The sequence below is a fragment of the Mesorhizobium sp. WSM3864 genome (assembly GCF_002294955.1).
Lineage (GTDB): Bacteria > Pseudomonadota > Alphaproteobacteria > Rhizobiales > Rhizobiaceae > Mesorhizobium.
Genome location: NZ_NSGD01000011.1, coordinates 114716 through 171083 on the forward strand (window position 1 = coordinate 114716; position 56368 = coordinate 171083).

Annotated in this window: 52 protein-coding genes, 1 other RNA gene and 2 pseudogenes (1 of these 55 only partly in view); 38 read left to right on the forward strand and 17 right to left on the reverse strand. The window is 63.7% G+C overall.

Annotation, left to right across the window (positions count from 1 at the left end):
- Positions 1 to 1817: the 5' portion of a UvrD-helicase domain-containing protein gene (locus CK215_RS21610; RefSeq protein WP_095832098.1), read on the reverse strand. It extends 880 nt beyond the left edge of the window; the window shows 1817 of its 2697 coding nt (coding positions 1-1817); it begins with the start codon at positions 1815 to 1817; its stop codon lies off the left edge, out of view.
- 182 nt (positions 1818 to 1999) lie between these two features.
- On the opposite strand from CK215_RS21610, the gene CK215_RS21615 reads away from it, so the two are divergent.
- Together CK215_RS21615 and CK215_RS21620 are read left to right on the forward strand one after the other, a co-directional pair.
- Positions 2000 to 4312, forward strand: a complete 2313-nt coding sequence (locus CK215_RS21615; protein ID WP_095832099.1) for a glucose/quinate/shikimate family membrane-bound PQQ-dependent dehydrogenase — start codon at positions 2000 to 2002, stop codon at positions 4310 to 4312.
- Between the two features lie 344 nt (positions 4313 to 4656).
- Positions 4657 to 5559, forward strand: coding sequence for a dienelactone hydrolase family protein (locus CK215_RS21620; RefSeq protein ID WP_095832100.1), 903 nt, complete (start codon positions 4657 to 4659; stop codon positions 5557 to 5559).
- Between the two features lie 154 nt (positions 5560 to 5713).
- Here CK215_RS21620 and CK215_RS21625 read toward each other — a convergent pair whose 3' ends face one another.
- Positions 5714 to 6628 (reverse strand): DMT family transporter, encoded by a 915-nt coding sequence (locus CK215_RS21625; RefSeq protein ID WP_095832101.1) that lies wholly within the window; start codon positions 6626 to 6628, stop codon positions 5714 to 5716.
- An 88-nt stretch (positions 6629 to 6716) separates the two neighbouring features.
- On the opposite strand from CK215_RS21625, the gene CK215_RS21630 reads away from it, so the two are divergent.
- Positions 6717 to 7193, forward strand: a complete 477-nt coding sequence (locus CK215_RS21630) for an Lrp/AsnC family transcriptional regulator (protein WP_095832102.1) — start codon at positions 6717 to 6719, stop codon at positions 7191 to 7193.
- Here the strand turns inward: CK215_RS21630 and CK215_RS21635 are convergent.
- Both CK215_RS21635 and CK215_RS21640 read right to left on the reverse strand, forming a co-directional pair.
- Positions 7179 to 7394 carry a hypothetical protein gene (locus tag CK215_RS21635; RefSeq protein ID WP_066990849.1) on the reverse strand — a complete coding sequence of 72 codons (216 nt, stop codon included), beginning with the start codon at positions 7392 to 7394 and terminating at the stop codon, positions 7179 to 7181. The two genes, CK215_RS21630 and CK215_RS21635, sit on opposite strands and share 15 nt — an antisense overlap.
- Before the next feature lie 145 nt (positions 7395 to 7539).
- Positions 7540 to 8025 (reverse strand): thioesterase family protein, encoded by a 486-nt coding sequence (locus tag CK215_RS21640; RefSeq protein WP_095779017.1) that lies wholly within the window; start codon positions 8023 to 8025, stop codon positions 7540 to 7542.
- Between the two features lie 165 nt (positions 8026 to 8190).
- Here CK215_RS21640 and CK215_RS21645 point away from each other — a divergent pair, with 165 nt between their 5' ends.
- Together CK215_RS21645 and CK215_RS21650 are read left to right on the forward strand one after the other, a co-directional pair.
- A complete protein-coding gene (locus tag CK215_RS21645; protein WP_095779093.1) occupies positions 8191 to 9603 on the forward strand; it encodes an FAD-linked oxidase C-terminal domain-containing protein in 1413 nt (470 codons plus the stop codon).
- 87 nt (positions 9604 to 9690) lie between these two features.
- Positions 9691 to 13656 carry an AsmA family protein gene (locus CK215_RS21650; RefSeq protein ID WP_095832103.1) on the forward strand — a complete coding sequence of 1322 codons (3966 nt, stop codon included), beginning with the start codon at positions 9691 to 9693 and terminating at the stop codon, positions 13654 to 13656.
- A 98-nt stretch (positions 13657 to 13754) separates the two neighbouring features.
- On the opposite strand, the gene CK215_RS21655 is transcribed toward CK215_RS21650, so the two are convergent.
- The gene (locus tag CK215_RS21655) at positions 13755 to 14186 is read right to left on the reverse strand and encodes a helix-turn-helix domain-containing protein (protein ID WP_066990862.1); all 432 of its coding nucleotides are present in this window, start codon (positions 14184 to 14186) and stop codon (positions 13755 to 13757) included.
- A gap of 177 nt (positions 14187 to 14363) precedes the next feature.
- Between CK215_RS21655 and CK215_RS21660 the strand changes: the two genes are divergently transcribed.
- The gene (locus CK215_RS21660) at positions 14364 to 16166 is read left to right on the forward strand and encodes a chloride channel protein (protein WP_095832104.1); all 1803 of its coding nucleotides are present in this window, start codon (positions 14364 to 14366) and stop codon (positions 16164 to 16166) included.
- Between the two features lie 6 nt (positions 16167 to 16172).
- Here the strand turns inward: CK215_RS21660 and CK215_RS21665 are convergent, their stop codons facing one another.
- The 4 genes from CK215_RS21665 to CK215_RS21680 form a co-directional block, all read right to left on the reverse strand.
- Complete coding sequence (locus CK215_RS21665) at positions 16173 to 16400, reverse strand: ribbon-helix-helix domain-containing protein (protein WP_066990868.1); 228 nt, start codon at positions 16398 to 16400, stop codon at positions 16173 to 16175.
- Positions 16401 to 16408: 8 nt separating this feature from the next.
- Positions 16409 to 16606, reverse strand: a complete 198-nt coding sequence (locus CK215_RS21670) for a DUF4169 family protein (RefSeq protein WP_095832105.1) — start codon at positions 16604 to 16606, stop codon at positions 16409 to 16411.
- Positions 16607 to 16615: 9 nt separating this feature from the next.
- Positions 16616 to 17152 carry an SspB family protein gene (locus CK215_RS21675; RefSeq protein ID WP_066990875.1) on the reverse strand — a complete coding sequence of 179 codons (537 nt, stop codon included), beginning with the start codon at positions 17150 to 17152 and terminating at the stop codon, positions 16616 to 16618.
- 116 nt (positions 17153 to 17268) lie between these two features.
- Entirely contained in the window at positions 17269 to 17952 is a 684-nt protein-coding gene (locus CK215_RS21680; RefSeq protein WP_095783789.1) for a TetR/AcrR family transcriptional regulator, read from the reverse strand.
- Positions 17953 to 18161: 209 nt separating this feature from the next.
- Between CK215_RS21680 and CK215_RS21685 the strand changes: the two genes are divergently transcribed.
- Positions 18162 to 19367, forward strand: coding sequence for a multidrug effflux MFS transporter (locus tag CK215_RS21685; RefSeq protein WP_095832106.1), 1206 nt, complete (start codon positions 18162 to 18164; stop codon positions 19365 to 19367).
- Between the two features lie 138 nt (positions 19368 to 19505).
- Here CK215_RS21685 and ssrA read toward each other — a convergent pair.
- Positions 19506 to 19866, reverse strand: a transfer-messenger RNA (tmRNA) gene (ssrA, locus tag CK215_RS21690).
- Between the two features lie 169 nt (positions 19867 to 20035).
- Here ssrA and CK215_RS21695 point away from each other — a divergent pair.
- Positions 20036 to 20347 carry a DUF2853 family protein gene (locus CK215_RS21695; RefSeq protein WP_066990883.1) on the forward strand — a complete coding sequence of 104 codons (312 nt, stop codon included), beginning with the start codon at positions 20036 to 20038 and terminating at the stop codon, positions 20345 to 20347.
- A gap of 140 nt (positions 20348 to 20487) precedes the next feature.
- Positions 20488 to 21282 carry a thymidylate synthase gene (locus tag CK215_RS21700; protein ID WP_095832107.1) on the forward strand — a complete coding sequence of 265 codons (795 nt, stop codon included), beginning with the start codon at positions 20488 to 20490 and terminating at the stop codon, positions 21280 to 21282.
- 29 nt (positions 21283 to 21311) lie between these two features.
- On the opposite strand, the pseudogene CK215_RS21705 reads toward CK215_RS21700, so the two are convergent.
- Positions 21312 to 21514 (reverse strand): annotated as a pseudogene (locus tag CK215_RS21705) (TOBE domain-containing protein).
- A 155-nt stretch (positions 21515 to 21669) separates the two neighbouring features.
- Here CK215_RS21705 and modA point away from each other — a divergent pair.
- The 4 genes from modA (at position 21670) to CK215_RS21725 (ending at position 24724) form a co-directional block, all read left to right on the forward strand.
- Complete coding sequence (modA, locus tag CK215_RS21710) at positions 21670 to 22464, forward strand: molybdate ABC transporter substrate-binding protein (protein WP_095828994.1); 795 nt, start codon at positions 21670 to 21672, stop codon at positions 22462 to 22464.
- A 19-nt stretch (positions 22465 to 22483) separates the two neighbouring features.
- Complete coding sequence (gene modB / locus CK215_RS21715) at positions 22484 to 23188, forward strand: molybdate ABC transporter permease subunit (protein WP_095828995.1); 705 nt, start codon at positions 22484 to 22486, stop codon at positions 23186 to 23188.
- Positions 23185 to 24297, forward strand: a complete 1113-nt coding sequence (gene modC / locus CK215_RS21720; protein ID WP_066990894.1) for a molybdenum ABC transporter ATP-binding protein — start codon at positions 23185 to 23187, stop codon at positions 24295 to 24297. Before modB ends, modC begins: the two co-directional genes overlap by 4 nt.
- Positions 24298 to 24382: 85 nt before the next feature.
- Positions 24383 to 24724 carry a winged helix-turn-helix domain-containing protein gene (locus tag CK215_RS21725; RefSeq protein WP_066990897.1) on the forward strand — a complete coding sequence of 114 codons (342 nt, stop codon included), beginning with the start codon at positions 24383 to 24385 and terminating at the stop codon, positions 24722 to 24724.
- A gap of 17 nt (positions 24725 to 24741) precedes the next feature.
- Here the strand turns inward: CK215_RS21725 and cobF are convergent, their stop codons facing one another.
- The gene (cobF, locus tag CK215_RS21730; protein WP_095828996.1) at positions 24742 to 25515 is read right to left on the reverse strand and encodes a precorrin-6A synthase (deacetylating); all 774 of its coding nucleotides are present in this window, start codon (positions 25513 to 25515) and stop codon (positions 24742 to 24744) included.
- Positions 25516 to 25689: 174 nt separating this feature from the next.
- On the opposite strand from cobF, the gene CK215_RS21735 reads away from it, so the two are divergent.
- The 6 genes from CK215_RS21735 to CK215_RS21760 all read left to right on the forward strand — a co-directional run bounded on the left by CK215_RS21735 (position 25690) and on the right by CK215_RS21760 (position 31374).
- Positions 25690 to 26703, forward strand: a complete 1014-nt coding sequence (locus tag CK215_RS21735; protein WP_095829016.1) for a DUF4424 domain-containing protein — start codon at positions 25690 to 25692, stop codon at positions 26701 to 26703.
- Positions 26703 to 27266, forward strand: coding sequence for a dihydrofolate reductase (locus tag CK215_RS21740; protein ID WP_095828997.1), 564 nt, complete (start codon positions 26703 to 26705; stop codon positions 27264 to 27266). The genes CK215_RS21735 and CK215_RS21740 overlap by 1 nt, the downstream gene beginning before the upstream one ends.
- Before the next feature lie 201 nt (positions 27267 to 27467).
- Entirely contained in the window at positions 27468 to 28565 is a 1098-nt protein-coding gene (hflK, locus tag CK215_RS21745; RefSeq protein WP_066990906.1) for an FtsH protease activity modulator HflK, read from the forward strand.
- Entirely contained in the window at positions 28565 to 29527 is a 963-nt protein-coding gene (locus tag CK215_RS21750) for a protease modulator HflC (protein ID WP_095832108.1), read from the forward strand. Before hflK ends, CK215_RS21750 begins: the two co-directional genes overlap by 1 nt.
- Before the next feature lie 6 nt (positions 29528 to 29533).
- A complete protein-coding gene (locus tag CK215_RS21755; RefSeq protein WP_095832109.1) occupies positions 29534 to 29722 on the forward strand; it encodes a DUF2065 family protein in 189 nt (62 codons plus the stop codon).
- 140 nt (positions 29723 to 29862) lie between these two features.
- Entirely contained in the window at positions 29863 to 31374 is a 1512-nt protein-coding gene (locus tag CK215_RS21760) for a DegQ family serine endoprotease (RefSeq protein WP_095832110.1), read from the forward strand.
- Between the two features lie 40 nt (positions 31375 to 31414).
- Here the strand turns inward: CK215_RS21760 and CK215_RS21765 are convergent, their stop codons facing one another.
- Together CK215_RS21765 and serB are read right to left on the reverse strand one after the other, a co-directional pair.
- A complete protein-coding gene (locus tag CK215_RS21765; RefSeq protein WP_095832111.1) occupies positions 31415 to 31987 on the reverse strand; it encodes a GNAT family N-acetyltransferase in 573 nt (190 codons plus the stop codon).
- Positions 31984 to 32871, reverse strand: a complete 888-nt coding sequence (serB, locus tag CK215_RS21770; protein WP_095832130.1) for a phosphoserine phosphatase SerB — start codon at positions 32869 to 32871, stop codon at positions 31984 to 31986. Before serB ends, CK215_RS21765 begins: the two co-directional genes overlap by 4 nt.
- On the opposite strand from serB, the gene miaA reads away from it, so the two are divergent.
- Both miaA and CK215_RS21780 read left to right on the forward strand, forming a co-directional pair.
- Complete coding sequence (gene miaA, locus CK215_RS21775) at positions 32861 to 33805, forward strand: tRNA (adenosine(37)-N6)-dimethylallyltransferase MiaA (RefSeq protein WP_095832131.1); 945 nt, start codon at positions 32861 to 32863, stop codon at positions 33803 to 33805. The two genes, serB and miaA, sit on opposite strands and share 11 nt — an antisense overlap.
- Before the next feature lie 122 nt (positions 33806 to 33927).
- Positions 33928 to 34719: a GGDEF domain-containing protein gene (locus CK215_RS21780; RefSeq protein WP_066990920.1), complete on the forward strand. Its 792-nt coding sequence runs from the start codon at positions 33928 to 33930 to the stop codon at positions 34717 to 34719.
- Between the two features lie 207 nt (positions 34720 to 34926).
- On the opposite strand, the gene CK215_RS21785 is transcribed toward CK215_RS21780, so the two are convergent.
- Positions 34927 to 36756 carry an ATP-binding protein gene (locus tag CK215_RS21785; protein ID WP_095832112.1) on the reverse strand — a complete coding sequence of 610 codons (1830 nt, stop codon included), beginning with the start codon at positions 36754 to 36756 and terminating at the stop codon, positions 34927 to 34929.
- 150 nt (positions 36757 to 36906) lie between these two features.
- Between CK215_RS21785 and CK215_RS21790 the strand changes: the two genes are divergently transcribed.
- From CK215_RS21790 to CK215_RS21800, 3 genes are read left to right on the forward strand one after another with little or no spacing between them, the layout of a single operon-like run.
- Positions 36907 to 37473: an XRE family transcriptional regulator gene (locus tag CK215_RS21790; protein ID WP_066990926.1), complete on the forward strand. Its 567-nt coding sequence runs from the start codon at positions 36907 to 36909 to the stop codon at positions 37471 to 37473.
- Between the two features lie 4 nt (positions 37474 to 37477).
- Positions 37478 to 37786: a hypothetical protein gene (locus tag CK215_RS21795; protein WP_095832113.1), complete on the forward strand. Its 309-nt coding sequence runs from the start codon at positions 37478 to 37480 to the stop codon at positions 37784 to 37786.
- 37 nt (positions 37787 to 37823) lie between these two features.
- On the forward strand, positions 37824 to 38363 hold the full coding sequence (locus CK215_RS21800; RefSeq protein ID WP_095832114.1) for a GNAT family N-acetyltransferase: 540 nt from the start codon (positions 37824 to 37826) through the stop codon (positions 38361 to 38363).
- Here CK215_RS21800 and CK215_RS21805 read toward each other — a convergent pair.
- The gene (locus CK215_RS21805; protein ID WP_245418757.1) at positions 38355 to 39239 is read right to left on the reverse strand and encodes a LysR family transcriptional regulator; all 885 of its coding nucleotides are present in this window, start codon (positions 39237 to 39239) and stop codon (positions 38355 to 38357) included. The genes CK215_RS21800 and CK215_RS21805 overlap by 9 nt on opposite strands.
- 110 nt (positions 39240 to 39349) lie before the next feature.
- On the opposite strand from CK215_RS21805, the gene CK215_RS21810 reads away from it, so the two are divergent.
- From CK215_RS21810 to CK215_RS21865, 12 genes and pseudogenes are all read left to right on the forward strand, one after another.
- The gene (locus CK215_RS21810) at positions 39350 to 40501 is read left to right on the forward strand and encodes a gamma-butyrobetaine dioxygenase (RefSeq protein ID WP_095832115.1); all 1152 of its coding nucleotides are present in this window, start codon (positions 39350 to 39352) and stop codon (positions 40499 to 40501) included.
- Positions 40498 to 41088, forward strand: coding sequence for an HD domain-containing protein (locus tag CK215_RS21815; RefSeq protein ID WP_095832116.1), 591 nt, complete (start codon positions 40498 to 40500; stop codon positions 41086 to 41088). Before CK215_RS21810 ends, CK215_RS21815 begins: the two co-directional genes overlap by 4 nt.
- A 400-nt stretch (positions 41089 to 41488) precedes the next feature.
- Positions 41489 to 43270 carry an acetolactate synthase 3 large subunit gene (locus CK215_RS21820; protein ID WP_095783769.1) on the forward strand — a complete coding sequence of 594 codons (1782 nt, stop codon included), beginning with the start codon at positions 41489 to 41491 and terminating at the stop codon, positions 43268 to 43270.
- A gap of 76 nt (positions 43271 to 43346) precedes the next feature.
- A complete protein-coding gene (ilvN, locus tag CK215_RS21825; RefSeq protein ID WP_059185300.1) occupies positions 43347 to 43919 on the forward strand; it encodes an acetolactate synthase small subunit in 573 nt (190 codons plus the stop codon).
- Between the two features lie 120 nt (positions 43920 to 44039).
- Positions 44040 to 44635, forward strand: a pseudogene (locus CK215_RS21830) (LysE family translocator).
- Positions 44636 to 44827: 192 nt separating this feature from the next.
- Entirely contained in the window at positions 44828 to 46099 is a 1272-nt protein-coding gene (locus CK215_RS21835; RefSeq protein WP_095832117.1) for an efflux RND transporter periplasmic adaptor subunit, read from the forward strand.
- Positions 46096 to 49254 (forward strand): efflux RND transporter permease subunit, encoded by a 3159-nt coding sequence (locus tag CK215_RS21840; protein WP_095832118.1) that lies wholly within the window; start codon positions 46096 to 46098, stop codon positions 49252 to 49254. The genes CK215_RS21835 and CK215_RS21840 overlap by 4 nt, the downstream gene beginning before the upstream one ends.
- Before the next feature lie 65 nt (positions 49255 to 49319).
- Positions 49320 to 49925: a nitrile hydratase subunit alpha gene (gene nthA, locus CK215_RS21845; protein ID WP_095832119.1), complete on the forward strand. Its 606-nt coding sequence runs from the start codon at positions 49320 to 49322 to the stop codon at positions 49923 to 49925.
- Positions 49922 to 50581 carry a nitrile hydratase subunit beta gene (gene nthB / locus CK215_RS21850; RefSeq protein ID WP_095832120.1) on the forward strand — a complete coding sequence of 220 codons (660 nt, stop codon included), beginning with the start codon at positions 49922 to 49924 and terminating at the stop codon, positions 50579 to 50581. Before nthA ends, nthB begins: the two co-directional genes overlap by 4 nt.
- Complete coding sequence (locus CK215_RS21855) at positions 50568 to 50912, forward strand: nitrile hydratase accessory protein (protein WP_170950349.1); 345 nt, start codon at positions 50568 to 50570, stop codon at positions 50910 to 50912. Before nthB ends, CK215_RS21855 begins: the two co-directional genes overlap by 14 nt.
- Positions 50913 to 51025: 113 nt before the next feature.
- Positions 51026 to 51919, forward strand: coding sequence for a hypothetical protein (locus CK215_RS21860; RefSeq protein WP_095832121.1), 894 nt, complete (start codon positions 51026 to 51028; stop codon positions 51917 to 51919).
- Positions 51920 to 52082: 163 nt separating this feature from the next.
- On the forward strand, positions 52083 to 53210 hold the full coding sequence (locus tag CK215_RS21865; protein WP_066991011.1) for an ATP-dependent RecD-like DNA helicase: 1128 nt from the start codon (positions 52083 to 52085) through the stop codon (positions 53208 to 53210).
- A 104-nt stretch (positions 53211 to 53314) separates the two neighbouring features.
- On the opposite strand, the gene CK215_RS21870 is transcribed toward CK215_RS21865, so the two are convergent.
- Positions 53315 to 53713: an STAS/SEC14 domain-containing protein gene (locus CK215_RS21870; protein ID WP_066990965.1), complete on the reverse strand. Its 399-nt coding sequence runs from the start codon at positions 53711 to 53713 to the stop codon at positions 53315 to 53317.
- A 113-nt stretch (positions 53714 to 53826) separates the two neighbouring features.
- Between CK215_RS21870 and CK215_RS21875 the strand changes: the two genes are divergently transcribed.
- Both CK215_RS21875 and CK215_RS21880 read left to right on the forward strand, forming a co-directional pair.
- Positions 53827 to 54567 carry a pyridoxine 5'-phosphate synthase gene (locus CK215_RS21875; protein WP_095832122.1) on the forward strand — a complete coding sequence of 247 codons (741 nt, stop codon included), beginning with the start codon at positions 53827 to 53829 and terminating at the stop codon, positions 54565 to 54567.
- A gap of 83 nt (positions 54568 to 54650) precedes the next feature.
- The coding region (locus CK215_RS21880; protein ID WP_095832123.1) for a potassium transporter Kup at positions 54651 to 56368 on the forward strand (1718 nt) is incomplete at its 3' end.

Sequence of the window (56368 nt, forward strand, 5' to 3'; positions counted from 1 at the left end):
AGCCGCCCGGGCGCTTCCGCCGAACGCTCGTTCTTCCACATGTCGGTGTAGCCGCTCTCCTCGAGGATGGTCTCGGCGAGCTCGGTGTGCGGCGTGGTCTCCAGCGCCTTCTGCCAGCGCTCGAAATTGGCCGCGACCTCGCGCAGCGCGGCGCGCGGCTTCGGCTTCAGCTCGTCGCTTTCGGCGAGCGTCGCCGCGGCCTCAAGCATCGGGATTTGCATGGCGCGCGCGGTGTCGTGGATCTGGCGGATGGTGGCTTCGCCGAGCCCGCGCTTCGGCACGTTGACAATGCGCTCGAAGGCAAGGTCGTCGCCGCTGTTGGCGACGACGCGGAAGAAGGCCAGCGCGTCGCGGATTTCCAACCGTTCGTAGAAGCGCGGACCGCCGATGACTCGGTAGCTCAAGCCGAGCGTGATGAAGCGGTCTTCGAAGGCGCGCATCTGGAAGGACGCGCGCACCAGGATCGCCATATCGTTGAGGTTGTGCTTTTGCCGCTGGTAGGCCTCGATCGCCTCGCCGATGGCGCGCGCCTCTTCCTCCGAATCCCAGGCGGCATGGACATGCACCTTGTCGTCCTCGGGGTCGTTGCGGTCGGTGAACAGCGTCTTGCCGAAGCGGCCCTCATTGTGGGCGATGAGATGCGAAGCCGCACCCAGTATATGCGCGGTGGAGCGGTAGTTGCGCTCCAGCCTGATGATGGTGGCGCCGGGAAAATCCTTGTCGAAGCGCAGGATATTGTCGACCTCGGCGCCGCGCCAGCCATAGATCGACTGGTCGTCGTCGCCGACGCAGCAAATGTTGACAGTGGATTGACGTCGGTTTCCCTCCCCCTTGAGGGGAGGGTGGCCGGGTGAAGCCCGGTCGGGAGGCGTCCTCGCGGCAGTGCTCGACGCTCCGGCGCCTGATGACTGGGCGGCGCCTTCCGCGGCGACCCCCTCCGTCCGCTTCGCGGACACCTCCCCCTCAAGGGGGGAGGATTGCGGCCTCTGCGCCAACAAGCGCAGCCACATGTATTGCGCGGTATTGGTGTCCTGGTACTCGTCGACCAGGATGTATTTGAACTTGCGGTGATAGTCCTTCAGCACGTCCGGATAGGCGCGGAAGATGCGGATCGGGTGATAGAGGAGATCGCCGAAGTCGCAGGAATTCAGCGTCTGCAGCCGTTCCTGATAGGCCTTGTAGAGCTGGCGCCCCTTGCCGTTGCCGAAGCTGCCCGCGTCGCCTTCCGGAATCTCGTCGGGGCCAAGGCCCTTGTTCTTCCAGTTGTCGATCATCTGCGCGAAGGTCTTGGCCGGCCAGCGCTTGTCGTCCAGACTTTCGGCTTGGATCAGCTGCTTGATCAGCCGCACCACGTCATCGGTATCGAGAATGGTGAAATCGGATTTCAATCCGGCAAGCTCGGCATGGCGGCGCAGCAGCTTGACCCCGATCGAGTGGAAGGTGCCGAGCCAGGGCATGCCCTCGACATTCTGCTCGCCGATCAGCAAGCCGATGCGCTGCTTCATCTCGCGCGCGGCCTTGTTGGTGAAGGTGACGGCGAGAATCTGCGAGGGAAAGGCCCTGCCGGTGGCAAGGATGTGGGCGATGCGCGTGGTGAGCACCCGCGTCTTGCCGGTGCCGGCGCCGGCCAGCACCAGAACCGGGCCTTCGGTCGTTTCAACAGCGAGCCGCTGTTCGGGATTGAGGCCGTTCAGATAATCGGGCGCACGGTTCTGCGCGTTGCGTGCGGCCATGGCGCGCGCGGCAAGACCGGATGGGGCGGCGGGCCGCGCATTCGGTTCGTCAAAAAAGGGCATGTCTTCCGAAAAGCCGGACATCGCCCCCGAATGTAGTGATTCGGCAGCGAAAGGCCAGAAGTGTCTCCGTTTTGTTCTAGTTGTTCCTGTTCGGGGCCGCCTTGACAGGCGCAACTTGCGAGAGAAAGCTGCCAACAGGGCAGGGACGGCAAGCCGTTGCCTCAGAGGCGCCGCAAGCGCGCAACAGTCGAAGGAGTATCGTCTTGGCTGTCACCATCACCTCCCTCGTCCTTTTGCTTATCGGCCTGGTCCTCGGCGGCGGCGGCATCTGGCTGGTGACGTTGGGTGGCAGCTGGTACTACCTGATTGCCGGACTGGCCTTCCTGATCACCGCCTGGCTCGTTTTCTGCCGCAGATCGACAGGGCTCTGGCTCTATGCCGCGATCGTGCTCGCCTCGCTCTGCTGGGCGGTGTGGGAAACCGGCTTTGATTGGTGGCAGCTCGGCCCGCGCGGCGGCATCATCGTTCTCATCGCGCTCTGGCTGCTGACGCCATGGGCCAGGCGGGGATTCACCGGTCCGGACGGACGCGCTCCGCTCATCCTGGCGGTGCTCGCATCGCTTGCAGTGGCCGGCTATTCGATGACCGCCGATCCGAAGGACATCGGCGGAACGCTCAACACCGATAAGGTGACGCCGACGGCCAATCTCGGCGGCGACATGCCGGCGGGCGAATGGCATTTCTACGGCCGCACGCCGTTCGGCCAGCGTTACTCGCCGCTCGCTCAGATCACGCCGGATAATGTCGCCAAGCTGCAGCCGGCCTGGACCTACCGCACCGGCGACATGAAGGGTCCGGACGACATCGGCGAGACGACCTATCAGGTAACGCCACTCAAGGTCGGTGATGCGCTCTACATCTGCACGCCCCACAATTTCGCCATCGCCATCGATGCCGCGACCGGCAAGGAGAAATGGCGCTACGACCCGAAGATCAAGCTCGATCCCAACCGCCAGCACCAGACCTGCCGCGGAGTTTCCTATTACGCCGATGCGAAGATCGCGGCGGGCCAGCCCTGCGCGGCACGCATCTACCTGCCGACTTCGGACGCCCGGCTGATCGCTCTCGATGCCGCGAACGGGCAAGTTTGTCCGTCCTTCGCCGAAGGCGGCACGCTGAACCTGATGGCCAACATGCCCTTTCCGAAGTCGGGCTATTACTACTCGACCTCGGCGCCGCTCATCCTCGCCGGCAAGATCATCGTTGGGGGCGCGGTAAACGACAATTATTCGACCGAGGAGCCGTCGGGCGTCATCCGCGCCTATGACGCGGGCACCGGCGCGCTGTTGTGGAATTGGGATTCCGGCAAACCGGATCAGACGACGCCGCTGCCGGCGGGGCAGAACTACACCAACAACTCGCCCAACATGTGGTCAACGGCGAGCGCCGACGAGAAGCTTGGCCTGCTCTACCTGCCGCTCGGCAACCAGACGCCCGACCAGCTCGGCATGGGCCGCAGCGCCGATGTCGAAAAATTCTCCTCCTCGATCACTGCGCTCGACCTCAACACCGGACAGTTGCGCTGGGTGCGCCAGACGGTGCATCACGACCTGTGGGACATGGACGTGCCGGCGCAGCCGACGCTGGTCGACATCACGACGGGGAGCGGCGTGGTGCCGGCACTGGTAGGGCCGACCAAGCAGGGCGATCTTTATGTGCTCGATCGGCGCACTGGCGAACCGATCATTCCGGTGAAGGAAGTGCCGGCACCGGGCGGAGCGATCGAAGGCGACCATACCTCGCCGACGCAGCCGTCCTCCGACCTGTCGTTCAACCCGAAGCCGCTGACCGGCGCCGACATGTGGGGGATCACCATGTTCGATCAGCTGGCGTGTCGGATCGAACTGAAGAGACTGCGTTACGAGGGACGCTACACGCCGCCCTCGCTGCAGGGCACGCTGGTCTATCCCGGCAATTTCGGTGTGTTCAACTGGGGCGGCGTCGCGGTCGACCCGGTGCGACAGGTGATGTTCGGCATGCCGACTTATCTCGCTTTCACGTCGAAACTCATTCCGCGCGCGGACGTGCCGCCGCCCGGCGACACCAAGGGCAGCGAGCAAGGGCTCAACCGCAATGAGGGCGCGCCTTACGCGGTGGTGATGGGGCCATTCCTGTCGCCACTCGGCATTCCCTGTCAGGCGCCGCCCTGGGGCTATGTCGCCGGCGTCGACCTGAGAACCGGCCAGATCGCCTACAAGCATCGCAACGGCACCGTCTACGACATGACGCCGCTGCCCCTGCCGCTCAAGGTCGGCGTTCCAGGCATCGGCGGGCCGATGATCACGGCCGGTGGCGTTGCCTTCCTCGGGGCCGCGGTCGACGACTATCTGCGCGCATATGACCTTACGACGGGCAAGCAGCTCTGGCGCGCGAGGCTGCCGGCCGGCGGCCAGTCGACACCGATGACCTACACCGTCGCCGACGGCCGCCAGTTCGTGGTCATTGTCGCCGGCGGCCACGGTTCGGTCGGCACCAAGCCGGGCGACTATGTGATGGCTTACACGCTGCCCAAGTAGACGAGGACATCCAATCGCGCCGGCCTTTTCGCCGACCACGCCGCCAAGCGCTCCCTGCAGCGACGACAGCCGCCGCCTGAGCCAAGGCGTTGCGCCAGCGGCCATCACGTTCCCGGCATTCCCCTTTTTGCCGTTCGGACCGGGCGGGGCCGCTCCGCAGTTTCCCATCCCAATGTGACAGCACCATCAACGTTTTCGGAAATGACCAAAATGTGATGGATGCAGAAGCCACCGGCAATCGTCATTGGTCGAAGTTGGGTCCGAGGGCCGCCGCCGCCGGCGGATGACTGGACCGTGCGCGTTCTAACCCTATCTTGCGCGTCAAACAGTCGTCGAGGAGAGCCATGACCGAACCTGCCGCCAAGCCTGTCGTCACGCAGCCCATCATCACTCAGGCGATGATCGATGCCTATGACGAATATACGCATCTGACGCTGGACCGGCGGCGCTTCATTGAGCAATTGACCCGGCTCGCTGGATCGGGCGCCGCGGCCGCCGCGATCGCGCCGATGCTGGCTGCGAATTCGGCCAAGGCGGCGATCGTCGCCGAGAACGATCCGAGGGTGAAGGGCGAGGACATCACCTATCCCGGCAGCAGCGGCGAGATGAAGGGCTATCTGGTCAAGCCGGCGAACCAGTCCGGCAAACTCGGCACTGTGATCGTCGTCCATGAGAACCGGGGGCTCAATGCGCATATCCGCGACGTCGCCCGGCGCGTGGCGCTGGAAGGCTTCGTCGCGCTGGCGCCGGACTTCCTGTCGCCGCTCGGCGGCACTCCCGCCGACGAGGACAAGGCGCGCGACATGTTCAGCAAGCTCGATGCTGCCCAAGTCGCGGCCGACGGCGTAGCGACGGTCGCCTATCTCAAGACTTACCAAGACAGCAACGGCAAGGTCGGCGCGGTCGGCTTCTGCTGGGGTGGCGGCACGGTGAACACGCTCGCCGTCAATGCGCCGGACCTCAGCGCCGGCGTCGCCTATTACGGCATGCAGCCGAAGGCCGAGGATGTGCCGAAGATCAAGGCGGCGCTGCTGCTGCATTATGCCGGGCTGGACGAGCGCATCAATGCCGGCATCGACGCCTACAAGAAGGCGCTCGACGCCGCGCATATCGAATACACCGTCTATGTCTATGACGGCGTCAACCACGCCTTCAACAACGACACCTCGGCCGCGCGCTACGACACGAAGGCGGCCGATCTGGCCTGGGGGAGGACGCTCGCCTTCCTTAAGGAGAAACTGGCCTGAGGTGTGTTGATATTCAGGTGAGCCCGGCCTGCGAATGGCGGCTTCCTGCGCTTCCGGTGCTCACGTACTTCAAAGTACGCTCCGCTCCGGTTCTCGGAATCCACCATTCTCGCTCGGCCTGACCTGAATCTCAACACACCTCGACGGCGGCGGATCACTCCGGCGCTGGCTTGTGCATGGCGACGCCCGCCACAACCAGCGCGATGCCGAGGCAATCGGTGAGGCTCGGAACCTGCCTGAGCACGACCACGCCGATCAGGGTCGCGGTGAGCGGCAAGAGCGATAGCATGAGCGCGAAGCTCGCGCGCGGCAGCCGCGCCATGGCGAGCTGATCGCAAATGTAGGGGATGACGGAGGAGCAGAGGCCGACGCCGATACCGGCGATCAGCAGTTGCGGCGCCGAGAAGGCTGGCAGCGCCTCGCTGAAGCCGACCGGCAGCACGACGAGCAAGGCGATCGCCATGGCGGTGCCGAGGCCGGCGATGCCGAGGCCAGTTCGGGCGATGCGGTGGCCCAAAACGATATAGCCGATGAACAGCGCGCCGTTGAGAAAAGCCCAGAACAGGCCGACGGGATCGCTCGACCATTTGACATCGATGAGCAGCAACGTGCCGGCGACAGCGATGGCGAGCGCCGCGAAATTGCGCGGGGTTCTGAGGCCGACCATCGCGACGCCTATGGTGCCGACAAATTCGATCGCGGCGACCAGCGAGATCGGCAGGCGGTCTAGAGCCAGATAGAAGGCGCAGTTCATCACCGCCAGGCAGGCGCCGAAGGCCAACAGCAGCAGGCGGGCCGAGCGGTCGGCGCGCGCGAAAACCGTCCATGGCCTGGTAAGCGGCGCGAAGACGAGCGCGGCCGTGGCGATGCGCAGCCAGGCCATGCCGAGCACGCCGACCTGAGCGAACAGCAGCACGGCGAAGGCCGGCCCGAGATAGTGGAAGATCGCGCTGACGCAGAACCAGACATGTGGCGGCAGTGCATCGGCCAGTCCGGCGAGGGCAGGGCGCGCAGCGTCGGTGTCGCTGCCGGCCCGGTTTGTCGGACGAACTTGCGCTTCAGAATTCATAGGGTCATTATCGCAGGCGAACTTCGCGACTTATATGGTTGATGCACGGTTCCGATCGCCGTTCACCTTCTGAAGAAAAGATGATTATTTGAAACGCCTTCGAAATGAAAATGGCGAGCTGGATGCGGCGGACCTGAAAATCCTGCGACTCCTGGAAAAGGATGCGCGCACCAGCACGGCGGAGCTGGCGCGCGCCGTCGGGCTCTCGGCGCCGAGCGTGGCGGAACGCATTCGCAAGCTGCACGAGAATGGCGTGATCGAAGCCTATACGGTGAAGATCAATCCGGCGGCGCTCGGCATGAAGCTGTCGGCATGGCTGCGAATCAGGCCGGTGCCGGGGCAGCTTGCCGTGGTGGCCGGGATCATCCGCGACCTGCCGGAAATCGCCCAATGCGACCGGGTGACCGGCGAGGATTGCTTCATCGTGCTCGCGCATGTCGGCTCGGTGGCCGAATTGGAGCGGGTGATCGACAGAATTATTCCCTATGCGATGACCAACACCGCCATCATACAGTCGTCGCCGGTCGAGGCGCGCTCGCCGCTTGGCAGTTTAAGGGAGCGCTGAAGGCTCAGTGTGCCCCCGTCTCATGCGCGCCTGCTTGAGAATCGCGCGCCAGCGGATCATGTCGAAGGGGATGGGCTCGTTGTTGTTGGCGATGTGGAAGATCTCGTTGTTGACGTTCTTCAACGATCGCCAGAAATCATAGTCGGTGATGCGCGGATCGGCCGCCAACCGCTCCACTTCGACCTTGATGTCGGTTTTCATGCACTGTCCTCGCACCGCATTCCGCCTGCCGCCCGCGCGTAAACCCGGTGCGGCGGTTTTCGAACGCGCCACTGAGTCGTTCAACAGACTCAATCGGCTTGTTCACGTTAAAACCTTGGTAAGGTTAACGCGGGTGTGCGGGTTTTCAAGCGCTCTTGCGTTTGATGCCGATCGAACGGCCGGCACGCTCCGGCATCGGCAACGCGGCGTGGGCGGCGCGCATGGCTTCAACCTGTGCCATCACATCGGCCGGGAAGGGAGCGACCCTCGGCCCGGCCATGTCGACATGCAGCGCAAGCTGCTCGGACGTCGCGGCCAGCCAGCCATCGACGTGGCGAATCTCCTGATAGGCCCTCAGCCGCTTCTCGTCGTGGTCGATGAGCTGGAACGAGACCTTCACCTTGTGGTCGAGGTGAAGCTCCTGCACGTAGCAGACATGGACTTCCGCGGTGTAGATGGTGAGGCGGCGATCCTTGGCATAGTTCGGTCCCATGCCCATCAGCTCGAACGCTTCGTCCGAGCAGCGGTCGAACAGCACGTTGTAATAGGCCATGTTGAGATGGCCGTTATAGTCGATCCAGTCCTTCTCGATCGCCATCGGGCTGGAAATGATCGGCGCGGGCATCGTCATCTGGCTTTCCTTGATCGTCGCTGGACAGGGCCTGGCTGGTGAGGTTCACTTTTGTTCTGGCGCAATTCCGCACGGAAACCGCTTCACTCTTTTCCTGGAATTGCTTTAGGCATCATCCATAGCTGCATTACAAGAGTGGCCGCTGGTCCATTCGCGGAGGAATTCATGGCTTTGAGCGACCTCAACCCCGTCGAGCGCAACGAGGAAGGCATCGCCGCCGTGCTCGGCATCCTCAAGCAGCGGTTCGGCGAGCGTTTTCAGACCGGCGAGGCGATCCGCGACCAGCATGCGCACACCACCACCTACATCCCTACCCAGGCGCCGGACGGCGTCGTCTTCGCCGAAACCAAGCCGGAGGTGCAGGAGATCGTGCGCACCTGCGCCGCGCATCGTGTGCCGGTCATTGCCTTCGGCGTCGGCTCCTCGCTCGAGGGCCACACCAATGCGCCGGGCGGAGGCATATCCATCGACACCTCTCGCATGAACCGCATCCTCTCGGTCAATCCGCAGGATCTCGACTGCACGGTCGAGCCCGGAGTGACACGCGAGGACCTCAACCGGCATTTGCGCGACACCGGCCTGTTCTTCCCGATCGATCCCGGCGCCAATGCCTCGCTGGGCGGCATGGCCGCAACTCGGGCGTCCGGCACCAATGCCGTGCGCTACGGCACGATGCGCGAAAACGTGCTGTCGCTGACGGCGGTGATGGCCGACGGCGAGGCAGTGACGACCGGCAAGCGGGCAAAGAAAAGCTCGGCCGGCTACGACTTGACGCGGCTCTTGGTCGGCTCGGAAGGCACGCTCGGCATCATCACAGCACTGACGCTCAGGCTGCAGGGCATTCCGCAGGCGATCTCCGGCGGCGTCTGCCCGTTCCCGACCTTGGAGGCCGCATGCAACGCAGTGATAGCGACCATTCAGATGGGCATCCCGGTGGCGCGCATCGAACTGGTCAACGCGCTGCAGATGCGGGCGATGAAGAATTATTCGAAGCTCGACTACCCCGAGAGCCCGTGCCTTTTCGTCGAATTTCACGGCAGCGACGCCGGTGTCGCCGAACAGGCCGAGACTTTCGGCATGATCGCCGAGGAGAATGGCGGCGGACCGTTCCTGTGGACCAGCGTCGCCGAGGAGCGGACGAAGCTCTGGAAGGCGCGGCACGACGCCTACTGGTCGTCGCTGACGCTGCGTCCCGGTGCCAAGGGGCTTTCGACCGATGTCTGCGTGCCGATCTCCCGGCTTGCCGAATGCGTCACCGAGACCGAAGCCGACATTGCCGAAATGGGCCTGATCGCGCCGATCGTCGGGCACGCCGGCGACGGCAATTTCCACGTGCTGGTGCTGATGGATGTCGACAGCCCGCAGGAGATCGCACTCGCTGAAAAATTCGTCGCGCGGCTCAACATGCGGGCGATCGCCATGGAAGGCACCTGCACCGGCGAGCACGGCATCGGCCAGGGCAAGGTCGGCTTCCTGCGCCATGAGCTCGGCCATGGCGTTGACGTCATGCGCACGATCAAGCAGGCGCTCGATCCGCTGAACATCATGAACCCCGGCAAGATCTTGCCGAGAGCCTAGACGCCGAGGGTTGCAGCCGAATTGCCTCTTTATCGCCGCGCGGATGCGGGTAGAGTGCGGCTGACTTTAATCCTAGGCTTTGGGGCCATGCTCGCTCGCCTGTTCGTGATCTTCGGTGGCCTGTTCGTGCTGGTGCTGTGCGCGGCGCTGGTGGTGCCGTATTTCATCGACTGGACCGGCTACCGCGCCGATTTCGAGCGCGAGGCGAGCACCATCCTCGGCCGCAAGGTGACCGTGAAAGGCGACGCGACCGCGCGGCTCTTGCCATTCCCTTCGGTGACCTTCTCCAATGTCGAGGTCGCAGGCGGCCCTGGCGGACAGCCGGCGATGACGATGGAGACCTTCTCCATGGACGCGGAGCTGGCGCCGTTCCTGCGCGGCGAACTGCTGATCTTCGACATGCGGCTGGTGCATCCGAAGGCGACCATCGATGTTGCCGGCGACGGCACGGTCGACTGGGCGATCCGGCCGTCGACGCCCTTCGATCCCGGACAGATCGCGATCGAGAAGCTGACGGTGACCGAAGGGCAGATCGAATTGCGCCATGCCGCCGGCGGGCGCAGCCATTTCATCTCCGAGATCAACTCGACCGTTTCGGCAAAGTCGCTCGCCGGCCCGTGGCGGATGGACGGCTCGCTGCGCTTCGACGGCCTGCGCACGGAAGTCTCGGCCTCAACCGGCAGAACGGAAGCCGACGGCCAGATGCGGGTCAGACTCAAAGCTGACCCGGATGCCTATCCGCTCATCATCGAGACGGACGGCAATGCCGGCATCGTCAAAGGCGCGGCGGTCTATTCCGGTCAGTTCAAAGTTTCGGCCTCTGACAAGAATGGGGCCGACAGGAGCTCGGCCGAATTGCGCGGCACTGATGGCGAGCCCGTGAAGGTCAGCGCCGGCAAGCCCGATCCCGGCTTCCGGCTGAACGGCAAATTCGCGCTCGACCATCAGAAGCTCGGCGTCGATGAATTCCGCTTCGAGACCGGACCGCTCGACAACCCCTATACCGCCGACGGCAAGGCCTCGGTCGATCTCGGCCTGAAACCGCATTTTTCGATCGAAGCGAGCGGCGCGCAGGTGCAGTTCGACGAGGCGGTGGGCGCATCCGCAGGTGCCGGATTGACGCTCGACCAGCGTATCGCGGCTTTCGAGCAGACGCTTCAGCACATGCCGAAGCCGACAATACCGGGCACGGTCGAGGTCAGGCTCCCGGCGGTGGTGGCGGGCGATACCACGGTTCGCGACGTGCGGCTCTCGGCGGAGCCGGCCGAAGGCGGCTGGTCGGTGAAGTCGCTCGCCGCGACACTGCCGGGCCGGGCGACGCTTGAAGCCGACGGCATGCTGAACGTCGAGGACCATTTCGGCTTCACCGGATCCCTGCTGCTTGCCGTCGGACAGCCGTCCGGTTTCGCCGCCTGGCTGTCGAAGGATGTCGACGACGCGATCCGCCGTCTGCCGGCGGCGGGCTTCAAGGCCAAGGTCGATCTCAGCGAGAACCGGCAGTCGTTCAGCGACCTCGAGCTGATCCTCGGCAAGGCGAAATTTTCCGGCCGCATCGATTCCAGCCAGCCCGATGGCGCCAGGCCCTCGGTGCTGATGCAGCTGGAGGGCGGCGAGCTCGACGTCGATGGGCTGGCGGCCTTCGCCTCGATCTTTGTCAGCGACAAGGGCGCCAACCGCTTCTCCGACCGCGACCTCGATTTCCAGATCAAGGCGGGCCCGGTCAGCGCCGCCGGGCTGACCGCCGATACAGTTGATACGGCGTTGAGGCTGCGCGAGGGCCTGCTCGAGATCGACCGGCTCTCGGTCGGAGGGCTCGCCGGCGCCTCGATCAGCGCCACCGGGCGCATCAAGGATTTTCCGGAAAGCCCGACCGGCAAGCTCGACGCATCCGTGGTGGCCGTCGATCTCAAGCCGCTCATAGATGTCGCAGCCCAGCATTATCCGGACAATCAGGTTCTGAAAGGCCTGGCTGCCCGTGCTGCTGCCTATCCGGAGCTGTTCCAGGACGCCCGGATCGACCTGGTGACAAGTGCCGCCGACAATGGCGACGGCACCACCGGACTCGCGCTCTCCGCGCAAGGCAAGGCCGGCGGTTCCGCCTTCTCGGCTTCGCTTTCGGGCAGGGGGACGCGGGATCGGCTTCCCGATGCGCCGGTGTCGATCACCTTCAATGCCAGGAACGAGAACGCCGCTACGCTGCTTGCACTCTACGGCCTGCCGGCGCTGCCGCTCGGCATGCTTGGACAGGCCACCACCGATATCACGGCCAAAGGCTCGCTGGGCGGCGGTCTGGCAACCAGCTTCAACCTGACGGCCGACGATTTCAGGGCGAGCTTTGACGGGACCATAGCCGAGACAGGGCAAGGCGCCACCGCCAAGGGCAAGGTCAATCTCGACGCCGCCGATATCGAGCCATGGCTGATGACGACAGGTGTCGGGCTGCCCGGCATGGGCACCGGCACGTCGGCTTCGCTCGCCAGCGATGCCGACTTCGGCAATGGGCTTCTGGTGCTGAGCGGGCTCAGCGGCGCCGTCAACAAGGCGACTGTGTCCGGCGACGTCAACGCCGACATGAAGGACGGACTGCCGCATCTTGCCGGCGCGCTGGCGCTCGATGAGCTCGACCTCGATCCGCTGGCGGTTTCGTTGTTCGGCGACCAGTCCTTCCTCGCCGGGAAGGACGGTGGCTGGCCGACGACGCCGTTCAGCCGGAAATCGACCCTGCCGTTCAGCGCCGATCTCGACCTCAACACGGCGGCCCTTGCCGCCGGACCGTTCGCGACCGCGCATGACGCGACGCTGTCGCTGAAGCTCGACCGGGAAGGCATCCGTGTCTCGGACCTCAAAGCCAAGCTCTATGAGGGCACGCTGACCGGCCTGTTCGAGCTCAAGAACACGGACGGCACCGGCCTGTTATCGGGTCAGTTGAAGCTGGCGGGCAGTGATCTTACCGCAGTGCTGCCTGGCGCCGGAATCAGCGGCAGCGGCGACATTTCGGCCGCGCTGTCGACCAGCGGCAAGTCTGTCGATGCGATGATCGCCGCCCTGTCAGGGTCCGGCACGGCGGCGCTGAAGGGACTGACCATCGCCGGCATCAATCCCGATGCTTTTGCCCCCGTCATCGCCAAGGCCGATGCAATCGGACGCGACATCGATGCCGCCAAGACCGCCGGCTTCGCGCCTGAAATCGCCGGACAGGGAAGTTTCGCGGCCGGCAATACCGATATCCCCTTCACAGTTGCCAATGGCACGCTGCGGGCGCCGCCGATCAGCCTCGACAATCCGGCGGCGACGCTGTCTGCGGACGTCACCGCCGACCTCGATGCGAGCACGGTGGCCGCCAAGGGGGCGATCACCTATCGACCGGGCGACGAGGCGCTGGTCGGCTCCGAACCGGCTGTAAACTTCAGCCTTGCAGGCCAGATCGGGGCGACGTCGCTCCAGTTCGACAGCGCGCCGCTGGCGCAGTTCCTGACCCAGCGCGCGTTGGAGAAGGAGCAGCAGCGCGTCGAGGCGATGCAGGCGGCGCTGCTCGAGAAGCAGAGGCTGCGGCGCGAGGTGCGCTACTACGCTGCGCTGCAGACGGAGCGCGACCGGGCGGCCGAGGAACGGCGCCGGCAAGAAGAAGAGGCGCGGCAGAAAGCCGAGGCTGAAGCCAGGGCGAAAGCCGAGGCGGAGGCGCAAGCGAAGGCAGAAGCCGAGGCGCAAGCCAAAGCGGAAGAAGAGGCAAGGGCAAAAGCGGAAGCCGAGGCCAAGGCTCATGCCGAGGCCGAGGCGCGCGACAAGGCCGAGGCTGATGCGCAAGCAGAGGCGGAAGCCGATGCCAAGGCAAAGGCCGAGCAACAGGCCGCAGCCGCGAAAGCCCAGGCCGAGGCGGATCGCAAGCGTGCCGAGCAGGCGAGGCTGGAAGCTGAACGCAGGGCGGTTGAGCAGGCGCCAAAAGTCGACCGGTCGCTTCCCGGCGTCAACGACGGTTCCGTTCCAGAGCCGCCGAAGCCCAAGTCCAATCCGTTCACGATCGACAACCTCCTGAAGTCGCTGGACGGCGGTTGAAACCCATTATTCCAGGAAAACTGCATAGCGGTTCCGCCCGGAATCGCGGGCGAACAAAACACCCAAGACGTCGCGAAGGACAGCGCTGGATGTAGCGCTCAAACCGGCTCCTGCCGCGAAAGCAGGCGCTTGAGCATAGGTTCGATGCGGGCAAGCTCGTCGAGATGGGCGGCCGACAATTCGGCGAGACGGTCGTCGGCGAGCGGGGTGAGTTGCAGCAGGACGCGGCGGTGGTCGGCCTTGTCTTGATCCCGCGCGACCAAGCCGGCCTCGCTCAGCCGATTCACCAGTTCGACGGCGCTGTGGTGGCGGATGCGCAACCGCTCCGCCAGATCGCCCACTGCCACCGGCCCGCCGCCGGGATAGCCCTTGATCGCCAGCAGCGCCTGGTGCTGGCGCGGGGTCAAGCCCGCCTCATTCGCCTGCAACTGGCTGAATTCGAGGAAGCGGCGGATCAGGTAGCGGAACTCCGAAAGCCGCTGATAGTCGGCCTGGCTGATGGCGGGACGTGGTTTCTTCGGGTGCGTCATGCCACGACTTATCGCCCTTTCCGGCCAAAGCTCAACTCTTATGAAAGCCTGGCGCATCCATGACCAAAATGACGCGGAGCAGCCACCAAAAACAGCTTGAAGAATTATATCGTGTTACGATATGTAGCCACCCGACAACCGGACGGTACCGCGCCGCCAGAAAGCTCAGGCTCCCCAATGAAATCCGCTCATGCCGGAAACGGCCATCTCCGCGACTTCACCACCGATCCGCGGGTGCTCATCATCGCCGCCATCGCAGTCGTTGTGGCGACCGCCGGGCTGTTTGCCGGCATCGCGCTGTTGAAGCTGATAAGGCTCGCCACCAACATCGCCTATTTCGGCCAGTTCACACTGGCCGAGTTCAGGCTCGAGGACACGCCGCTCGGCTATGCCGCCGTGCTGGTTCCAGTGATCGGCGCGCTGGTCATCGGGCTGATGGCGCGCTTCGGCAGCGAAAAGATCCGCGGCCACGGCATTCCGGAAGCCATCGAAGCAATCCTGCTCGGCCGCTCGCGGCTCGACGCCAAAGTGGCGGTATTGAAGCCATTGTCGTCGGCGATCTCGATCGGCTCCGGCGGACCGTTCGGCGCCGAGGGGCCGATCATCATGACTGGCGGGGCGATCGGCTCGCTGATCGCGCAGATGCTGCCGGTCAGCGACAATGAACGCAAGACGTTGCTGGTTGCGGGCGCGGCGGCCGGCATGACGACCGTGTTCGGCACGCCGATCGCGGCAATCATGCTTGCCGTCGAGCTGCTGCTGTTCGAATGGACGCCGCGCAGCTTCATCCCGGTCGCCGTCGCCGCCATCGTCGCCGAGGTCGAACGCACCTTGCTGCACCTGCCCGGACCGATCTTCCCGTTCTCGGGCAGCATGGAAGCGTCGATCGCCGGATTGGGTGGCTGGATGCTGGTCGGGATTGCTGCCGGCCTGCTCTCCGGCTTGCTGACGCAAATGGTCTATGCGTGCGAGGACGCCTTCCAGAAGCTGCCGATACACTGGATGTGGTGGCCGATGATCGGCGGCCTGGTGGTCGGTATCGGCGGATTGATCGAGCCGCAGGCGCTCGGTGTCGGCTACGACAACATCGCCAACATGTTGGATGGCCATGTGCTGGCGGCGGCCGCGCTGACGCTTTTGGTGGTCAAGGCCATTATCTGGTCGGTGGCGCTGGGTTCGGGAACGTCGGGCGGCGTGCTGGCGCCGCTCTTGATCATGGGCGGTGCGATGGGCGCGGTGCTTGCCGGTATCCTGCCCGAGGCGACGCCCGGCTTCTGGCCGCTGCTGGCGATGGCCGCGACCATGGGCGGCACCATGCGCGCGCCGCTGACCGCGACCTTCTTCGCGGTCGAACTCACCGGCAACACGCATATGCTGGTGCCGCTGATCGCAGCCTGCGCCACCGCCCATGCCGTCACCGTGCTGTTGATGAAGCGATCGATCCTGACAGAAAAGGTGGCGCGGCGCGGACACCACCTCGTTCGCGAATATCGCGTCGATCCCTTCGCGCTGACCAGGGTGCGCGAGGTGATGACGACCAAGGTCGAAAGCGTGCCGGCGACGATGACGCTGCACGGCGCGGCGGCATTCCTGACCGCGCCGGACACGCGCCATCCGAGCTTTCCTGTAATCGACGAGAATGGCCATGTGCTCGGCCTCATCGATCCGCCAGCGATCCTGCGTTGGCGCCGCGCCGGCAAGCACCGGAAGACGACGCTTGGCGAACTTTTGGCCGGCAGCAAGGTCACGCTCGCCTATCCCGACGAATATCTGGAAGGACTGTCAGACAAGCTGCTCCTGGCCAACGTCTCGCATCTGCCGGTCGTCTCGCGCGAGGATGCACGGCTGGTCGGCTATGTCGGCTGGAAGGACCTGATGCGGGTGCGGTCGAGAAAGCAGGCCGAGGAACGCGACCGTTCGGCCCTGCTCAGCTTCGGCGCCAAGCGCAAGGCGCAGGAAAGCATCGGCGATCCGGTCTGAGGCCGGTCAAGACGCCTTGCCGCCGCGCTTTGCCCAGGCGAGCACGTAGAGTCTGAGCGCGGAGGAGAGGTTGGCGTCACGGGTCCGCGTTTCGTCGATCTCGGCAACGAGGGCCGCGAGCGACAGCGAACGTTGCGTCGCGATCGTCACCAAGTCGTCGTAGAAGGGCTGCTCCAGGGAAAAACTGGTGCGGTGGCCGCGGATCGTCACCGAGCGTTTTTCGACAGCGGCCATCCGGGCGCTCAGCGCCGGTCCGGATCGCCGGCCTTTTCGCGGCGATGGCCGTCCAGGAATTTTTCCGTCCTGTCGGACGTCAGCCGGTCACGCTCGCGCTCGGCTTTGGAACGGCCGTGCAATGCCCGGTTTTCCCCGGCCAGGCGTTCCTTCTCGATGCGCGCTTTCTGCTTGCGGGCCTGGCGGAGATTGACGACCTCGCCCATTTCCCCGGCTCACTTCTTGCGAAAGGCGTCGAGCGAAACCACTTCGGCACCCTTGCCGCCGGTATCGGCGGCAGCCGGCTTCTTCTCGGCCTCGGTGGCCTTTTTCTTCGATTCCGGTTTCTTTTCGGTCACGACCGCGATAGGCAGCTCCGGGGCCGGCGCGGCGTCGTCGTCTTCCGCGGCGTTGTCCGCCTTGACGTCGAATTCGAGTTCGAAATTCACCGACGGGTCATAGAAACCGCGCACGGCGGAGAAGGGGATTTCGAGCTTTTCGGGCACGTCGGAAAAGGAGAGTCCCACCTCGAAACCGGTGTCGGTTACCTTCAGGTCCCAGTACTGGAACTGGATGACGATGGTCATCTGCTCCGGATAACGCTCGCGCAGCCGCGAGGAGATGCGCACGCCCGGCGCGCCGGTCAGGAAGGTGATGAAGAAATGATGGTTGCCCGGAAGGCCCGTGCGCGCGACTTCGGCCAGGACCTTGCGCATGACGCCGCGCAATGCCTCCTGGGCCAGAATGTCGTAGCGGATGTGGTCGTCGGCCATGTGACGGTCGGGTTCCATTGAATCGTCCGCATAGCTGTAATCAAGCTTGGGCGCGGCGTAAACCGCATATAGGCGCCGAAAGCTAAGGCCAAGAGGGCTGGCGGCGATTTGATCGCTCAGGCGTGGGCGAGGGCGGCCTGCCGGGCGGCTGCCGCTTTCTTCCTGCCGAAGGCGGCCAGAAAGGTGCGCACGCCATTGGTCGCTGACCGCAACACCTCTTCCTCCGTCGGTATGCCGCCGAGCATGAAGGTTGTCTGCAACTCGGCGTTGACGAGCGCGAGGAACTGCCGCGCCGCCACATCCGGATCGTCGATCGAGAGGTGCCCGGCATAGGCGAGCCGCGCGAAGCGGGCGGCAAGCGCCGACCAGGTGCGGCCCGGTCCCTGTTCGCGCCACTCGGCAAAAAGCTCGGGATAGCGCTCGCCCTCGGCCTGGATCAGCTTGCGCAGGAAGCGGCCGTCGCGGTTGCAAATACAGTTGCGGTTCATGCGCACCGCGAAGGCGACAAGATCGGCTTCGAGATCGGCGGGCTGGTCGGGAAAGGTGGCAATGGTGGCGAAGATGCCGGCATTGCAGCGCTCCGTCAGGTCGCGCACAATGGCCATGAACAGCTTTTCCTTATCGCCATGATGATTGTAGACGGTCTGGCGCGAAACACCGGCCTCGGCCGCGATCAGGTCGATATTGGCGCCGGCATAGCCTTCGCGGCAGAAGACCGAAGCGGCAGCATCAACCACCGATATGCGCTTGGCCTCATGGCTGCGTGGCGGGAAAGTGTCAGGAGAAACGCCGACCTTCATAAAAAACTATATAGCGATGATTGACGAATTGGACAAGCCTGTCTAAATTTATAGACACCATAAAGCGAAGTCCGCTCCCGGGAAACGGCAGATTCGCGCTTTGAAGCGACGATGATTTCACATCCCGGATGTCGGGGTTCCACGGGATGGAACGTCCTCGGGTAGACGCCGGACCACGGCGGCAACCAGATCCGAAAGAAGCCCTTATCATGAGTCCCAAATTCCTCCGCATCGCGGTCGTGCTCGGCTTGTTGTCCGCAATCGGCCCGTTCGCCATCGATATGTATCTTCCCGCGCTGCCTTCGATCGGTGCGGATTTGAAGGCTGGCACCGCCGCCGTGCAGATGAGCCTTTTGATCGTCTTCCTGTCGATGGGTTTCGGCCAGATCGTCGTCGGACCGATCTCGGACATGGTCGGGCGCAAGCTGCCGCTTTACGTCGGACTCGCGCTGTTCATGGTTGGCGGCGTCGGCTCGGCTATGGCGCCCACTATCGAGTGGCTGATCGCCTTCCGCTTCCTGCAAGGGCTCGGCGCCAGCGCCGGCATGGCAGTGCCGCGCGCCATCGTGCGTGACCTGCACACCGGCAACGAGGCCGCCAAGCTGATGTCGTTGCTGATGCTGGTGTTCTCGGTGTCGCCTATCCTCGCGCCGCTCACGGGCAGCCAGATCATCGAGAGCTTCGGCTGGCGTGCCGTGTTCTGGACGGTAACGGGCGCAGCAGCTTTAGCCACCATCCTGCTCGCGACCTCGCTGAAAGAGACGCGTTCGGCGGAGGAGCGCGCCAACTCGTCCTTCGGCACGGCACTTGCCGGTTACCGCTACCTGATAAGCGACTGCAACTTCCTTGGCCTGACGGCGATCGCCGGCTTCGGCATTGCGAGCTTCTTCGTCTATCTGTCGAGTTCGTCCTTCATCCTGATCGACCACTACGGCCTGTCGCCGTCGGTCTACAGTGTGTTCTTCTCGATCAACGCGGTCGCCTTCATCGGCATGTCGCAGCTGACCGGGATGCTGGCGGATCGCTTCGGCTTGAAGCGGGTCGTGTGGGTCGCGGTGACCGGCTATGCCACGGTGATGGTGGCGCTGTTCGCGATAATGGCATCCGGTGTCGACCGGCTCGACGTGATGGCGGCGCTGCTCTTTGTCGGCTACGGCTTCCTTGGCCTGGTCATTCCGACCACCTCCGTGCTGGCGATGGAAGAGCATGGCGAGATCGCCGGCACGGCATCGGCGCTGATGGGCACGCTGCACTTCGCCATCGGCGCGCTGGCCATGGGCGTGGCGGGCCTCTTCTTCGACGGCACGCCGCTGCCGATGGTGGCCGGCATCACGCTCTGCGCGGTGATTTCCTTCATGCTGGCCAAGATGACGCTCGGCCGTGCGCGCGAAGCGGTCGAGGCGCCTGCCGAGTAAGACGCGGATAGAAATTGGAAGAGGCCGGGATTGCCCGAGGCCGGGATTGCCCGGCCTTTTTCAGCCCAGGCAGGACCGCAGCATGCGCGCCAAGCATGCTTGGCCGTTCACTTGACTTGGAAAGAAGGCGAGGGGGAAGGTGGAGGTTTCTGTTGCCAGGTACCTCCGAACCCCGCCTAGAAGTGCGAACCTCTAGGGCTTGATTTGAAGCGTTCGCACTGCATTAAGCAGCGAGACGAGCTTCCGCATAGTTGTCGTTGGCAACTATAAGTTTAGCCCGATGACGGTGGTACAATGCCGGGCAAAAGTACGATCTTTACACCTTCGTCGATCCTATTTCGCCCCCAGCAAAAGCCGCTCCCTTTGGAAGAGCGGTTTTTGGTGGAGGCGCCGGGTACCGCCCCCGGGTCCGAACGGCTTATTTCATCGCCTGTTTATCGCCATAGTCGGTCAAGCCGACCAAGCGAATATAGGGAGCGGTTACGGAAAATGAAAGGGCCAAGTCGAGGCTTGTCCCCTGCGCCAAACCCGACAGCCGAGGGTTGACTTGCGCGTCTACTCAATCGAAGCTCCCCCGGCGATGAGGAATATCTGACCTAGCGCACAAGTTGCGCGGCGCGCCACAAGCCTCATCGATCGGATCCGTGGCGCCGACGAGGGGAAGTTTCATGGCCGACTATCTTGCGGATGTGAAGAAATACGATGCCGGCGCCAGCGCCGATGCGGTCGAGAAGATCGTCAAGCATCTTGGCATCGCGCTCAGGAACCGCGATTCCTCCCTGGTCTCCTGCGCGGACCCGAAGGAGCTCGAGCGGGTCCGGGACAACTGGGTGACCAAGAAGCTTGGGATTGCCGACGCCAAGAAGGCCGACGCCTCGATCGAGAAGGCGTGCAAGGCGATGGCCGCCGACAACACCAAGAGCCGCGTGACCTTCTATTATCTGGTGGCGAAGGACCTGGGCAAACTGGGTTCTCTGTGAGGCAAGGCCATCGGCAGCCGGCATGGCAACGTGCCGGCGCCGTGGATTTTTCGGCGCCGGATCGACATCTCTAGGCTTTGGGTATTCGACCGACACCCAGTCGGCTATGATCGCTTGTCATCCGAATCGAGGCCGAGCCGATGCGCCAATATCTCGACCTGTTGAAGCATGTGCTGGAGAACGGCTCCGATCGCGGCGACCGCACCTGTACCGGCACGCGCTCGGTGTTCGGCTACCAGATGCGCTTCGACCTTTCGCGCGGCTTCCCGGTCACCACCACCAAGAAGCTGCATCTGAAGTCGATCATCCACGAGTTGCTGTGGTTCCTGGCCGGCGACACCAACATCAAATATCTCAACGACAACGGCGTCACCATCTGGGACGAATGGGCTGACGAGAATGGGGATCTCGGCCCTGTCTACGGCAAGCAGTGGCGCTCATGGCCGGATGGGCACGGCGGCGAGATCGACCAGATCGCCGCCCTTCTCAAGGAGATACGCAAGAATCCCAATTCGCGCCGGCTGATCGTCTCAGCCTGGAATCCGGCCCAAGTGGAGGCGATGGCGCTGCCGCCCTGCCATTGCCTGTTCCAGTTCTACGTTTCGGAAGGCCGGCTCTCCTGCCAGCTGTATCAGCGCTCGGCCGACGTTTTCCTGGGCGTGCCGTTCAACATCGCATCCTACGCCCTCCTGACTCTGATGGTGGCGCAGGTCACCGGCTTGAAGCCTGGCGATTTCGTCCATACGCTCGGCGACGCGCATCTTTACTCGAACCATTTCGAGCAGGCGCGCGAGCAGATGCGGCGTACGCCGAAGCCGCTGCCGACAATGTGGATCAACCCGGATGTGAAGGATCTTTTTGCCTTCCGCTTCGAGGATTTCCGCCTCGAGAACTATTTTGCGGACGCCAATATCAAGGCGCCGATCGCGGTATAAGGCCCGGAGCGCCGCCAGCGCTCAAGCCGTCAGTCAATCCCGACCATGACGTCGGAGGCCTTGATCACCTATAGGTCTGCTTGCCCAGTCGCAGATCGGCAGCCGCTTCGTTGGTGATCGAAGCCGTGTCGAGGGCGCCGCCGCCGATAGCTATCCGGACATGCGAGGTGGTCGCTCCCTCGACGATTTCCGTGACCTTGCCTTTCAGGATATTGCCGGCGCTGATCTTAATCTGCGCCTCGCTGTATCGAACGGAGTTCACCGTGGGCTGGTGGGATCCTGACGTACAACGGCGCGGAGCCTAAAAATCCTTTTCTTGTTATGTTCATCCGGATATATCGAATCAGGGCTCGAACCGAACGGATTTTCAGAAGAGGGCGAGGTTTCATGACGGGCAAGGGTTTTGGATTGAAGGCGATGGCCATTGGCGGACTGACGGCAGCGTTGATGGCGGCTGTGCCGGCAGCCCACGCCGACGACAAGGTGATCGTGTTCGCCGCGGCCAGCCTCAAGGACGCGCTCGATGCGGTCAACAAGGCCTGCGAGCCCGAGGTCGGCGAAGCGGCCACGATTTCCTATGCGGCAAGCTCGGCGCTGGCCAAGCAGATCGAGGGCGGCGCGCCAGCCGATGTCTTCGTCTCGGCCGACCTCGACTGGATGAAGTATCTGTCTGACAAGAAGCTGACCAGGCCCGACACCGAGGTGAAGCTGCTCGGCAACCAGATCGTGCTCGTGGCGCCGCAAGATTCCAAGGTCGAGGCGAAGGTCGAGAAGGGCTTCGACCTCGCCGGGCTCATCCGCGACGGTCGGCTCGCCATGGGGGATTTCAAGGCGGTGCCCGCCGGCAAATACGGCAAGGCGGCGCTGGAATGGCTGGGCGTCTGGTCCTCCGTCGAAGGCAAGGTCGCGCAGGCCGAGAATGTCCGCGCCGCGCTCAAGCTGGTGTCGACGGGCGAGGCCGCGCTCGGCATCGTCTACGCCACCGACGCCCATGCCGAAAAGGGCGTCAAGGTCGTCGGCACCTTCCCCGAGGATTCGCACCCGCCGATCATCTACCCGATTGCCCAGACCGCGGATTCGAAGGACAAGGATACGGCTGCCTTCCTGAAATGCGTCGAGTCAGCCAAGGCCGCCGCGCTCTTCAAGGAACAGGGTTTTACGGTGCTCGCGCCGAGCAACTGAGAAAGACCTAACACCGCAAATGAACTGGCTGCTGGACCTCACTCCCGACGAATGGAATGCGGTCCGGCTGTCGATCAAGGTGGCGACTGTGGCTATGATCGCCAGCCTGCCGCCCGGCATCCTGATCGCGCTCGTCCTGGCCCGGGGGCGGTTCTGGGGCAAGACCTTGCTCAACGGGCTGGTGCATTTGCCGTTGATCCTGCCGCCGGTGGTGACCGGTTATCTGCTGCTGCTCACCTTCGGCCGGCGCGGGCCCGCCGGCGCCTTCCTCGCCGAGCATTTCGGCATCGTTTTTTCCTTCCGCTGGACGGGGGCAGCACTTGCCTGCGGGGTGATGGGGTTTCCGCTGATGGTGCGGGCGATCCGGCTGTCGATCGAGGCGGTCGACCGCAAGATGGAGGCGGCCGCCGGCACGCTCGGCGCCAACCCGATCTGGGTGTTTGCCACAATCACGCTGCCGCTGATCCTGCCCGGCCTGATCGCCGGCGCGATGCTGTCCTTCGCCAAGGCGATGGGCGAGTTCGGCGCGACCATTACTTTCGTCTCCAACATCCCCAACGAGACGCAGACGCTGCCCTCGGCAATCTACACTTTCACGCAGGTGCCGGGCGGCGATCCCGGAGCGCTGCGCCTGACGCTGATTTCGATCGTCATCTCGATGGTGGCGCTGGTGGCCTCCGAGGTTCTGGCGCGCCGGATCGGCCAGCGGATGGACATCGAATGACGCTCTCGGTGGACGTCAGTCATCGTCTCGGCGATTTCGCCATCGAGGCGAGTTTCGAAAGCGCCGGCCGGCTGACGGCGCTGTTCGGGCCTTCGGGCTCGGGCAAGTCGACGCTGATCAATGTGATCGCCGGGCTGATCCGGCCGCGGAAAGGGCGGATCGCGGTGGACGGGCGCGTGCTGGTCGACACCGCCGCCGGCATCTTCGTGCCGATGCACAGGCGACGGATCGGCATGGTGTTCCAGGATGCGCGGCTCTTCCCGCATTTGAGCGTCGCCGGCAATCTGCGCTATGGCCGCTGGTTCACGCCGGTTGCCGAGCGCTACGCCAGTATGGATGCGGTGGTCGAACTCCTTGGCATCGGTCCCATGCTCGACCGGCGGCCGGCGAAATTGTCGGGTGGTGAAAAGCAGCGCGTGGCGATCGGCCGCGCGCTCCTTGCCAGCCCGAAACTGCTTTTGATGGACGAGCCGCTTGCCTCGCTCGACGAGGCGCGAAAGGCCGAAATCCTGCCCTATATCGAGCGGCTGCGCGATGAGACGAAGATCCCGATCGCCTATGTCAGCCATTCCGTCGCCGAGGTGGCGCGGCTGGCGACCGACGTGGCGGTGCTGTCCCAAGGCAAGATCGCGGCTTTCGGCCCGACCGAGGCGATCATGCAGCGGCTCGACCTCTTGCCGGCGGAGGAGCGCGGCGAGGGCGGCGCGGTGCTCGACACCAGGGTTTTGCGTCACGACGAGGCTTTCGGCATGACTGTGCTCGGCTCGCCGGCCGGCGAGATCCGCGTGCCGCGCGTTTCACGCCCGGCGGGAGCTCTGGTGCGGCTCCGCATCCGCGCCCGCGATGTCATGATCGCGACCGAACAGCCGTCGGGTCTTAGCGCGCTCAACATATTGCCGGGCAAAATCGCCGCGGTCAGGCCGGGCGTCGGGCCTACGGTGGAGATCGCCATCGACTGCAACGGAGCAACGGTGCTGGCGCGCGTCACCGAACAGTCGAAGCAGAGCCTTCGGCTCGCGCTCGGCCGCGAGGTCTTCGCGGTGATCAAGACGGTGAGCTTTGACAGCGCGACGACAGGTGCTGGGCTGCCGGTGGAGGCCGATGGTTGACGAAAGGGCAATATCGCTATGTTGGTTTGGAATAGCGATGTGGCGGCGGAGAGGGTAATCTCGACATGATCGCAGAGGACAAGGGATGCCATCGCTGAGCCTGCGGATAAATCTCGACCCTGACGGACGAATTGGTCCGGGCAAGATCGAATTGTTGGAGCAGATCGCCGCTTTCGGCTCGATTTCGGCCGCGGCGCGCGGCATGGAGATGTCCTACAAGCATGCCTGGGACCTGGTCGAGGACATGAACCGGGTGTTCGGCAAGCCGCTGGTGGCGGCGCAGACCGGCGGCCGAAAAGGCGGCGGCGCGCAATTGACCGCCGTGGGTCTCGCCGTCGTCAGCCGTTTCAGAGCGATCGAGCGCGCGGCGGCTTCAGCGGCGGCCGTCCATATGCAGGCGTTGCAGGCCGAGATCGACGCCGGTTGATTGGGCCTGTAAGGGGCCTATTCCTCCGGCTCCCCGGGCTTGCGGAGCAAATAGGTGTCCATGATCCAGCCCTTTTTGCGCCGGGCTTCCTCTCGGACCTTCTCGATTGCGGCGCCGACATCGCCGAGGCGGCCGGAAAGGATGATCTCGTCCGGCGTGCCGAGATAGGCACCCCACTGGATGAAAACATCCTGGTCGGCCAGCGTGTTGAAGGCGCACTTGCCGTCCAGCATGACAACTGTGCTCCCGGCATTCGCGGGCAGGCCTTCCTCAGTCAGCCGGCGGCCGGTGGTGACCAGGATCGAATCGCCGATGCGGTTGAGCGCGGTCGCGTGGGCGGCGGCAAGCGCCTGGATCGCGGTGATGCCCGGAATGACCTCGAGCTCGAAACCGACATTGCCCCTCAGGCGCACGCGCTCCAGAATGCGCAGCGCGCTGTCGTAGAGCGAGGGGTCGCCCCAGATCAGGAATGCGCCGCAGCCGTCCTCGGCAAGCTCGTTGCCGATCAGCCCTTCATAGATTTCGGCGATCGCCTCGTGCCAGTCGTCGACGGCCACGCGATAGGACGATGTCGGCTCGGCCCGAACCGGGACGTCGAATTCGACGCGGCGCGACTTCGGGTTTGTGACGAAGTGGTCGCAGATCTGCCGACGGACCTCCGCAAGGTCGTTCTTTCTCGCGCCTTTGTCGGGAACGAACAGCACGTCGGCCCGGTTCAGGCCGTTGATGGCCTGTACGGTCATGTGGTCGGGATTGCCGGCGCCGATGCCGATGACGAGAAGCTTGCGCATAGGCGTCCTCCTGCCCGATCGGGCGGCCGGTGTCCAGACGGGGGCAGGCAGGCACGCGGGCGCAAAACTCGGCCGGTCGGCAGAAACGCTGAACGCCTCTAGCTACTTCTCCTGGAATTGCTCTAGATGGAAGCGCATACGCATGATCCCGGTCATGCCGTCGAGAGGGGAGCCATGACACGCACTATCCTGACCGCAGCGCTGGCATTCTCGGTTGCACCGGCCTTCGCCAACGATTCCGTTGCCGCGCTTGGCACCGGCGGGCTGATCCTGTCGCGCAGCGATGCGGTTGCCATGGAAAGCGAAGATCTCTTCATCTCGCCGGAAAAGGTGACCGTCGACTACGTTTTCCGCAACAATACCGACAAGGACGTCAGCGCGATCGTCGCCTTCCCGATGCCGGATATCGAAGGCGACCCGAACGAGATGCCGGCGATCCCGGAAGCGCAGAGCGACAATTTCCTCGGCTTCGAGGTGACGATCGACGGCGTCGACGCCAATCCGCAGCTCGAACAAAAGGCGTTCGCGCTGGGCATCGACATCACCGCGGAACTCAAGGCGCACGACGTGCCGCTCTATCCGTTCGGTGACGCCGCCAAGGCGGCGCTGGCAAAGCTGCCCAAGGACGTCGCCCAGGATTGGGAAGATCGCGGCATCATCGTCGAAGACACCGCCGATAACGGTTCGGGCATGCAAACCGCCTACGCGCCGTTCTGGCAGTTGCGCTCGACCTATTGGTGGCGCTCCACCTTCCCGGCCAACAAGCAAGTCCATGTCTGGCACCGCTACAAGCCGAGCGTCGGCGGCACGTCATCGGTCAGCTTCTATTACGACGGCAAGTTCCAGGGGCAGTACGACACTTACAAGACCCGCTACTGCATGGACGGCGCGTTCGAGAACGCTGTGCGCAAGGCAGCGAACGAAAATCCCGACGGCTATCCCAAATATTTCGAGAGCCGCATCGAATATATCCTCACCACCGGTGGCAACTGGGCGTCCGGCAGTGTCGGCAATTTCAAGCTCACCATCGACAAGGGCAGCCCAAAGAATCTGGTCTCCTTCTGCGGCGACAACGTCCGCAAGGTGGGTCCGACGACGTTCGAGATGACGGCCAAGGATTTTTATCCGGAGCACGATATCGGCATCTTGCTGCTCGAGCCGTCGGACAATAGCGGGAACGGCGGCTGATGGACATCGCGATCTACGTCGCCATTGCCGAGAACGGCGTGATCGGACGCGAAGGCGGGCTGCCGTGGCGGCTTTCCAGCGACCTGAAACGCTTCAAGGCCGATACGATGGGCAAGCCGATCATCATGGGCCGCAAGACCTATGAGGGCATCGGCCGGCCGCTGCCCGGCAGGCTCAACATCGTGGTGACGCGAGCCAGAGACTGGCGATCCGAGGGCACCGAAGTCGCCCATTCGCTCGACGAGGCGATCACGCTGGCCAAGGTGCGCGGCCGCTGCATGGCAGGTGCCGGGGAGATCTGCGTCGTCGGCGGCGGCGAGATCTATGCCCAGGCCCTGCCGTTGGCCGATCGTCTCCACGTCACGCATGTGCTGGCCGCGGTCGATGGCGACGCTCATTTTCCGCCGATCGACCCCGCGATCTGGCGGATCGTCCGATCCGAGGATTTTCCGGCGGGCGAAAAGGACAGCCACGCGACACGCTATACCGTTTACGAGCGCAGCGGCGACGGTCACCGACGAGGACAAAGGGTCGCTGACGGCTCAAATCGCAGGCGCGCGTAGCGGATCGCGTTGAAAGCGCGTCACGGCGTCCCTATAGAAGAACGAGGGTACAGCGCCACGCTTCCAACCGGACGCGCAAGAAGGTCGCCGTAAAACTTTGATTTGGCGCATGATTCCTTTCGGAAAACCGATATCGGTTTTCGAGGTCATGCGCTAGGATCGCGCCGCAAGGCCTGAGGGAACCGAAGCGAAAGGACATTCATGCCCTGGAACGACAAGAGCGGTGGCGGCGGCCCATGGGGCGGCGGCGGCAATCAGGGGCCCTGGGGACAGGGACCGAAAGGCCCGAGCGGCCCGCCCGGGTCGCCTCCCGATCTCGAGGACATTATCCGCCGCGGCCAGGACAGGCTGCGGCGCGCTCTTCCGGGAGGCGGCGGCGCCAGCCCGGCCGTCCTCGGGCTGATCGCGCTCGCGCTTGTCGTGCTTTGGGCTTTCAAGGCCATCTATACCGTGCAGCCTGACGAGGTCGCGGTCGAATTGCGCTTCGGCAAGCCGAAGGCCGAGCTCTCGCAGCCAGGCCTGCATTTCCACTGGTGGCCGATCGAAACGGTCGAAACGGCAAAGATTTCCGAGCAACTCGTCAGCATCGGCGGCGGGGCGAGCAGCGGCTCCGGGCTGATGCTCTCCGGCGACCAGAACATCGTCAATGTGCAGTTCTCGGTCGCCTACCAGGTTTCCGATCCAAGGGCCTATCTGTTCGACGTCTCCGATCCCGACGGCATGCTGACGCAGGTGGCCGAAAGCGCCATGCGCGAGGTCGTCGGCCGGCGCCCCGCGCAGGATATTTTCCGCGACGATCGCCAGGGTATTGCCACATCGGTGCGTGAGATCATCCAAAACACGCTCGACGGTTACAAGACGGGTCTGCAAGTCAACGCAATCTCCATCGAGGACGCCGCCCCGCCGCGCGAGGTCGCCGATGCTTTCGACGAGGTGCAGCGCGCCGAGCAGGACGAGGACAAGTTCGTCGAGCAGGCCAATCAATATTCCAACCAGAAGCTCGGCCAGGCGCGCGGCGAGGCGGCCCAGATCCGCGAAGATGCCGCCGCCTACAAGAACCGGGTCGTGCAGGAAGCCGAAGGTGAGGCCCAGCGCTTCATCTCCGTTTACAACGAATACGCCAAAGCGCCCGACGTGACGCGCAAGCGCCTTTACCTGGAAACAATGGAGAGGATCCTGAAGGACTCGAACAAGGTCGTCGTCGAGCAGGGCAACGGGCAGGGTGTGCTTCCTTACCTGCCGCTGCCGGCACTGCAGCCCAAGGCGCCGCCCGCGCCTGCGCTGGGAGGTAACCAGTGATGGCCAACAGGCTTCCCATCATCGCGGTCATCGCGGCCGTCCTTCTGTTCCTGCTTTATTCGTCGGTGTTCGTCGTCAAGGCGGGCGAGCAGGCGATCGTGCTGAGGTTCGGCGAGATCATCGACGTCAAGACCGAGCCGGGCATCTACTTCAAGGCGCCATTCGCCTTCTTCGATGCCGACAGCGTTCAGACGATCGAGAAAAAAGTGATGCGCTTCGACCTCGACAATATCCGCGTCCAGGTCTCCGGCGGCAAGTTCTACGAGGTCGACGCCTTCATCGCCTACCGCATCTCGGATCCGCGCACGTTCCGCGCGGCGGTATCGGGGCAGGTGGAACTCGCCGAAGCCCGGCTGAAGACGCGTCTCGATGCGGCGCTGCGCCGCGTCTATGGTCTGCGCGACTTCGAGGCGGCACTTTCCGAAGAACGCGGCGTCATGATGCGCGAGGTGCGCGACCAACTGCGTCCGGACGCGACTTCGCTCGGCCTCGACATCGAAGATGTGCGCATCCGCCGGACGGATCTGACCGCCGAAGTATCGCAGCAGACCTACGATCGCATGAAAGCCGAACGCCTGGCGGAAGCCGAGCGGCTGAGAGCCCGCGGCAACGAGGCGGCGCAGCGTATCAAAGCCAGGGCCGACCGCGAGGTCGTCGAGATCATCGCCGAGGCGCAGAAAGAATCGGAGATCCTGCGCGGCGAGGGCGAGGCGCAGCGCAGCGCCACCTTTGCTGAAGCCTATAAGCGGGACCCGGGCTTCTTCGATTTCTATCGCTCGATGAATGCTTACGGCACGGCCTTGGACAGCACCGGAACCACCATGGTGCTGTCGCCCGACTCCGAGTTCTTCCGTTTCTTCCGCGATCCGGAAAGCAAGCCCGAGCCCGGACAGCCGGCGGCATCGCAGCCCGCGCCCGCGACGCCGGCAGCCCCGGCCACGCAACCCGGCAACGCCCAGTAGCGGACGGTGCAGGATTTCCTCGCGGCCATCGGCCTGGTCCTCGTCATCGAGGGCCTGGTCTATGGCGGGTTTCCGGCTCTGGCCAGGACACTGGCGGCGGAGGTGCTGTCCTTGCCGGAGAATGTGCTGCGGATCGCCGGATTGGCTGCAATCGCCCTCGGCGTCGCCATCGTCTGGCTGGTTCGCGGCTGCTGAAATTCCTTGGTGCCGAGGCGATTGACGATTTATCTTCCGCCGATAGCTATAGCCGCAAACGTGCCTTATTTCTTGCCAACATGAATTGACGGGCGCCTTTGCGGAAGCGCCTTTCTTTTTCAAAACGCCGGGAGGCCACGATGATATCCGACACCCTGTTGCGCGCGGCGCGGCGCAGGTTTTTCGCCGGCGCCACCGCATTCGTCGTCGGCATAGTTGCCGTCCCGTCGTTCGTCACGCCCACGATCGCTTCCGACGCGCCGCCTTCCGTCGCCGACCTTGCCGAACGCCTGCTCGGCGCGGTGGTCAACATCTCGACCTCGCAAACCGTCAAAGGCACGGAAGGCCCCGGTGCGGTGCCGATGCCACAGCTTCCGGAAGGCTCGCCCTTCCAGGACTTTTTCGATGACTTCTTCAAGAACCGCGGCGGCGACAAGGGCGGCGGGCAGAAGGTGCAGTCGCTTGGCTCCGGCTTCGTCATCGATGCCGAGCAGGGCATCGTGGTGACCAACAATCACGTCATCGCCGATGCCGACGACATCGAGGTCAATTTCTCCGACGGCGTGACGCTGAAGGCGACGCTTGTCGGCACCGATACAAAGACCGACGTCGCGTTGCTGAAGGTCGAGCCGAAGGGCCACAAATTGACGGCGGTGAAGTTCGGCGATTCCACCAAGATGCGCGTCGGCGACTGGGTGATGGCGATCGGCAATCCGTTCGGTCTTGGCGGCACGGTCACGGTCGGCATCGTCTCGGCGCGCAACCGCGATATCAATTCCGGCCCTTATGACGATTTCATCCAGACCGACGCCGCCATCAATCGCGGCAATTCCGGCGGTCCGCTGTTCAACAGCAGTGGCGAGGTCATCGGCATCAACACGGCGATCATCTCGCCCTCGGGCGGCTCGATCGGCATCGGCTTTTCCATTCCTTCGCAGCTCGCCGCGGGCGTCGTCGATCAGCTTCGCCAGTTCGGCGAAACGCGGCGCGGCTGGCTTGGCGTGCGCATCCAGCCGGTGACGGACGACATCGCCGAAAGCCTCGGCATGGCGACGGCCAAGGGCGCGCTGGTGGCCGGTGTCATCAAGGGCGGACCGGTCGACAACGGCACGGTTCAAGCCGGCGACGTCATCATCAAATTCGACGGCAAGGACATCCACGAAATGCGCGACCTGCCGCGCGTCGTCGCCGAAAGCCCGGTCGGCAAGGCCGTCGACGTCGTCATCGTGCGCAAGGGCGTCGAGCAGACAGTGAAGGTGACGCTCGGCCGGCTCGAGGACGGCGAGAAGCTGGCCAGCGGCGAGAACGGCAGTACCGGCGAGGACAAGGGCGACAAGGCGGCTCCTGTGTCGACGGCTTCGGTGCTCGGCATGACCGTTGGCGAGCTCAACGAGCAGACCAGACAGAAATTCGGCATCGCGGCCGATGTGTCGGGCGTGGTCATCACCGACGTCGCCAAGGATTCGGCCGCCGCCGAACGCGGCATCCAGCCCGGCGAGGTGATCACCGAGATCGCGCAGGAATCGGTCGGCACGCCAAAGGATGTCATGGACCGGATCGGCGCGCTGAAAGAGCAGGGCCGCAAGAACGCGCTGCTGATGCTCGCCTCGAAATCCGGCGAGTTGCGCTTCGTGACGATCCGGATGGACTGATTGGGGAAAGCCCGCACGGGTTGATTTGCAATAAGGGCGGCTAGCGAGCCGCCCTTTTTCGCGCCTGCCAGTCGTCGCGCGTCAGCCTGTACAGCACATGCCGCTTAAGATGACGGTGGCTGTCCGGCACGGCGGGATGGTCAAAATCGGCGCCCGGGTCGGCGCGCATGCCGAGCCGCTTCATGACGGCGATCGAACGATGGTTTTCCACGACGGCAAAGGAGACGATTTCGTCCAGCTCCAGCGTTTCGAAACCGAAGGAGAGCCAGGCTTCGGATGCCTCGGTGACATAGCCCTTGCGCCAGTATTCCGGTGCCAGCCGCCAGCCGATCTCGATCGTGCCGGCCGGCAGGGAAGGCACATGATCGGTTTGGAGGAGGCCGACGAAGCCGATGCACTCGCCGGTGGCGGCAATCTCGGCGGCGGCGAAACCGTAGCCATCCTCATCGATCCAGGCCCGGAGCTCGTCCATCTTTGCGTCCGCCGTGGCGCGGTCGCGGCGGAACGGAAAAAATTCCATCACGCGCTCGTCCGAGTTGATGCGATGGAAGAGCGCGCGGTCGCGCTCTTCCCAATTGCGCAGGATGAGGCGCTCGGTGCGGATCGGCTTCATTGCACGAATTCTCCCTGGCGATAGCCCTGGAGGTAAAGCAGCGCGGTCAAATCGCCGTGGTCGATGCGGATCCTTGCCTGTTCCGCCACCGCCGGCTTGGCGTGCAGCGCGACGCCGGTGCCGGCAAGGCGGATCATGTCGAGATCGTTGGCGCCGTCGCCCACTGCAACGGCATCCTGCGTCGTCACGCCCAGCCTTGCCGCGATGTCGAGCAGCGCCTCGGCCTTGGCGGCGCGGCCGAGAATAGGCGCGGCCACCGTGCCGGTGAATTTGCCGCCGTCCTCGACCAGCCGGTTGGCGCGGTTCTCCTGGAAGCCCAGCATTGCGGCGATGCGGTTGGTGAAGACGTCGAAGCCGCCAGAGACCAGCGCCGTCCAGGCGCCGTTGGCACGCATGGTCTGCACCAGCGCGCGGCCGCCGGCGGCCAGCGTCAGCCGGTTGGCGATGATGCGGTCGACCACCGCCGTGTCGAGGCCCTTCAGCAAGGCGACGCGTTCGCGCAAGGCAGGCTCGAATGCGATCTCGCCATTCATCGATCGCGCGGTGATCGCAGCGACACGGTCTTTGACGCCGATCTCGTCGGCAAGCTCGTCGATGCATTCCTGATTGATCATGGTCGAATCCATATCGGCAAGCAAGATTCTCTTCCTCCTGCCTTCAGCCGGCTGGACGATGATGTCGACCGGCTCGGAGGCCAATGCCGCGCGCAGATTGGCCGTCAATTCGCCGATGTCGGGAGTCTCCGGCAAAACCAGATCGCAGGCGACATCCTCGGCCAGCCAATGAACGGCGCTTGCGCCTGCCGCTCGCGAGGCGATATTCGCAAGCGGGACCGACACTCGGCGGTCTTTGGGATTGGACACAAGCGTGGCGATCAGAGGCATCGAAAATTCCGGCAGGCAGGCGGGCGAAGGCCGCGTGAAAAACGCCATCCTGATAGCGGGGCCGACCGCCAGCGGCAAGTCGGCGCTGGCGCTGGACATCGCCGAGCGCAAGGGCGGCGTCATCGTCAACACCGATTCCATGCAGGGCTATTCGGTTCTTGACGTCCTGACGGCGCGTCCGAGCGCGGCCGAAACGGCGCGCGTGCCGCATTATCTCTACGGTCACGTGCATCCTTCGACAGCCTACTCGACCGGCGCCTGGCTGCGCGACGTCACCGGGCTGATCGCGGAAGGTATTTTCTCCGGCCGGCCGGCTGTCTTCGTCGGCGGCACCGGGCTCTATTTCCGAGCTTTAGCCGAAGGCATCTCGGACATGCCCGACATTCCGCCTTCGGTGCGTGAGCGCTGGCGCTACGAACTCAAGGAACAAGGGGCAGAACGGCTGCACCGCGTACTGATGCATCAGGACTCGGCTGTCGCCATGCAACTCCGGCCGACCGACGGCCAGCGCATTGTGCGGGCGCTGGAGGTGCTCGACGCGTCGGGACGGTCGATCCTTGAATGGCAGGCGGCACGCGGCCAGCCGCTCATCGACCGCCACAGCGCACGCTTCCTGGTGATCGAGCCGGATCGCGGCGAACTGGTGGCGCGTATCGGGGCGCGTTTCGATCAAATGCTCGACAACGGCGCGCTCGACGAGGTCAGGCAGTTGATGGCACTCGACCTCGATCCGAACCTGCCGGCGATGAAGGCGATCGGCGTGCGCGAGCTGCAGGCCGCGATGGCCGGACGCATGGGCTTTCCCCAAGCGATTGAGCGAGCCAAGATCGCGACGCGCCAATATGCCAAGCGGCAGACGACCTGGTTCAGACACCAACTGGGGCCGGAGTGGCAAAGGTTACGCCCGGGCGAGAAATGGTCAATCGGGGACTGATAGAATGCGATTTGATCAGGGCTTGGAATTGTGAGCGCAGCTTCCCGTCACGGTTGTCCGGGTTAACCGTCCGTAAGGCCTGGCATGCCATAACGGCGACGGTCGCAGTACCGCGGGGCGTTATGCGTTTTCACAAGGCGGAATCGGCGTTTTTCGTCTTTATCTTCGTGATCCTGGCCGCCGGCCTGGTGACCTTTCACGCCTATGGCCAATTGCAGGATATCGCGACCGCTCTCGACACCGCATCGCGTCTCGACAGAATCGCCTATCTCAACAAATTGCTGTTCGTGACCGGTGCGCTGCTGGCTGCTGCCTTGTTCTTTGGAACCTTCTTCATCTACCCGCTGATCCGCGGCCAGGTGAGGGAAGAGGGCAAGTTGCGCGCCATGACGGTGTCGCTGAGCGCCCGTTCGCAAACGCTTGAGCACGCAGCACTCACCGACGGCCTGACCGGAATGCAGAACCGCCGCTACTTCGATGACGCGTTGCGGGAATATCTCGACGAGTTCGGCCGCATCGACAAGCCGGTGGGCCTGATGATCCTCGATCTCGATCATTTCAAGCAGGTCAACGACACGCATGGCCACGATGTCGGCGACGAGGTTCTGCGGTCCGTCGCGCAGTGCGTACGGGGCATGACCCGCTATCACGATGTGGTGGCGAGGCTGGGCGGCGAGGAGTTCGCCGTGGTCACGCCCAACATGGATGCGGAACTGCTCGCGCGGTTCGCCGAGCGCATCCGCAAGGCGATCGCCAACCTGTCGATCATGTCGGGCAATGTGCGGCTGAAGGTCACCACCAGCGTCGGCCTCGCCGTCTGGGACCGCAAGGAGAGTGCCGAGGACTTCTATCGCCGCGCCGACCGGCAGCTCTACGAGGCGAAGAAGCAGGGCCGCAACCGCGTCTGCGCCTGAAATTCCATGATCAATTCTTGACGCTGACCGCCTAGAGCCGCGTTCTGCGCTTCTACCGCGCCGCGCGTCTGTTATGATCCTTTCCGAAAAGCGTTCTCGATTTTCGGGGTCATGCGCGTGCTCACGGACTATATGTCCGCTCCGGTTCTCGAAAGCGACTTCAGTCGACTCAGCCCGGGACTCAGTCGGCGCGAAGATGCAGAACGATTAGTCGTTCTGCTGGCGCATGCCGAAGGTCGAGGGCCTCAGGCCGTAACGCATGTCGAAATCGTCGTCCGGTTGCACGCGCGGCGCCGATGGCTTGCGGTAGTCGGGGTCGCCAGCCTGGCGCCCGGTATCGACGGCTTCGGCGAACGCTATCGACTGCTGCGGTTTCGGCACGTTGCGCAGACGCTCGACAATTCCGGCGAGATCGACATCGTCGCCGGAGTCCGCGGGCAAGGCCTGCTCCCGCTTCGCTGTGCCGGGAATGAATTCCTGGGACAGTTTCTCGAATTTGAGCCGCATGGTCGTCGCCACGCCTTCGCCGAAGGCAATGGCTTCGCGCTGGCCCATGGAGGACAGGAACGCCAGCGTCGAGGCCGAGGAATCGGCGATCGCCGAGCGGATAATGGCCTGGTCCTGCTCGTTGGCGAGCCGCATCGCGAAGAAGGTCGAGCATTGCGACAGGATGGTCGGATCGAGCTCGCCTGGACGCTGGGTCACAACGCCGAGATAGCAGCCATATTTGCGGCCTTCCTTGGCGATGCGCGACAAAGCGTGCCTGGTCGGCGCGAAGCCGAGGCGCGGATCGGCAGGCATGTAGCGGTGCGCTTCCTCGCAAAGCAGGAGCAGCCGCAGCCGGCCCTCGCTCCAGAGCGCAAGGTCGAAGGCGAGGCGCGCCAGCACCGAGCAGACCGAATTGACGACTTCGGACGGCATGCCCGCCATCTCGAAGCAGGTCACCGGACGTCCATGGTTCGGCACGCGGAAGATGTTGCCGATCGTCTCGTGGATGGTGTCCTCGATCAGCCGCGAATTGAACATGAAACGGTAGCGCGGGTCGGAAGCGGCCGATTCGATGCGCGTCCTCAACGACTTCAGTGTCGGCCGATCGTTCTTGCTTTCGAGCAGACCCATGCGCTCGTCGATCTGCTTGAGCAGATCGGCGATGCGGTAAGGCACCGGCGTGTCCGCCGTCAGCGCATCGCTGCCGCGCCTGATATACGAGCCGGAGCTCGGGTTGCGATAGAGGTTCTTGGCGGCCGGGATGAGGTCGCGCAGGACGTCGACTTCCTCCGGAACGGTCTCGCGACCGCGAAACAGAACTTCGGCGAATTCCTCCAGTCTGAACATCCAGAACGGCAGGTCGAGCGTCTTGGAATCGACCTTCACGCAGTATTCCGGAAGCGAGGCGGCAAACTCGTTGTGCGGGTCGAGGATCAGCACGCGCAGATCGGGCCGCGCCTCGATCGATTTGCGCAACAGCAGCGAGACAGCCGTGGATTTGCCGACGCCGGTCGTGCCGACAATGGCGAAATGGCGCGCCAGCGTGTCGTCGACAGCGATGTTGGCGTCGATCGCCTCGTCCTGCGACAGCGTGCCGATGGTGATCGAATGGCGGCCGGCGAGATCGTAGACGGCCTGCAGGTCGCGGCTGCGGATACGGTGGGCAACCGCGCCGATATGCGGATAGGTGGTGATGCCGCGGTCGAAGACCGGTTTGGCGCCGGGCTCGGCGCCGTCGCGCACCTCGCCGATCAGTTCGATGCTGACCTCGATTGCGTTCTGGCCCTCATTGCTCCAGGCGCGGTCAGACTTGCCGATCGCATAGACAAGGCCAACGGTTCGCGTCGCGCCAAGGTTGATGGAAATCATCTTGCCGACGGTCCATAGGCCGGTCACCGTGCCTTCGGCATCCTCGGCATAGGCGCTGATGGTAGCGCGCGCACCGTCGCATTGCACGACGTTGCCCAGGATGCGCTTGTCGCTCTGCTGGGCGTCGCGGCGCTCCTGCGAGGTCGGCTCCCCAACGGAGGCTTCGCGTTCAACAAACATCGTTACCTGTCCCATTCCCCTCGGGTCAAAGCTATCCCAATCGGGGTTAAAGCCGCGTGAGGTCGGATGGTGTAGGGCCCGTTAAACCACTCGCGAAAATGCGATCGACCAGCCTCTTCCTTCATCCCGAAATTTCGATATATTAGATGAATGACTGTTATATCGAACGACATCACGTCCACGATCGGCAGGCGGATACGCTCCGAGCGTGATTTGCGGGGATGGTCGCTGGCCGAGTTGGCCGAGCGTTCCGACGTTTCCAAGGCGATGCTGAGCGCCATGGAGCGCGGCATGACAAGTCCGACCGCGGCGCTCCTCGTGCGCATTGCGTCGGCTTTCGGCATGACGCTCTCGACGCTGATTGCCCGCGCCGAAATGCAGGGCGGCAGTGTGTCCCGCAAGGACGAGCAGCCGGTCTGGCAGGATCCGGCGACCGGCTATGTGCGACGCCATCTGTCGCCGGCAACGCAAATGCCGCTCGAACTGATCCGGGTCAGCCTGCCGGCAGGCGCCAAGGTCGAATTCCCGGCAGCGTCCTATGCCTTCATCAAGCAGCAGATCTGGCTGATCGGCGGCCGCCTGGACTTCACAGAAGGCAATGTCGTGCACAGGCTGGAGCCGGGCGACTGCCTGGCGCTCGGAGCCCCGTCGGACTGCACCTTCCACGCTCCGGGACCGGAAGCCGCCGAGTATCTGGTGGCGCTGGTCCGGGGCTGATCGCATGGCACGCCGGCTTGAACGGTCCCACAATGGCGGGCCGCCTCTCGACGACTACGAAGGTCTGCCCTGGGGCAAGGGCGACCCCTACATCTTTCTTGCCTGGCGCACCTCCCACGACAAAGCCTGGAAGGCGCCGAGCCGCGCCGTCATGCTGATGCGGCTGGAAAAGGCCGAGCGGCTTGGGCTCACTTATGAGGAATACACGCTCGAGATCCTGGAGCGCGGGCGGCACCTCAGCGAGGACGAAGCCGAGCGTATCGCGGAAATCCGAAGGGCGCGCCGCCGAAGACGTAGCAGTCATTTCGCATGAGCGTGGCCCGACACCTCATCACCTGGAGACCACCGACATGAACCCGCCTGAAATCAGGGCGCTGAACGACGACGCAAAAACCAGCGGAATGCTCGCCGACCTGCTGATCGAGACAGTCGCCGCCGGCGGATCGGTGAGCTTCATGCATCCCTTGTCTCCCGATGCGGCCCATGAGTTCTGGCGCAAATCGCTCGCTGCCGCGGCGCGCGGGGAACGGGCGCTGCTGGGCGCATGGGATGGCGAGATGCTTGTCGGCACTGTCACACTGCTTCTCGACTGCCCGCCCAACCAACCGCACCGCGCCGAGCTCGCCAAGCTGATGACCCGCCTCGACTATCGCGGCAAAGGTATTGCCACCGGCCTGATGCGGGCCGCCGAGGAACTGGCGGTCAAGAAAGGGCGCACCCTGCTGGTGTTGGACACAGCAAGCGAAGAGGGGGCTGGCGGCCTTTACGAAAGACTCGGCTTTTCGCTGACCGGCGAGATTCCGGACTATGCGCTGAAACCGCATGGTGGCCTCACCGGCACGCTCATCTATTGGAAGCGGATAGGGGAGCCGGCCCGGGCGCTATCCTGAAATGCTGGCGAGACGCGACAAAAGCCAGCGGCGAAAATCCTGTTCGGCGCCGGACAGCCGCGATGACGATGGCCGCGTCAGGAAGTGACCCGATGGGCTCGAAAGCTCGAACTCGGAAAGCCTGACAAGGAGATTGGCCTTAAGCGCGGCCTCGATGAGCGGCCGCGAGCCGAGCAGCGCTCCGGCGCCGGACTTCGCCGCTTCCATCGCGGCGACAAAACTGTCGAAGCGATGCGAGCGTTGGGACTGTTCGGCCAGGCCGGAGGCTGCGAACCATTCTGCCCACATCTCGCGCGCGCCCGCCACCAAAAGCAGCGGCAGCGATGTCCATTCGGCATTTCCGGCCAAGGTCGGCGCCGCGACCGGAACGAGCCGCTCGACCGTCAACCGGTCGGCGTCGCGCCCGGAAAACGAACCGTTGCCGAAGCGGATGTCGAGCGTCGAGCCCGCCTCGTCGTAGTCCGTCGGCCGATGGATGGTCACCAGATCGAGCCTGATCCACGGCAGCGCCTTTGCGAGATCGGGAAGAGCCGGGACCAGCACGAGCAGCGCGAAAGAAATCGGAACGCGAATGGTGACGGTTTGCAAGACGCGTGGCTCGAACAACTCGCGCGTGCTGCTGCCGATGATCGCGAATGCCGACTGGATGTGGGGAAGATAGGCGGCGCCATCCGGCGACAACGCCACACCGCGTGCCAGCCGCGCGAACAGTCGCGTCTTGAGACGCTCTTCCAGAAAGCGGATGTGCTGGCTGACGGCGGCTTGCGTGAGCCCGAGCTCGGCGGCCGCGGCGGTGAAATTCGACAGGCGCGCAGCCGCTTCGAAACTGCGTAGCCAGTCGAGCGGAGGCATGAGATCGGCAGCTTTTCCAGTCATTAGATTTCTGGCGGCATTAGGTGAAAAACAATAATTTGAATTATGCCTCTGGCAAAGACAGCATGCAATCGGTACCGCGGCGACGGCCCGAAGACGGGAGTTTCAGAAACATGCTGACGAGAGCAACCCTTGTCGACGAAGGACGGACGATCGCGCTAGGCTGGGACGATGGAACACGCAGCCGATTCCATGCCATGTGGCTGCGCGACAACGCACTGGACGACAGGACCCGCAGCTCCGGCAACGGCCAGCGGCTGATCACCATCCTGGACATTCCGGCCGAGACACGGATCGGAGAGGCCTCGATCGAGGGCGAGGCGCTGGTGGTCACGTTCGTGCCTGAAGACAAGACCGTCAGCTTTCCCGCGAGCTGGCTTCGTGGCCATACTTACGACCGTGAAGAAAATCGGCAGCCCGGCTGGACCGGCAGCGACATTCGGCGGTGGACCAAGGCCACGATGCAGAGTTCGGTGCGGCGCGCGGCCTATCTTGAGGCCAGGCAGGACAGGAATGTTCTGCGGCAATGGCTGACGGCGATGCGGAGCTTTGGCTTTGCCGTCATGGACGGTCTGCCGGCCGAATCCGGGGCATTGTGCAATGTGGCCGATCTCTTCGGATATATCAGGGAGACCAATTACGGGCGCTGGTTCGAGGTGCGCGCCGAGGTCAATCCGAGCAATCTCGCCTACACCAATCTCGGCCTGCAGGCGCATACCGACAATCCCTACCGCGACCCGGTGCCGACGCTGCAGATCCTGGCCTGTATCGAGAATACGGTGGAAGGCGGCGAATCCAGCGTCGTCGACGGATTCGCGGTGGCGGCCGCGCTGCAGGCCGAGAATTCGGACGGCTTCCGGTTGCTTTCCTCCTATCCGGCACGCTTCGAATATGCCGGCTCATCGGGCGTGCGGCTGCAGTCCAAGCGCCCGATGATCGAGCTCGGACCGGATGGCGAGCTCATCTGCGTGCGCTTCAACAACCGTTCGCTGGCGCCGACCATCGACGTGCCGTTCGCCGAAATGGACGCATATTACGCTGCCTATCGCCGGTTCGCCGAACTGATCGAGGATCCGGCCTTCGAGGTGACCTTCAAGCTCGAGGCGGGCCAGTCGTTCATCGTCGACAACACGCGCGTCATGCATGCGCGCAAGGCCTTTTCCGGCAGCGGCACGCGCTGGCTGCAGGGCTGCTACGCCGACAAAGACGGCCTGCTGTCCACGCTGGCGGCAATCGAACACGATGTCAGAGAGGCGGCCGAATGAAATCGAATGAACTGAACACCGGCAACATCGTCGAGTTCATCGCCGACATTTTCGAGCGTCGCGGCGCGGAATCCTATCTCGGCGAGCCGGTCACCATGTCCGAGCATATGCTGCAGGGCGCGTGGCTAGCCGAGCAGGATGGCGCGCCGGAGGAGCTTGTGGCTGCGGCGCTGCTGCACGACATCGGCCACTACACCAGCGAGTTCGGCACCTATTCGCCCGACGACGTCGAGGACAAGCACCACGACGAGGCGGGTGGCGAGGTGCTGGCGCCGTTCTTTCCGCCGATCATCGTCGAATGCGTCAGGCTGCATGTTGCGGCCAAGCGATATCTCTGCGCCACCGATCCGAGCTATTTCGGCAAGCTGTCGCCGGCCTCGGTCCATACGCTGTCGCTGCAAGGCGGGCCGATGAGCGCGGAGGAGGTGGCGGAGTTCCGCAGCAATCCATTCCATCGGGAAGCCGTGCGTGTGCGCATCTGGGACGAGGGTGGCAAGGTCGCCAACATGAAGACGCGCGCCTTTCGCGACTACGTGCCGCTGCTGGAGCGGGTGGTGAAAAAGTTCGCGACCCAAAGCGCGACGTGATCACCGGCGCCGCCCCACCCGGCACACTTGCCGACAATAGTGCGCCGCCGAAGACTAGAGACGTTTACTCGGCAACATCATGCGTCTCGACATACGCGGCAAAATGCGTTGGCGGCAGCCAGGCGAGGGGTGTGGTGCTGGCGGCCTGAACAATCCGCGCCGCTGAACAATGGGACCGACAGATTGCCCGTTGACAGCGGCGCGGAACCGACCTTATTGTCCGCGCCCATGAAAACAGCACTCATTCTCGTAGGCTGGCGCGTGGGCAAGGCGGTGTAACCGCCGGGCGAAAACCTCCCATGCGCATCCCACAGGCTCCCTCGGGGGCCTTTTTTATTGCCCAAAACCCAACTAAACGACCAGCAAATCGCCAGATGGCGAACAGTACGGGACCAGACCGATGAGCAACGGACATAACGAGCGGCGCGAAATGACGGGCGCCGAAATGGTGGTGCAGGCGCTGAAGGACAACGGCGTCAAGCATGTCTTCGGCTATCCGGGCGGCGCGGTCCTTCCGATCTATGACGAGATCTTCCAGCAGGATGAGGTCGAACACATTCTGGTCAGGCACGAGCAGGGTGCCGGCCATGCCGCCGAAGGTTATGCGCGTTCGACCGGCAAGGCCGGCGTGCTGCTGGTCACGTCCGGCCCCGGGGCCACCAATGCGGTGACGCCGCTGCAGGACGCGCTGATGGATTCCATTCCGCTGGTCTGTCTCACCGGTCAGGTGCCGACTTCGCTGATCGGCTCCGACGCCTTCCAGGAATGCGACACCGTCGGCATCACGCGCCCCTGCACCAAGCACAATTGGCTGGTGAAGGACGTCAACGAGCTCGCCGCCACCATCCATGAAGCCTTCCATGTCGCGACCACCGGGCGGCCGGGCCCGGTCGTGGTCGACATTCCGAAGGATGTGCAGTTCGCCAAGGGCATCTACGTGCCGCCGCAAACGGCGCCGCGCACCAGCTATCAGCCGAAGGTCCAGGGCGATCTGGAGAAGGTGAAGGCCGCCGTCGAATTGATGGCCGGCGCGAAGAGGCCGATCATCTACAGCGGCGGCGGCGTCATCAATTCAGGTCCGGAAGCCAGCCATCTGCTGCGCGAGCTGGTCGACCTCACTGGCTTCCCGATCACCTCGACGCTGATGGGCCTCGGTGCCTATCCGGCTTCGGGCAAGAACTGGATCGGCATGCTCGGCATGCATGGCACCTACGAAGCCAACATGGCCATGCATGATTGCGACGTGATGATCTGCATCGGCGCGCGCTTCGACGACCGCATCACCGGCCGGCTGACCGCGTTCTCGCCGAACTCGAAGAAGATCCATATCGACATCGATCCGTCCTCGATCAACAAGAACGTCCATGCCGACGTGCCGATCCTGGGCGATGTCGGCCGCGTGCTGGAGGATCTGGTGCGGCTGTGGCGGGCGACCGCCAAGGCCGACAAGAAGGCGCTCTATCCATGGTGGGAGCAGATCGCGAAATGGCGCGCGCGGGACTCGCTCGCCTATAGAATGAACAACGACGTGATCATGCCGCAATATGCGATCCAGCGGCTCTATGCACTGACCAAGGATATGGACACCTACATCACCACCGAAGTCGGCCAGCACCAGATGTGGGCGGCGCAGCACTATCACTTCGACAAGCCCAACCGCTGGATGACCTCGGGCGGCCTGGGCACGATGGGATATGGCCTGCCCGCGGCGCTCGGCGTCCAGATCGCACATCCGAATGCGCTGGTCATCGACATCGCCGGCGACGCTTCGGTGCAGATGACGATGCAGGAGATGAGCTCGGCCGTGCAGTACGAAGCGCCGATCAAGATCTTCATCCTGAACAACCAGTATATGGGCATGGTGCGCCAGTGGCAGCAGCTGCTGCACGGCAACCGGCTATCGCATTCCTACACCGAGGCGATGCCGGATTTCGTCAAGCTGGCGGACGCCTATGGCGGCCATGGCATACGCTGCGACAAGCCGGACGAGCTGGACGACGCGATCCGCGAGATGATCTCGGTGAGGAAGCCGGTGCTGTTCGACTGCCGCGTGGCGACTCTTGCCAACTGCTTCCCGATGATCCCGTCCGGCAAGGCGCATAACGAGATGCTCCTGCCTGACGAGGCGACCGACGAGGCGGTGGCCAACGCCATCGACGCCAAGGGCAGGGAACTGGTGTAGCGGCAGGCAGCGTCTGCGGCGGAAGCCGTGTGGAAACAGAGAATTAGCGCCAAAGTTTGAAATCGAGATTCACGTCATGAACGCACAGCTCCAGCCGACCGGCTCCGCCTACTTCATCGCCAAGGAAACCGAAAAGCCGGAAACGCACACGCTTTCCGTGCTGGTCGACAACGAGCCGGGCGTGCTTGCCCGCGTCATCGGCTTGTTCTCGGGGCGCGGTTACAACATCGAAAGCCTGACGGTGTCCGAGACCGAGCACGAGAAGCATTTGTCGCGCATCACCATCGTGACGCGCGGCACGCCGCATGTGCTGGAGCAGATCAAGCACCAGCTCGAGCGGATCGTGCCGGTGCACCGCGTGGTCGATCTCACCGTGCGCTCGCACGAACTCGGCCAGGAGCGGCCGCTGGAGCGCGAGCTTGCGCTGGTCAAGGTCGCCGGCACCGGCGACGCCCGCGTCGAGGCGCTGCGGCTGGCCGATGCCTTCCGCGCGTCGGTCATCGACGCCAACACCGAGCATTTCATCTTCGAGATCACCGGCAAGGGTTCCAAGCTCGACCAGTTTATTGCCATCATGAAGCCGCTCGGCCTGGTCGAGATCTGCCGCACCGGTGTCGCAGCCATGAACCGCGGCCCGCAGGGGATGTAGGCGCGCCACCACCGCTCCGACTGCTTCAACTTCTTCTCGCTGGCCCGGCGGTCGACCGTCCGTGGCTTTTGCCGCTGCCGATAAAGGACAATATAGCTGACCTATCCGCGGGAGTATATGATGTCCGTCAACGCGTTCCTTGCACTCCTGGTCTATGCCTTCGTGACGTCGATCACGCCGGGGCCGAACAATCTCATGCTGCTGGCCTCCGGCGTCAATTTCGGCATCCTCAGAACGGTTCCGCATATGCTCGGCATCAGCATCGGTTTTCTGGTTCTGCTGCTGGCCGTCGGCTTCGGACTCGGCGCGGTGCTGACAGCGTTCCGGTGCTGCATATGGCGCTGAAAATCGCCGGCGCCGCCTATTTGCTCTACCTTGCCTGGAAGATCGGCATGTCGCGCTCGATGGGTGGCAAGGACGGGGCGAAGGCGCGTCCGATGCGCTTCATCGATGCCGCCGCGTTCCAATGGGTCAACCCGAAGGCGTGGGTGATGGCGATCACTGCCATGGCCGTCTACACCAATCCGGATCATCCGTTCGTCTCGGTGGCGCTGATTTCGATCGCCTTCACCATCGTCAACCTGCCCAGCGTTTCGGTGTGGGCCGGGTTCGGCACCGCGCTGCGCGGCTTCCTTTCGGATCCCGTGCGGCTGAAATGGTTCAACATAGGAATGGGTCTGCTGCTCGCAGCGACGCTCTGGCCGATGCTGCGTTAAGGGATCGCCACGGCACGTTAGCCGGCTGCACAACAATTGTGCAGTGCATATTAAATCTTCGTAATCCCGCGTTTTGGCCCTTTTCCGCCAAAGCCTTGTCCTATCTATTCGGCGAAATTCGCGGCAACGGCCGTGAAATGAGCTGAGAATAGACCACCGGTTTCGGCGTGTCGGATAGAGGGCCAGTTGTCGATGCGCGGAAAAATCGCCTTTACAGTCGTTGCTCTGGTCTGCCTTGCAGGTGTCGGCCTTTATCTGTCGCCCGCCACGATGGGCAGGGTGCAGCAGCTGATCTCCGGCCATCAGGCCGACACAGCCGGCGCCGACACGACCAAGGCATCGGGCAGCCAGAAGGGCGGCGCTGGCGGCGCGCGTTCCGCCTCGATCGTTTCGGCAACTGCGACGACCGCCGATTTTCCGATCCGTCGCTACGCCATCGGCTTCGTCTCCTCACCGTCGGTGGTCAGCGTGAATGCCCGTGTCTCCAGCCAGATCGTGTCGATCGCGGTGAAGGACGGGCAAATGGTCAAGGCCGGCGACCTTCTCTTCTCGCTCGATGACCGCGCACTGAAGGCGCAGCTTGCCAAGGATCAGGCGACGCTCGTCAAGGACCAGGCCCTGCTGGTGAGCGCCACGGCGGATCTTCAGCGCGCCAAGGACCTTGTCGCCAAGCAGGCTGGCACGCAGCAGACTTACGACCAGGCACTGGCGGCGCAGAAGGCCGCGGCCGCCACCATCGATGCCGACAAGGCGACGATCGACGCCGATACGGTCCAGTTAAGCTACGCGACCATCAGCGCCCCCATCTCAGGCAGGCTGGGAGCGGTCAACGTCTCGGTCGGGGATCTCGTCACCACCAGCAACGGCTCAAGCACCACGACGCCGCTTGTGACCATCACACAGATGGACCCGCTGCAGGTTAATTTCACTCTGCCGGAAAGCAACCTTGCTTTATTGCACAAGGCGCTGGCGAGCCCACAGCAAGGCGACGTGACGCTGACCAAGGACGGCGATCCGACGCCGATCGGCAAGGGCACGCTCGATTTCGTCGATTCCAGCGTCGACACCGCCTCCGGCACCATCGCCACGCGGGCGAGCATACCGAACTCCGATCTTTCGCTTTGGCCGGGGCAGTATGTGAACGTCATCCTTGATGCCGGCACGATGCCGCAAATGACCTCGGTGCCGACGGTCGCGGTGCAGCCGAGCCAGAAAGGTCCCTTCGTCTATGTGGTCAAGCCGGACAACACGGTCGAGATGCGGCCGGTGCAGGTGGCGCTGACGGAGGGCGATAACAGCGCCATCAGCCAAGGCCTCAAGGGCGGCGAGAAAGTGGTGGTCGAAGGCCAGACAAGGCTAAAGGACGGCGCGACGGTGCACGAAGGCAAGACAGCGAGCAACAGTGGCGATCAAAATTCGCCTAAGGTCGCACAAGCCGACAAGGCCGGCGAGGCCCGCCCATGATTTCCGAATTCTGCATACGAAAGCCCGTCGCCACGCTGCTGATGTCGTTCGCCCTCGTGCTGGGCGGACTGTTCGCTTACAAGTTCCTGCCGGTTGCCGCGCTGCCCAGCGCGGAGTTCCCGGTGGTGAATGTCTCGGCCCAACTGGCCGGCGCTTCGCCGGAGACCATGGCGACCTCGGTCGCGACGCCGCTGATCAAGCAGTTCGCAACCATTGCCGGCATCGATTCTATTTCGACCACCAACTCGCTGGGCCAGACCTCGATCGCCATCCAGTTCGTGCTCAACCGCGACATCGACGCGGCTGCCGCGGACGTTCAGGCAGCCATTGCGCGCACGCAAAAATCGCTGCCGCCGCAAATGACGGCGCCGCCAAGCTATCGCAAGGTCAATCCGGCCGATGCGCCGATTCTTCTGATGTCGCTGGTCAGCGACACCGTTCCACTCACCGACCTCGACGCCTTCGCCGAAAACGTCATCTCGCCCTCGCTATCGACCATCGATGGCGTTGCGCAGGTTTCGATCTACGGACAGCAAAAATATGCGGTGCGCATCCAAATCGATCCGACCGCGCTCGCCGCGCGCGGCATCTCGATCGACCAGTTGCAGACGGCCGTGGCCTCGGCCAACAGCAACACCCCGCTCGGCGTGCTGCAGAACGACAAGCAGCAGCTGACGATCACGGCCAACACTCAGTTGATGAACGCCGCCGATTTTTCCAACATTATCATCGCCACCAAGAACGGCCATCCGGTGCGGCTTGGCGAGGTCACGCGCGTCATCGACTCGGTCGAAACCACGACGACGGCGAGTTGGTATGACGGCACGCGCGCCATTATCCTGGCCGTGCAGCGTCAGCCCGACGCCAATACGGTCGACGTCGTCGACAAGGTCAAGGCGATGCTGCCGTCCTTCCAGGACCAGATGCCGGCTGCCGCGAACATCAAACTGCTCAACGACCGATCCACCTCGATCCGCCAGGCCGTCGACGACGTGCAGTTCACGCTGCTCCTGACCATCGCGTTGGTGGTGATGGTGATCTTCGTGTTCCTGCGCCGCGTCACGGCAACGATCATCCCGGCGGTGGCCGTGCCGATTTCGCTGATCGCGACGCTCGGCGCGATGTTCCTGTTCGGCTTCTCGATCGACAACATCTCACTGATGGGTCTGACGCTGGCCGTCGGCCTCGTCGTCGACGACGCGATCGTCATGCTCGAGAACATCTTCCGCCACATGGAAGAGGATGGGCTGTCGGCTTTCGACGCCGCGCTCAAGGGCGCGCGCGAGATCGGCTTCACCATCATTTCGATTTCGATTTCGCTGGTGGCGGTGTTCATCCCCGTGCTTCTAATGGGCGGCGTCATCGGGCGCATCTTCAACGAATTCGCCGTCGTGGTGACGGTCGCCATCCTGGCGTCGATGTTCGTGTCGCTGACCCTGACCCCGATGCTGTGCTCGCGGCTTTTGTCGGTGACCAAGGCCGATCGCGAGGCGCATGCCGACGGTCACAGATATGATCTCATCACGCGTGGCTATGACTGGATCCTGAGCTTCTGCCTGCGCCACACCTTCCTGGTGTTCCTGGTCTTCGTCGGCACCGCGGCGGCCTCCGTCTGGCTGATCCAGGTTTCGCCGAAGGGCTTCTTCCCGCAAGAAGACATAGGCCAGATCTCGGTCACCACCATCGCCCGCCAGGACATCTCCTTCGACGCGATGACGAAGCTGCAGAGCCAGGTTGCCGACGTCTTCTCGCATTCGCCTTACGTCGGTCACGTCGCCTGGTCGGTGGGCAGCGGCAACAATGCGCTCAATCAGGGACAGTTGTTCGTGCAACTGAAGGACAAGGACAAGCGTCCCGACATAGAGAAGGTGCTTTCCGATTTGAGGCGGCAGCTGTCCGGCGTCGCCGGCATCGAAACGTATATGCAACCGGTGCAGAACCTCAGGCTCGGCTCGCGGTCCTCGGCCAGCGCCTATCAGCTGGTCGTCCAAGGCCTCGATAACGGCGCGACGGACGCCTGGGCGCAGAAATTGAACGACGCCATGGCCGCCGATCATAAATTCTTCACCGACGTCACAAGTGATCTGCAGAACAACGCGCTGCAGGCGTCGCTGGTCGTCGATCGCGACAAGGCCGCTCAGCTCGGTATCGACACGGACACGCTGCGTTCTGCCCTCTATGGTGGCTTCGGCACCGATCAGGTCTCAACCATTTTCGGCTCGGCCGACAGTTACGAGGTCGTCACCGAGCTCGATCCGAAGATCGAGTGGTCGCCGGAGCGTATGCTGGCCATTCAGGTGAGAACGGCGAGCGGCAGCCTCGTTCCTCTCGGTGCCTTCGCACGGGTCGATCGCACGGCCGGCGCCCTGACGGTCAACCAGCTTGGCCAGCTGCCGGCGGTGACGATCTCCTACAACCTGCCGCAGGGTGTCTCGCTCGGCGACACGGTGACCCGCATCAACCAGCTCAAGGACCAGATCGGCATGCCGCAGGCGATCGGCACCACCTTCGCCGGCACCGCCAAGACGTTCCAGGATTCGCTTGCCAACCAAGGGCTGCTGATCGGGGGCGCGATTCTCACGATCTACATTGTGCTCGGCATGCTCTACGAGAGCTTCATCCATCCGCTGACCATTCTGACGGGCCTGCCATCGGCGGTACTGGGCGCGGTGGTTGCATTGCGGCTCTTCGGCATGGACCTGTCGGTCATAGCCGTGATCGGCATCCTGATGCTGATCGGCATCGTCAAGAAAAATGGCATCATGATGATCGACGTGGCGCTGGAGTTGAGGCGCGAGGGCATGTCTGCGCTGGACTCCATCCACAAGGCCTGCCTGATGCGTTTCCGGCCGATCATGATGACGACGCTGGCGGCCTTGATGGGCACGTTCCCGATCGCGCTCGGCACCGGCGCCAGCGCCGAGCTGCGCCAGCCGCTCGGCGTTGCGGTGGTCGGCGGCCTGCTCGCATCCCAGGCGCTGACCCTGTTCGTCACGCCGGTCATCTATGTCTATTTCGAGCATTTCTCCGGTTGGCTGCTCAGCTTCTCCTCGAAGAAGAGCCGGCCGGAGTTGCATGCGGTCGAGCCGGTCGAGCAGCCCTCGCTCTTCGACCCCGGAGAAAATGCCGAACCGAAAAAATTGGCCGCCGAATAGGCGGCCCGGCTCTGGCCCAAGGTGCCGAGCTTGCGGGGGCGTGCGCACGATCGTAACCTTGCGCCATGTCCCATGATCACGACCACGACAACGAGCTCGATCCGTTTGCGGCGCGCGTGCGCGCATTGGAAACGATCCTTACCGAGAAGGGCCTGATCGATCCGGCGGCCATCGACGTCATCGTCGAAACCTACGAGACGAAAATCGGCCCACGCAACGGCGCCAGGGTGGTGGCGAAGGCCTGGAACGATCCGGCCTATGCCGAATGGCTGAAGCGCGACGCGACGGCAGCAATTGCCTCGCTCGGCTATACCGGGCGCCAGGGCGAGCACATGCAGGCGGTGTTCAACACGCAGGAGACGCACAACCTCGTCGTCTGCACGCTCTGCTCTTGCTATCCGTGGTCCGTGCTCGGCCTGCCGCCGGTCTGGTACAAGGCGCCGCCCTATCGTTCGCGGGCTGTTATCGATCCGCGCGGCGTGCTGGAAGAATTCGGGCTAACCTTGCCCGCGGGTAGGAAAATCCGCGTCTGGGATTCGACGGCCGAGCTTCGCTACCTTGTGGTGCCGATGCGGCCGAAAGGCACCGAGGGCTGGAGCGAGGAGCAACTCGCCGGCCTGGTCAGCCGCGATTCGATGATCGGCACTGCGCTGGCGAAGGAGCCGGCATGAACGGGCCGCAAGATCTCGGCGGGCAGATGGGGTTCGGGCCGGTCGCGCCCGAGACGGACGAGCCTTACTTCCATGCTGCCTGGGAGCGGCGGGCGCTTGGCGTCACGCTCACTGCCGGCGCCATGGGTGCCTGGAACATCGACGAGAGCCGGCAGGCGCGAGAATCGCTGCATCCCGCCGATTATTATTCGTCGAGCTATTACCAGATCTGGATCCAGGCGCTTGAGGTACTCCTGAAGCGCCATGGCTTCGTGACGGAACGCGACCTTGCCGCCGGCAAGGCGGTCGATCCGGCGACGACACCCAAACGCGTGCTGAAGGCTGCCGATGTGCCTGCCGTGCTCGCCAAAGGTGGGCCATGCGACCGTCCCGTGGCTGCGCCGGCGCGCTTCCAGGGGGGCGACCGCGTGCTGACGAAGAATTTCAGCCCCACCGGCCATACGCGCCTGCCGCGCTACGCGCGCGGCAAGAACGGAAGGATCGAGGCCGTTCGCGACGGTTTCGTGTTCCCGGACAGCAACGCGCATGGCAAGGGCGAGAACCCGCAATGGGTCTATACCGTGGTTTTCGACGGCGCCGAGATCTGGGGCGAGGGCGCCGATCCGACATTGACCGTCTCCATCGACGCCTGGGAGAGTTACCTTGAGCCCGCATAAAGGCGCGCTGCCGACGGATTTCGACGATCCGGTGTTCGCCGAACCGTGGCAGGCGGAAGCCTTCGCCATGACGGTGGCGCTGCACGACAGCGGCCTGTTTTCGTGGAGCGAATGGGCGAACGCCCTGTCCGCCGAAGTGAAGAAGCCGGACGCCGCGAGCGACGGCCACGACTATTACGAGCACTGGCTGTCGGCGCTGGAAAAATTGCTGGCGACCAAGGGCGTCGCCGGCAAGCACGAGATCGATGCGCTCGCGGCCGCCTGGGAGCGTGCCGCGCACGCCACGCCGCACGGCAAGCCGATCCTGCTCGAGAACGATCCCGGGCTCTAACGGCAGGTCGCGCGCAAGCCAGCTCAAAAGTCAGTTCAGGCTTCCGTTACCTCAGTTTCGGATGTGTTTGGCACTTAATTGCAAATACTGGGGCTGCCTGCGACGATGTATTCATGACGAAGAAACCCGCCGCGCCATGGCCCTTGCTGCAAATAGCGATCGAGCCGAAGAGGAAGGCCGATCAGGAGAAGCTGCTTGCCGCCCTGTCGGGCCTGGCGGACGAAGATTCGGACTTGCGTATCGATTGGGATGAAGAGTCCGGCCAGACGATCGTCGCCGGCAGAGACGAGCGTCACTTGGACATCATCGTCAACCGCCTGCTACACGAATTTGATCTCACCGTGGATTTCGGCGCACCGCAGGTGGCCTATCGTGAGACGATCACCTACACGCGCGAACAGGACTACACGCATAAGAGGCAATTCGCCGGGCAGGGGCAGTTCGCCCGCATCAAGGTCCTGTTCGAGCCGAACGGGCACAATCCGGAATTCGCGTTCGTGTCGAGGGTTCCCGATGGCGCGGTTCCCGACGAATACGCCGCCGGAGTCGAAAAAGGGCTGCGGACCATCCTGGTCTCTGGTCCCTTCGCGGGCTTTCCGATGATCGGGGTTAAGGCAACATTGGTCGACGGCGCTTGTCACGCCACCGACTCTTCGGCTTCCTCTTTCGAGATCGCCGGCCGTGCTTGTTTCCGGGAGGCCGCACCCAAGCTTGGAGTGCAACTGCTCGAGCCGATCATGAGGGTCGAGGTGATGACGCCGCAAGATTATGTCACAGGCATCATCAGCGATCTCAAGAACCGGCGCGGCAAGGTCGAGAGCCAAAAAACCAGTGGCATGGACGTCGTCATCGACGCCCTTGTGCCGCTCGCAAACTTGTTCAAACTGGAAGATGCACTCCGGTCGTGTTCGAAAGGACAAGCGCGCCTGAACGTGAGCTATGTCGGATATGCTCCCGTTCCGATGCCTGACCGCGAGCCGCCGCCGGCGGTGGCTGCCTACGCCTAATTATTCGGGGGGTCCATCTAAGGCATCAGTGGTCTTGTTCTCTTTACGTTCCGGTTGGCGGCTGATAGCCTGAGTTTGTCGGACGCGTTAGCGGTTGCTACCGACGACGGTCGATATGGTGGCCAATCTTGTCTTTCGTCAGCGAATCCGGTCTGTCGCACTGATGGAATTCTCTCCCCAACAGGACGAGGCTTTGAAGGCGGTCGGCCGCTGGCTGAAGGACGGGCGGCCGCAGATATTCCGCCTGTTCGGCTATGCCGGCACCGGCAAGACGACGCTTGCGCGCTATTTCGCCGAGCATGTCGACGGGCAGGTGCAATTCGCGGCCTTCACCGGCAAGGCTGCCCAGGTGCTGCGCTCCAAAGGAGCGATCAACGCCCGCACCATCCATTCGCTGATCTATCGTCCGAAGGGCGAGGAATCGGTCGAGGACCAGGTGACCGGCAAGACCTCGATGTCACCGACCTTTTCACTCAACCGGCAAAGTCCGATCGCGCGCGCCAAGCTGGTCGTCATCGACGAGTGCTCCATGGTCGACGAGCAACTCGGCCGCGATCTGATGAGCTTCGGCACGCCGATCCTGGTGCTCGGCGATCCGGCCCAGCTGCCGCCGATCTCCGGCGGCGGCTTCTTCACCGAGCATGAGCCGGATGTGCTGCTCACCGAGATCCATCGACAGGCGCGCGACAACCCGATCATCCGGCTGGCGCTCGACGTGCGCGAAGGCCGCGAGTTCATGCATGGCGACTACGGCACGGCGCAGGTGATCGGCAGGGAAGGGGTCACGCAGGATCTGGTGATGAAAGCCGATCAGGTACTGGTCGGCACCAACCGCACGCGGCGGCGCTACAACCAGCGCCTGCGCGAGCTGAAGGGCTTTTCCGCCGATTATCCGCAGGCCGGCGACAAGCTGGTCTGCCTGCGCAACGATCCGGCCAAGGGGCTGCTCAACGGATCGCTGTGGAAAGTGATGACCTCGTCACGCGAGACGGTGAAGCCTGGCATCAACCTGCTGGTCTCGCCGGAGGAGGACGATCCCGACCGCGGCGTTGCCAAGATCAAGCTGCTGAAGGCGGCGTTCGAGGATCCGGATGCCGAGATTCCATGGCAGCAGAAGAAGCGATTCGACGATTTCGACTACGGCTATGCGCTGACCGCGCACAAGGCGCAGGGCTCGCAGTGGAATGACGTCGTGCTGTTCGACGAGAGCTGGGCCTTCAAGGAGACCCGGCAACGCTGGCTCTATACGGCCATCACGCGTGCGGCCGAGCGGCTGACGATCGTGCGATAGAGCGGTTCACCGGTTCAGAAAACGGCAAACCCCTCTAGCTCGTTGTTTTGGAGCAATTCCGAACGGAAAGCCGTCACACCTTTCATGGAATTGCTCCAGTCCGCTTATTCTGCCGGCCTCGCATCGAGCCATTGCCAGGCCGCGGCTTCGTCGTCACTGGTGAAATGCCGGAATTCGAACGGCAGAACCTTCGGAAAGAAGTCGCCGACAAGCGATGCCCAGCGCGGTTCGCCGATAGCTGCGCAACGGACGACATGCTCCAGCGCGTCGGCCACACCTTGCTGCAGCGTTTCTTGCGAGATGTTGGCCCAATCGACGCTCTCCTCGTCACTCAGCCGCACTAGCACGTCGATCCTCGGGTGCAGGGCATAGGCAGCTTCCAGCAGGCCGAACAGGTTTTCCGCATCCGCCGGCGAGACATCGCCGACGACGTCGATGGCAAAAAGCGCGTCACGGTTGGTTTCAATGCGGCGTATCGCCGGCACCGCCTCGAGGAAATTCACTGGCAGATCCTTGTGTTGGCAATCACCTAGTCCTCTGGAACACCGGAAACCCACTATCTGTTCCCTGCAAAGGCGCTATAGATGCCCGCCAAAACCAAGCTGGATGCCAATTCATGCCTGCAAAGCTTTCGGTCAACCTCAACGCTGTCGCCATGCTGCGCAACCGACGCGATCTGCCGTGGCCGAGCGTCACGGGGTTGGGGCGCATCGCTCTTGCCGCCGGCGCGCATGGGTTGACCGTCCATCCACGTCCCGATGAGCGGCATACGAGACATTCCGACCTGCCGGAGATCAGGGCGCTGCTCGACGATGAGTTCCCCAAGACGGAATTCAACATCGAGGGCTACCCGACAGAGGATTTCCTAGCGCTTGTCGAGAAGAACCAGCCGGAGCAGGTGACACTGGTGCCCGACGATCCGGCGCAGGCGACGTCGGACCACGGCTGGAACTTCGTCGCGCAGGCCGCGTTCCTGACACCGATCGTCAAGCGGCTGAAGAAGGGCGGATTTCGCGTGTCGCTGTTTTCCGACGCCGATGCGGCCGGCGTGAATGCCGCGCGCGATACCGGCGCCGACCGGATCGAACTCTATACCGGGCCGTATGGCGGTTACCATTCCGATTCCGCCAAGGCAGCCAAGGAATTGGAAAGACTGGGAAAAACCGCGGACGCGGCACTCGCGGCGGGGCTCCAGGTCAATGCCGGCCACGATTTGACCGTGAACAATCTGCCTGCACTGATCAAACGCATCCCCGCATTGGCCGAAGTATCGATCGGACATGGGTTGACAGCGGATGCGCTGGAGTATGGCATGGCCGGCACGGTTGGGCGGTTCTTGAAGGCCTGCGGATGGTAGGGCGAGGAAGCCTTGCGTAGCTCCGGCGTGTTCCGCGCTTTGCGGCAGCGTCGGAGCGTGGCGAATCTGATGAAGTGGGGTTCATGGTGCTAGCCAACGCCAGCGAAACAGAATCCCTCGAACCTTCGGGCCATGCCGAGGCCGAGCGGCAGCACAGCACCAAGGTTCTGATGCTCGGTGCGCTCGGCGTCGTCTACGGCGATATCGGCACGAGCCCGATCTACGCCTTTCGAGAGGCTCTCCATGCTTCAGGGGGAGTGGTTGCCCGCAACGATGTGCTCGGCGTGCTGTCGCTGATCGTCTGGGCGCTCACCATCATCGTCACGATCAAATATGTCGCCTTCGTGCTGAGGGCCGACAATAAGGGCGAGGGCGGCACGCTGTCGCTGATGGCGCTGGCACGGAGCGCCTATCCGCAGGGCTCCAGCCTGATCCTGGTGATCGGCCTCTGCGGCGCGGCCCTCTTCTTCGGCGATTCGATCATCACGCCGGCGATCTCCGTGCTTTCGGCGGTTGAAGGCCTGGAAGTCATCACGCCGGCGCTCGATGCCTATGTCGTTCCGATCACGCTGGTGATTCTGGCGGTGCTTTTCGCCGTGCAGCGTTTCGGCACGGGCAAGGTGGCGGCAGTGTTTGGACCCATCACGGCGACATGGTTCGTGGCGATCGGCGTTGCCGGCCTCTATCACATCGTCGACGATTGGTCCGTCCTGTTGGCTATAAACCCCTACTATGCGGTCTATTACCTGGCCACCACGCCGACGGGCGCCTTCGTCACCGTCGGCGCGGTTTTCCTCGCGGTCACCGGCGCCGAGGCGCTCTATGTCGACCTTGGCCATTTCGGCCGCAAGCCGATCGTGCTGGCCTGGTTTTCCATCGTTTTCCCTTGCCTGCTCCTCAACTATTTCGGGCAGGGCGCCTTCGTGCTCTCGCACGGCGGCAAGCCGACCAACCCGTTCTTCCAGATGCTTCCCGAATGGGGGCTGATGCCGATGGTCGCCCTGGCAACGGCGGCGACGGTCATCGCCAGCCAGGCGGTGATCTCCGGCGCCTTCTCGCTGACCAGACAGGCGGTGCAGCTCAATCTTCTGCCGCGCATCGAGGTGCAGCACACATCCGAGATGCAAAGCGGCCAGATCTATATGCCGAGGGTCAATCTGCTGGTCGCGCTCGGCGTGATGCTTCTGGTCGTCGGCTTCGGCAGCTCGAGCGCGCTCGCCTCCGCCTATGGCATTTCGGTGACCGGAGAGATGCTGATGACGACGATCCTCTTGTTTGTCGTCATGCGCTGGCTCTGGAAATGGCAGCTGGCGCTCGCATTGGCGCTGGCGCTGCTCTTCGGCGTCATCGACCTCGGCTTCTTCTCGGCCAATGTCGTCAAGATGGTCGAAGGCGGTTGGGTATCGATCACCGTTGCTTTGATCATGGGGCTGATCATGTGGACTTGGATTCGCGGCACCCGCTACCTATTCGACAAGACGCGCCGCAACGAAATCCCGCTCGACTTTCTGGCGATGAACCTCCTCAAGAAGAAGCCGCAGCTGGTGTCCGGCACCGCCGTGTTCTTGACCAGCGATCCGCTGAGCGCGCCGACCGCGCTCATGCACAGCCTGAAGCACTATAAGGTGCTGCACGAAAAGAACGTCATTCTTTCGGTGGTGACCGCGCCGCAGCCGGTGGTGCCGGACAGCGAGCGGGTGAAGATGGAGACGGTCAACGAGCTGTTCATGCGGGTCACGCTGACCTTCGGCTACATGGAGCAGCCGAACATTCCGCGCGCGCTGGCAATCTGCCGCAAGCA

Coding starts and splice junctions, on each gene's coding strand:
- CK215_RS21620 (WP_095832100.1), top strand. CDS start 4,657: ATGACCGAACCTGCCGCCAAGCCTGTCGTCACGCAGCCCATCATCACT.
- CK215_RS21625 (WP_095832101.1), bottom strand. CDS start 6,628: ATGAATTCTGAAGCGCAAGTTCGTCCGACAAACCGGGCCGGCAGCGAC.
- CK215_RS21635 (WP_066990849.1), bottom strand. CDS start 7,394: ATGAAAACCGACATCAAGGTCGAAGTGGAGCGGTTGGCGGCCGATCCG.
- CK215_RS21640 (WP_095779017.1), bottom strand. CDS start 8,025: ATGACGATGCCCGCGCCGATCATTTCCAGCCCGATGGCGATCGAGAAG.
- CK215_RS21645 (WP_095779093.1), top strand. CDS start 8,191: ATGGCTTTGAGCGACCTCAACCCCGTCGAGCGCAACGAGGAAGGCATC.
- CK215_RS21650 (WP_095832103.1), top strand. CDS start 9,691: ATGCTCGCTCGCCTGTTCGTGATCTTCGGTGGCCTGTTCGTGCTGGTG.
- CK215_RS21655 (WP_066990862.1), bottom strand. CDS start 14,186: ATGACGCACCCGAAGAAACCACGTCCCGCCATCAGCCAGGCCGACTAT.
- CK215_RS21660 (WP_095832104.1), top strand. CDS start 14,364: ATGAAATCCGCTCATGCCGGAAACGGCCATCTCCGCGACTTCACCACC.
- CK215_RS21665 (WP_066990868.1), bottom strand. CDS start 16,400: ATGGCCGCTGTCGAAAAACGCTCGGTGACGATCCGCGGCCACCGCACC.
- CK215_RS21670 (WP_095832105.1), bottom strand. CDS start 16,606: ATGGGCGAGGTCGTCAATCTCCGCCAGGCCCGCAAGCAGAAAGCGCGC.
- CK215_RS21675 (WP_066990875.1), bottom strand. CDS start 17,152: ATGGCCGACGACCACATCCGCTACGACATTCTGGCCCAGGAGGCATTG.
- CK215_RS21680 (WP_095783789.1), bottom strand. CDS start 17,952: ATGAAGGTCGGCGTTTCTCCTGACACTTTCCCGCCACGCAGCCATGAG.
- CK215_RS21685 (WP_095832106.1), top strand. CDS start 18,162: ATGAGTCCCAAATTCCTCCGCATCGCGGTCGTGCTCGGCTTGTTGTCC.
- CK215_RS21695 (WP_066990883.1), top strand. CDS start 20,036: ATGGCCGACTATCTTGCGGATGTGAAGAAATACGATGCCGGCGCCAGC.
- CK215_RS21700 (WP_095832107.1), top strand. CDS start 20,488: ATGCGCCAATATCTCGACCTGTTGAAGCATGTGCTGGAGAACGGCTCC.
- modA (WP_095828994.1), top strand. CDS start 21,670: ATGACGGGCAAGGGTTTTGGATTGAAGGCGATGGCCATTGGCGGACTG.
- modB (WP_095828995.1), top strand. CDS start 22,484: ATGAACTGGCTGCTGGACCTCACTCCCGACGAATGGAATGCGGTCCGG.
- modC (WP_066990894.1), top strand. CDS start 23,185: ATGACGCTCTCGGTGGACGTCAGTCATCGTCTCGGCGATTTCGCCATC.
- CK215_RS21725 (WP_066990897.1), top strand. CDS start 24,383: ATGCCATCGCTGAGCCTGCGGATAAATCTCGACCCTGACGGACGAATT.
- cobF (WP_095828996.1), bottom strand. CDS start 25,515: ATGCGCAAGCTTCTCGTCATCGGCATCGGCGCCGGCAATCCCGACCAC.
- CK215_RS21735 (WP_095829016.1), top strand. CDS start 25,690: ATGACACGCACTATCCTGACCGCAGCGCTGGCATTCTCGGTTGCACCG.
- CK215_RS21740 (WP_095828997.1), top strand. CDS start 26,703: ATGGACATCGCGATCTACGTCGCCATTGCCGAGAACGGCGTGATCGGA.
- hflK (WP_066990906.1), top strand. CDS start 27,468: ATGCCCTGGAACGACAAGAGCGGTGGCGGCGGCCCATGGGGCGGCGGC.
- CK215_RS21750 (WP_095832108.1), top strand. CDS start 28,565: ATGGCCAACAGGCTTCCCATCATCGCGGTCATCGCGGCCGTCCTTCTG.
- CK215_RS21760 (WP_095832110.1), top strand. CDS start 29,863: ATGATATCCGACACCCTGTTGCGCGCGGCGCGGCGCAGGTTTTTCGCC.
- CK215_RS21765 (WP_095832111.1), bottom strand. CDS start 31,987: ATGAAGCCGATCCGCACCGAGCGCCTCATCCTGCGCAATTGGGAAGAG.
- serB (WP_095832130.1), bottom strand. CDS start 32,871: ATGCCTCTGATCGCCACGCTTGTGTCCAATCCCAAAGACCGCCGAGTG.
- CK215_RS21780 (WP_066990920.1), top strand. CDS start 33,928: ATGCGTTTTCACAAGGCGGAATCGGCGTTTTTCGTCTTTATCTTCGTG.
- CK215_RS21785 (WP_095832112.1), bottom strand. CDS start 36,756: ATGTTTGTTGAACGCGAAGCCTCCGTTGGGGAGCCGACCTCGCAGGAG.
- CK215_RS21790 (WP_066990926.1), top strand. CDS start 36,907: ATGACTGTTATATCGAACGACATCACGTCCACGATCGGCAGGCGGATA.
- CK215_RS21795 (WP_095832113.1), top strand. CDS start 37,478: ATGGCACGCCGGCTTGAACGGTCCCACAATGGCGGGCCGCCTCTCGAC.
- CK215_RS21800 (WP_095832114.1), top strand. CDS start 37,824: ATGAACCCGCCTGAAATCAGGGCGCTGAACGACGACGCAAAAACCAGC.
- CK215_RS21805 (WP_245418757.1), bottom strand. CDS start 39,239: ATGACTGGAAAAGCTGCCGATCTCATGCCTCCGCTCGACTGGCTACGC.
- CK215_RS21810 (WP_095832115.1), top strand. CDS start 39,350: ATGCTGACGAGAGCAACCCTTGTCGACGAAGGACGGACGATCGCGCTA.
- CK215_RS21815 (WP_095832116.1), top strand. CDS start 40,498: ATGAAATCGAATGAACTGAACACCGGCAACATCGTCGAGTTCATCGCC.
- CK215_RS21820 (WP_095783769.1), top strand. CDS start 41,489: ATGAGCAACGGACATAACGAGCGGCGCGAAATGACGGGCGCCGAAATG.
- ilvN (WP_059185300.1), top strand. CDS start 43,347: ATGAACGCACAGCTCCAGCCGACCGGCTCCGCCTACTTCATCGCCAAG.
- CK215_RS21835 (WP_095832117.1), top strand. CDS start 44,828: ATGCGCGGAAAAATCGCCTTTACAGTCGTTGCTCTGGTCTGCCTTGCA.
- CK215_RS21840 (WP_095832118.1), top strand. CDS start 46,096: ATGATTTCCGAATTCTGCATACGAAAGCCCGTCGCCACGCTGCTGATG.
- nthA (WP_095832119.1), top strand. CDS start 49,320: ATGTCCCATGATCACGACCACGACAACGAGCTCGATCCGTTTGCGGCG.
- nthB (WP_095832120.1), top strand. CDS start 49,922: ATGAACGGGCCGCAAGATCTCGGCGGGCAGATGGGGTTCGGGCCGGTC.
- CK215_RS21860 (WP_095832121.1), top strand. CDS start 51,026: ATGACGAAGAAACCCGCCGCGCCATGGCCCTTGCTGCAAATAGCGATC.
- CK215_RS21865 (WP_066991011.1), top strand. CDS start 52,083: ATGGAATTCTCTCCCCAACAGGACGAGGCTTTGAAGGCGGTCGGCCGC.
- CK215_RS21875 (WP_095832122.1), top strand. CDS start 53,827: ATGCCTGCAAAGCTTTCGGTCAACCTCAACGCTGTCGCCATGCTGCGC.